Origin of the sequence: Candidatus Avelusimicrobium aviculae (assembly GCF_949292495.1) — a bacterium.
Taxonomy (GTDB): domain Bacteria; phylum Elusimicrobiota; class Elusimicrobia; order Elusimicrobiales; family Elusimicrobiaceae; genus Avelusimicrobium; species Avelusimicrobium aviculae.
This window is the reverse complement of record NZ_CASEZB010000024.1, coordinates 1-57,671: the sequence shown is the minus strand read 5'-3', so window position 1 is coordinate 57,671 and position 57,671 is coordinate 1. Positions and strand designations below refer to the sequence as shown.

Below are 57,671 nucleotides of genomic sequence, written 5' to 3'. Positions count from 1 at the left end.
CGTACAGCACCGTCTATTCCGGCGCGTCGCTTGTACTGCCGCTGGGGGTATTGGTGTTTTTCTGCGGGATTATATGGTCTCAGCTCATGCTGCGTGAAATTACTTTGTATGACCGCCGCGGGCAAAAAGCCGTATTTATTTTGCAAAAAGGATTTGGAATAAGCAAAGAACGCTATGAAATTTACTTTGCCAAATCCAAAGACGTAGTGGTGTTGGAACGCAAACGCTTTAGTTATTACCGCCAGTGGAAAATGTCCACCCGGGAAGGAAGTTCTTTGGCCGTTATTACGGAAAATAACCGTTTTAAAGCCGTTCTTCGCAAATTTACAGGGCACCTGTGGGGCTTGCTGCGCGCCAGCTATAATATAGAAGGCCCTATGGACAGCAAAGGCAATATCACCAACTCCTGCAAAGCTTTTGATACGTTTACCTGCAATATAGATAAACCGCAAGCCATCGCCGCAAGGGATATGCTGGCCGCGGCGTTAGTTATAAATATACGGGATAAAGACAAATGGTATCCTTGGTTTAATTAATATAAAAACCGCGCCAAAAGCGCGGTTTTTTATTTGTGTTTGCACGGGCGGCAAAGCGTTTGCTATTCTATAATTATGAAAAAATTTTTTATTATTCCTTTTCTTTTTAGTGGTCTTGTGCAAGCACAGCCCTTGCAAGAAACCATACATGATATGACGGCCACCGCCCCTGTTTTACAAGGGGCTTGGTGGGCAGGAACCGCCGGCTACCCGGGCGGAGAAGTATTATTTTCCGTTAATGAAAGCCAGCGCATGGCGCCGGCCTCCACCTTAAAATTAATTACCAGTGCCGCCGTGCTGGAAACCTTTGGGCCGGATTACCAGTTTGAAACCCGCCTGTATGCAGACGCCCTGCCAAACGCGGAGGGCGCGCTGGACGGCGATATTTATATCCGCGGCGGAGGAGACCCCTCTTTGGGCTCCACCCGCCCCGCCGGAGGAGAAAACGCCCAAAAACTCTTGCGCCGCTGGGCGAAAGAAATAAAAAAAAGCGGTATAAAAACCATACGCGGAAATATTTATGCCGATGAAACGCTGTTTGAGGGCTTATCCGTTCCCCCCAAAGTAAATTGGGAGAATATGGGCAATTACTACGCGGCGCCCGTATCCGCCCTGTCCTTGGCGGACAACTCTTTTAAAATCCGTTTTTCCCCCCAACCCGGGCACGGCAAAGAAGCCAAAGTTTCCAAAACCGAGCCGGAAATACCGGGCCTTTCCATCCGTTCTTTTGTAACCGCCAGCGCGCAAGACCGCCGGGACAACGCCTATGTATACGCCGCGCCCGGACAATTTGATTTAGACATTTACGGCACCATTCCCACTAATTTACTAGGGTTTACCATCCAGGCGGCATTGCCGGACCCGGCCCTCTTTACCGCCCAATATTTACAGCAAATATTGCAGGAAGAAGGGATCAGCGTAACCGGAAATGCTCAAAAAGTGGAGAACACGCCGGATTACTCCGCCATGCATTTACTGTATACGCAAAAATCCACCAAGTTAAAAGACATTTTATACGTACTTAATAAACGCAGTTTTAATTTTTACGCGGAAATGCTGGTGCGCCATTTGGCGTTGCACGCCGGGCAAGAAGGAACTCTGCAAAACGGCATACAGCAGCTGGAAAACTGGTTAAAAGCACATAACATCCCGCTTAATGACGTAAAAATTTACGATGCCAGCGGCCTTTCGCGCGATAATATGCTCACCGTCCGCGCCCTAACCGGCACCTTAAACGCCATGATAAACAGCCCGTATTTTAATGTGTATTATCAAACCTTGGCCACTCCTAACGACCGGGGAGACTTGCTTCTTCTGCGCCGCTGGCTCTACCCGCAAAAACGCCTGGATGACGTACACGTAAAAGGCGGCACCATAGACGGGGTAAAAGCCATGGCCGGTTATGTAAAAGACAAAGAAGGCAAACTGATTTCCTTTGCCTTAATTGCCAATAACCTGGAAGACAAAAGCGAGGCAATCAACCGCATACATGAAAACATTATCAAAACGCTTTTGCATTACCAGCATTAAACCTGTGTAACAAAAATAAAAACCGCGCCGGTAAAAGCGCGGTTTTTATTTTTCATCAAATCATTAATTACCCGTTACGCTGATGTTTTTCCATTTTCCGGCCAAAAAGCGCCACAGCATAAACACGGCCGTGAGCGCTGCGTAAAAGGTAAGCCAGCTCCAAACCTGAAACACGCTTCCGCGCAGTTGGTACACAATAAACCATGTGCCCGGTATAAGTAGCAGCCAAGCGCAGCATACCATGACGTACATGTAAAATTTGGTATCTCCGGCGCCGCGGATGGCTTCGCCAAAAATCAGGTAAGTAGTGTCAAACAAAACAAATATGCTTACCAGTTTCATAAGCGGATAAGTTTTAGCGGCAATTTCGGCCGCATCGGGAGAGGTGGCCGGTATAAACAGCCCCACAAAAAACGGGGAAAAGCAGAAAAAGCTTACCCCCACCAGCCCCGCATAAGCGTAGCCAATTTTGCTGGCGTTTTTAACCACTTTTACAGCTAAGTCCGAACGCTTTAACCCCTGATATTTGCTGACTAAAATTTGAATACCAACACCCAATCCCAAAATAACCGTAAACACTACCGGCTGCATAGACATCACCACATTGCTGGCCTGCAGGGATATGGTATCAATATTACCAATCATAAACGTAAACAGGGTAAAAGACATAATGTCCATCAAAAACCCAAAACCATTGGGCACCCCGAAGCGCAGCAAGCGGGCAAATACCGGCTTGTAGAACCCGGCCAGACGGGACACCTTAAACGCCTTGCCCGTTTTGGAAGCAAAAATAAGCGTGCCAAAAACTACCGTCATGCTGGCAGTCCCCAACACGGTGGCCCAGGCAGCGCCCACAATCCCCATCTCCGGGAAGCCCAACTTACCAAAAATCATCACATAATCCAACACAATGTTTACCAGGTTACCAAACAAAGCGGTGTACATGGGTACTTTGGTTTTTCCGCGGCCGCTAAAAAAGCTGGCCAGCGCATTGTTAATAACCGCAAACCCGCCCAATAAGTTTAAAATAGTAAAGTATTGTATTTCTAACGCGGTTACCTGCGGGCCGTGGTTAAACAGGCGAATTACCCAATTACCCACCGGGGTAAGAGACGCCAGCAGCAAAGAAGACAACACCGCCAGCAAAATCCCCTGCCATAAAGAAACCGTAACCGACGCAAACTTACGCCGTGCATAATACTGGGATATAAACACGCTGGTATAGGTGGCTAACCCCATAAACAGGGAACCAAACGTCATGGCCAAAGCGCCGCCCGGCACACACGCGGCTAGGGCGTCGTGCGAATACCAGGCCAAAAACATTCTGTCTGCAAATTGCATCACTACCTGTGAGGCCATGGTAACAATCAACGGATAAGACAAAAACCACAATTCCGATAACGAGGCTTGCGGATATGTTTTTACGCTCACTTCTTTAATACTCCTTCTACAACCGTACACAAAAAAAGACCTGCCCTTTAAGAGCAGGTCTGTTCAGTAGTTAAACTTAAATTACAGTTTGCGAACTTTAACTGCTTTCGGGCCTTTTTCAGACTCAACGATATCAAATTCAACTTCCTGTCCTTCAGCTAAGGTTTTAAAACCATCGCCTTGGATTTCTTGATAGTGAACAAAGAGATCTTTGGAACCATCTTCGGGAGTTACGAAACCGTAACCTTTCTGGTCGTTAAACCATTTTACTTTTCCTTTAGCCATTTTACTTTTTACTTCCTTATTTAAGTATATCAGGTGCTTGAACTTAACAAGTACCTACAATTATTATACTATAAATCACAAGAATTAGCGCAAAATATTTTTTTGTTTTTTCTTCTCACGCAAGCCCGTTTTATAGTATATAATTATTCTATGAAAATAATAGAATGCGTACCAAATATTTCTTTATCCGCACGGCCCGAAAAATTACGGCGCATTATAAACGCCGTGCAAAATACTCCCGGCGCGCTCCTTTTGCATACGGACGAAAACCCCTCCGCCAACCGTACCGTGCTTACTTTTGCCGGAGAACCCGGCGCCGTGCTTCAAGCGGCTAACACCTGTATAAAAACCGCCTTGCAAGAAATTGATATGCGCGCCCACCGAGGAGCGCACCCGCGTTTGGGCGCGGTGGACGTTTGCCCGCTGGTTCCCGTTCAAGGCATTACCCTGGAAGAAACCGCCCTTCTGGCCCGCACGTTAGCCCGCCAAGCCGCGCTGGAAAACAACCTGCCCGTTTATTTATACGAAGCCGCGGCCCAACGTCCCGAGCGCAAAAATTTGGCAGACGTACGCCGCGGGGAATATGAAAGCCTCCCCCAAAAACTGCAAAGCCAACCGCCGGATTTTGGGCCAACCGTTTGGGACGAACACACCCAAAAAACAGGCGCTTGTATCATAGGCGCGCGGAACATACTAATTGCTTTTAATATTAATTTAAATACCCAAGACGCCGCCTCGGCGAAACAAATAGCCGCCGCCATAAGAGAAAAAAACGGCGGCTTAAAATGCGTAAAAGCCATCGGCTGGTATATGGAAAATTTTGGCAGGGCGCAGGTTTCCTGCAATTTAACAGATTATACAACCACCGGCCCCGCCCAAGTATTTGAGGAATGCAAACGCCAAGCCGCGCGCTTAGGCGTTAAAACCACCGGGTGCGAATTAGTAGGGCTTATCCCCCGCCAGGCCCTGCTAAACGCCGGGAAGTTCTACGCCCGTGATAAAGCGCTGCCCCCGCAGGACCTGATAAAACTGGCGGTAGAAAAACTAAATTTAAACGACGTAAAACCTTTCCGCCCGCACCAACAAATATTGGAAGAATTATTGGAACAAAACCAACGCGCCTAACAGTTATTTAGCGCTAAGCGTTTGGGAAATTTGTTTAAACTGCAAAAGGGAAATTTTTTCCGGACGGGTTTGCAAGTCCACTCCGGCCCGTTCCAGCGCGCGGGTGATTTTTTCTTTATCAAACCCGCACAAAAGCAAAGCGTTATAAATGGTTTTGCGGCGGTGCAAAAAAGAGGACTGCACCACTTTTTTAAAAAAAGGCCAGGCATCTTTTTCCACCGCCGGCTGGGAAAGTTTTTCAAAAACAAGCACGGCGCTTTCCACCTTGGGGGGAGGGTTAAAACTGCCTTTTCCTACCTGACACAATAAGGAAATTTTTGCCCGCGCCTGGCTTAATATGGAAAGCGGGCCGTAAAACTCCCCGCCCGGCTGGGCCTGAATGCGGTTGGCTTGCTCTTTTTGAAACATAAAAACAGCCGCTGAAAAATAAGGGAAAGATAAGGTTTTATCCAAAATATCCGCCGCCGCCGCGTACGGCAAATTGCCCACAAACAAAGTATCTTCCGGCAACAACGTTTCCGGGGGCAAGAGGCTAAAATCCCCCTCCAAAATATTTACCCCCGCCTGGGGCGGCAAATGCTGTTTTAAAAAAGAAATCATTTCCGGGTCAATTTCCGCCGCTTTAAAATGGCTAAAACCCGCCCGTATAAGCGCAAAAGTAAGCGCACCTTTGCCGGGGCCTATTTCCACCAACTGCTTGGTTTGCAAACGCCGGGCCGCTTGGATGATTTGCTCAATCACCCGTTCATTTACTAAAAAGTGCTGCCCGTAACGCTGGCGCATATGGCGCATGGCTTATTCCTCTTGCAATACGTTTAAATTCTTTTTGGCGGTTTTGTTTTTAGGGTTTAGCCGCAAAGCCTGGTTATAAAAATCTTTGGCTTGGGCGTCATTTCCGGCAATTACAGAAGCCGTGCCCAACCCCATAAGAGGCAAATCATCCGCCGGGGCCAGGCTGCGGGCCTGCGCAAAACTTTGGGAAGCCTGAGCCGCGTCCCCCGCCACCAAATAGGCAAGCCCGGTTAACAGGCTGGTTTGCTCTGCGCTTAACGCTTTATCCCCGGAGGACAAATCCTCCAATGCGGCCTGTACCAACGCCAGCCAGGATTTACCCGTAACCCATAAACCCATATCATTGCCCACTATGCGCGGGTCATACGCCGCGCGCGGGGCGGAGGAATTCTGCTGCGTTAAGGCGGAGGGAGAGGCATAATCCATCGTGCGCCCTTGCAGAGAAAGGGTAACGTCATACTTGCCTTCGCCTTGTTTTACGGCGTTTTCCAACCCTTCTATAAATTCATTAATTTGGTTTTCACGCTGGGCCTGTGTAGCCGCAGCTAATACAAAACTGCGCTTAAAAGCCATAGGCGGCACTTCCTGTTCCCCCGGCAGGGCGGAAGAAGAACGCAGTTTTTGGTAGGCGCGCTCAAAAGAACCGGCGCTGGGAGAAGGCTTCTCTTTCGGTTTAACCAGGGGGGCATATTCTAAAGAAACATCCACATTAATGTCTTTGGCGGCCGGCACGCGTGATAAATTGTTACGGAAATTTTCTATTTCTTTGGCAAAAGCCTCCGCCGTACGCCCGCTGGAACGGTATACGGCGTTGAGAGCCAAACCCTCTTGCTTAAAACGGATAATGGAAAATGCCCCGTCCAGCACTTCGCGCGCTTTGGCGGCCTCCCCCTGCTGGTAATATAGTTTAGCCAACAACAAGCGCGCCACAAAATCCCCCGGTTTGGTGCGTACGGCTTTTTTATAATATTTTAAAGCGGCGGCGTCATCCCCCGTTTTTTCATACAAAGCGCCCAACGAAAGCATGGCGTCTTCGTACCCCCAAAACAAAGAAAGCGCTTTTTTAAAACTGTCCTCCGCCTGGGCATCACGCCCCATGCGCTCATACAAAGAACCCAGCTGATAATGGTATAAAGGTTCCCGCGGGGCCAGTTCCACCGCGCGGCGGTAATGCTCAAGAGCTTTTTCCCAATTTTTTTGGGCGGCATAAGTAGAGGCTAAGTTCATGTTGGTGTCGGATTTATCCGGCTCCAACTCATAAGATTTTTTAAAATACTCTTGGGCTTGTTCCAAATCCCCTTTCCAACCGTAGGCAATGCCTAAAAGCTGGTAGGCAAGCGCGTTTTTGGGGTCCAGGGTGAGGGCTTCGCGGTATTCGCTCATGGCCGCGTCCACCTTGCCGCTCCAGTATAAGGCGGCGCCCAATAATAAAAAGCCCAAGGGGTCTTTGGGATTTTTAATAACGGCTTTGGCAAAAGAGTTTTGCGCTTCTTTATAGCGGGAAAGCCCCATCTCCCCCAGCCCGCGGCGCATATCGGAAAGAGATTGGTCTTGCATGATTTGGTCCCACACGGTATTAGAATAATCCGTACGAATTGTTTTTTTGCCAAAAGAAAACGGAAATACAGCCCCCCAACTCATACAAGAAAAGGAGAACAAACAACATATACAAATTATTTTTTTACCCGTATTTGCCATAAATATATGATAGATAAAAAACCTTATAACGGGCAACCCAAACACAAGGTTAATATTTTCTTGGGTTACCCCCTAGGACAGCAATGCAAAATAGGCAATACCTCCCAGCTAAAATGTTTTAGCATAATCAATATTCCCCAGCCCAGCTGGGGGTTTTTATTACATAAAAAAGGGGCCCTCTGGTAAGAGGGCCCCTTTAATATATTGTGAACTACTTAGTAGGAGTACAATCTATTTCATTACACGAAGCTTCTTGGTTCATACTCTGGGAGGAACGCACTCCTCCAGCATTATAAAACTTCTCAGCGGGATTTGCATCCGGCTTATACTGCAAGCCGTTTGTACATACCAAGTTAACATATTGCTGCAAATCCTTCTTGGCTACTTGTACAGAACTCAAACTCTGGCACTGCCCGGAGAACATGGGCATATACTGCGTTTTATATTTGCCTCTGTACATAGCGGGGGCGGCGCTGTTCCCTAAGGGGAAAGAATCCTTGCCGTTGGCTAACGCCCGTAACGGGTACCCGCCGTGGCCGCTATTTCTGTTTACAATCTCCGGATTGGTGGAATACGGATACGCACTGTATTTGCGTTTGCGCGCTTCCAAGGAATTATTATACGGAATATCCGACGGATACACGTCATTGCCGCGGTTCCAGCCCGGTTTATTAAAACGCGGGTTGGCCGTATAATTTTCATCAATGGAGCGGCCGGGATAGAACGCCGCGGCCGTCGGGCTGACGTACACCGCATACGTACCAAACGTATTTTCAAACCGGCTGTCATTCACGTCCGGATCCACAGACCAGGAAGCCACTTGATGCGCCAAATAACACACAGAGTCACCCCGGATGGTGAAGTTCGGATCTTCATCCAACAGTAAAGCCTGCAAGAACACCGCTACCGGAATTTCACCGCTGTGCTGCTTAATATATTCCTGCACCTCTTGTTGGGTAGGCACAATGATAGTGGGGTCTTGCTCGTGCATTTGCTGGGCTTTTTTAAGCAGCTGGTTTGTAAGAATTTGGGTATAGCTTTCCACGCATTCCATACAAGAGAACGCATATTTTACAAACAGCTGTCTCATAGTGGCCGCTTCTATATTGGCATTGATGCCATCCGTAGACATACGGTACTTTACGTTAGCCCCTTCAGGAGCTTTGGCGCCGCCGCATTTAAACTCATTGGCATAGGCTTTAATTAAAAACCCTAATTCTATGCGCGCCGTTTTGGAACCACCGGTCGGCTTCGGTTCCGGGTCCGGCTCTTCAGTAGGAGGCACGGGCGGGTTGATACTCACTTCATCATAATAAGAACATTCCGCAATGCTTACTTCCGTACCCGGCAGACCGGGGCCAATTTCCGTACGGGTTTGTTCCGCGTTGGCGGAAACATGCAACTCCAAGGATTCCCCAGGTGCATATTTCCCTTCATTGATACCCTCTACCTGGCGGATAAACCAACGAATGCGAAGCGGCTGCTGCCCTTTCGGGATATTGGTAGCCAATACATCCAGCTCCATTCCGCGGGTTTCTGCGCCTACGCGCGCGGCCGTGGTTTTGGCTTTTACCGTGTCACGTTCCACCGTATAATCCGCCGGTTCGTAATGGCGAACGGAAGTAACCCCTTCAAACGTTTTAGAGAACTGCGCCTTGGCAGAATCCCACACGGAATACATAATGGTGAACTTATCTTTAATTTCGTTATAAGTTACCTTGTCTCCCGACGCGTTAAGAAGCGTTACACGCGCATAAGGAATTTGGTTCCCGTCTTTTTTCAACATGGCGTTATCTTCGCAAGTAATACGCGCTAACGGGAATTCACAGCGCGCGCCAATCAGCCAGTCACGCCCCAATTTGCCGGGTTTCGTGCGCATAGCCGCCTTGGTTACCGGGTACATGCCTTCCGATTTTACAACAGCGCTCTTGGTGGCATAGGAAACATTGCGTCCGCTGGCCAATAAGCCGATAAACTCGTTATATTTCAAAGGTAAAGAGCGGCTTTCTCTGACGGTTTCCCCTTCTTCATTTTTAGTCTTAACAGTTACGTCCAAAGAGCGGGTCCCGTCCGCATTCACTTCAGACTTTAAGTCTTTTTCAAAAGCTACGCTTTCAATAAACAACGGCACATAACCTGTTTTGTCCGCATATACTTGCGCTTTCGTGCGGAAAACAGGGCCTTCGTCCATATAAAATACTTCCAACATATCCGCGCGTGCATTTTCCGTAGCTTTATAGTAACGGGCAATGTCCGCAGCTTTTACACCCACCACATAGTGGTAGATGTTCCAATCGCCTTTGCGGTTGCTTATGAACGAAGCGGTGTAAACGTCCGTAGACGCAAAATCATAGCAACCGCTGGCTTCCACTAATCGGCGGCTTGCCTTGCCTTTGTCAGCCAAGCCAAACAAGTTGAAACCTATACAATCGGCACGGGTTTTCCAGAAGCCGCCGCCAGTTGCTTTGGCGCCTTGCCATTCGCAACCATATTGTTCTTTGGCTTCTTTGGATTTACACCAATCTTTCAAAGACAGCCCCGCCGGTGCGCTGGCCGGAACGGACCCAATCATGGATTTGCCGCATTTGCAGCCTTCCTGCTGGGCACCTTCCCCGCTGGCGCCAAACATCTCGCCCATGGCGCCGTCGTCTTCGCCGGTAATCAAACAATTAATTAAACCGCCCAAAATATTTTGAGCCAATTTGTCTGCCCAGCCAATCCAGTCCCACTTGCGGTTAAAGCGTTTTTCCCATTCCATTTGGGAGCGGGTTTTCATTAAATCCCACCACCAAGGGGTAATGCCGTTGTAGCCAAAGCCGTGTTTTAAATCGCTGGGACCGCCGCCAATGCGGGACTCGCCGGCAGCTAAACCGCCCACGCGGCCGGGCTTAATCGGCGCGTATTGCGCGTCGCGCAGCGCTTGCATGGCATCTCCTTTGGTTAAAGCTTGCGCTGAACGGCGGGCTTGCTCTCCGGCACCCATGCCAAAATACCCGCGCTGCGGGCGGCCTGCGGCCTGCAAAGGCTGCAATGACACCGGTTTGGGAGGCGTTACAGGAGTGGGCGCCCCTACTTTTTTGGCAGCGCCTTTTAAACTGCCACCCCAAGGAGTAATATTTAACCCCCCGCCGGCAGAAGCCATGGCGGCGCGGCCCATTTCTTTAATTTTAGTGGTAGAACGGCGAACGGCCGCACGGGTAGCCGGGGCGGCGGTTCTTCTGTAAATATTCGTCGTGGTCTCCGTGGTGGGAGAAGACGTATAAGAAGAGCTGCTGTTCTCTAAACCGCTGCGGTCATAGTCGTAGGAAGTTTCCGCAGAATCTTCATCACTGCCCCAGCCTTTAATAAGGCTCAACGGATCACGCCCTGAAAGCTGAGCAATTTCACCGTCAGGATCCGTAATGGCCGTATCAAAACCATAGCGTTCCGGATCAAAAATAGTGTCCTCGCTGGAAGGAGCAATAATAGCCTCTTCGTTCACTTGGCCGCTGTATTTATACAAAAACGGCAATAACAAAAGGGCTACCAACGCCGCAATAAAGAACGGCGCGTCCCGTTTGGTACGCTCAAAAAGCGTCTTCTTGGGGCGGCCATTACTCCCTATCTTGGAGGAAATACGATTAGCAAAAGATGCAGGAGCGGCGGATTTGCTGTTCTTGATCTTATCGCTAAAGGTAAAACTTTCCTTTTTTTCCTCTGGCATAAGTGCCTCCTATAAAAATAAATTTAACTATAAATATAAACCAGGCTGGAATTGCCGGATTTTTAAAATCCCCAATTACACAACCTTTTCATTTACAAATTGTTGTACTGCTTTCCCCATACAACAGGGCACTTCAAAACTGCTTATACTATTATCTTAGCAACTGAAACTAAAATTATCAAGACCTAATTTGCTTAGTCTATATAACTCCACCCTTGGGAACCGGAAAGATCCGTTTCCGGAAAGAAATCATTTGGAGTGGACGACCCGGAAGAGCCGCCCCACACCGGCACGTTAAATGTACCGTGCACGCTTTCCGTCACTTGTTGGTTAGAAAATTGTTCCGGGTTATAAATGGATAAATCTACCTCTTCACCCTCTGCCGCCTCGGACTGATCTTTTAAATATTCCGTACACATCCGTTCATATTCATTTAATTTATCGTCTAAATTATTGGTGCTGCATTCACCGGAACGGCTGTATTTCAACTGTACAAAACATTTTTCTCCCAACGTATTATAATCCCGCTTAACTTGGGAACAAGCGCTGCGCGCCTGAGCCAGAGCGGAACGCCAACTATTTACTTTGGCGGAATTGCCGCAATCCGCAGGAAAAGCGGGGAACGTTCCCTGCAAAGCATTAATGGTATTAATTACGCTGCGGGTAAGACTGGTTATCTGCGGGCCCAGCGTGCGGGAAGCCTCATCACATTCCTGTTGGCGCTGCTGCTGTTCTTGGGCCGTTTCAATATCCGCCACAACATCATCTTCCTCCAACCCGGCTATGGCTATGCCCCCGGTGGCACTAAACACTTTTTGGGGCATCTCTTCGGCAAAAAAACCGGCTGCCGCCAATGTTTTTTTAAGCGGAATCTGCTTAGCCCGGTTAGAGGCCTGGCTGGTAAGCCAAATATAACGAAAATCCGTTAAAGACTTCCCGGCGTTTTGCAGCATCATCATGGCAGAATTTGTTCCCCCTAATTTTTTGTCTAAGCCGGAAGTCTGCTCTAAAATAGCTTTTTGAAAAATTTCATTTTTCCAATCACTCTGAGAAGAGCCCACTACCCCCACTTTCAACTTTTTTAACCCTAACGAAGCATCATATCCGTCCGCCGGATTACGCGCGATTAAAGAAGTGTCTTCCCCATAATACATCTCTGTTTTGGCTTGGGCGGAAGCGCTGGCATCTTTACTAAGCTGGTTAATGCCTCTGTTAAAGCGAATTTGCCCCTGTCCGGAATCATCCCCCGTATTGAGGGCCACCCCGGAAATGGCATCTACCGGCTTTCCCTGGCGGCGCAAGGAATCATTTAACGCTTGAAAATCAATTAATGTAGAAGACTCTTCCCCCACCGCGCCATAAGCGGAAGCCCCGCGGTTAATGGCATCAAAACGACCCGGCTGGGTAGAAAAAACAGAATATGAATTGGCAGCCAAACGTGCCGCCGGCCCGCGTTCGTCATCCGCCCAAAACAGTAATGTCTTTAAGAAAGACATTTGCTGCATTTGCTCTTCACTATATCCCATAGCACGGGCCAAGGACGACAAAACAGGAATATGGCTAACGGGCACAAAGCCACCCACTCCCCCAAACAACAATAATAATAGCGCGAGCGCTAAATATTTTTTAGAAAACCACTTTTTCTGAAAAAACCGTTTATTGGAAGGGATACTTTCCTCTTTTACATGCAAAGTTTCTTGTGAAGACAAAGAATCCTGATTTACTGGGGATGCCTGTTTCCGCACCGGCTCATTTTGAGCCGGTGCGGAAGAAGGATAATCCGGAGGAAGCTGGTCTACCATAAAACCCTCTTTTGACTATGGACGGGTGCCATATTTGTGCTGGAACTTTAAAAATTGTTCCTGGCGGCTCTGCCTTTCCGCCTTTTGGGCACGGTATTCGTTTAACTCGCGCGTAGCGTCTTTATACTGGAAGTCAAAATACAACCAAACGCCAAAACACGTAAGCACTATTACTACCAGCAAAGCTATGCCTATAAAACGCCTTAATTTGATGTCTATATTTGCCATAACACACCCTTATCCGTTCATGTCTTGGTCAGCAAGATCTTTTTTGTTGTTTGAAATGGCTTTGCTGGAATTAATAACCTGGCTTCCCGCCCCAGTCAACGCGCCCACACCCGAAACGCCGCCTACAATAGGAGCCCCGAAGAGCTTATTCAACCAACCAGCAAATTTTTGAACTAACTGTGCCACCGCTTGAATATAAGAAATACCTATTAAAGCCATTAAGATAGGCCCAACAATCATACAAGCCGTCGTCAAACCGCTGCCGCCCCATTTTTTCATACATTGGACAGCGTCTACCAAGAACAGCGTGATGGCCAACATCATCGCCGCGCCGATAGCAAGGGCCGCGATAGTTCCCCACGGAGAAGCTTTAAACAAAGCGGTAATGGCAAACATGGCGGGAATGGTTAAGAAAACCAACGCCACTAAGGCACGTTTCAAACGGGTACGGTCTTGCTGGCGTTCCAATTCTTTTTCCATTAAATCGTCTGTTGCCTGATCTAAATTTTTGCGGGCGTTAATGGTGGCCTGTTCAAAATCATCAGACATAACGGCCCCTTCAGACAGCTGCGCGTCTTCAACCTGTATCCCGCCGGAATTTTGGGAGCTGGCCATAAAAGCGCGGCCCGCTTCGTTGGCGGCACGGTATTTGTTTTTAGCGATATCCGCGGAGCGTTTTCTAACCTGTTCCAAGGTGCGCCCTTCGCCAGACTCCATACCGCGGCCCGCGCGCGCATTACGGGAAGCGCCAAAAGAAGAATCTACATCTTGAAATTTAGTGCTGGCCAATAAAGTGGAACCTTCCGGCATGGAACCGGACAAGCGGTACGCTTCCCCTCCCACAAGGCCCAAGGAATTACCGCTTCTATTTACTGTTCCGCCGGCGCCGTCCTTACCGGAGCGGGAGGAAGCCCCCCCATAAGTAACCCCAGACACCCCGCCGGAAGCCGTTGCCATTATGCCGCGCTGGGCCATAGCCGCCGCACGCGCTCCGCCGGCGGCTCCCGCCGCGGCTAACGCGTCCCCGCCGTTAGAATCAGGCTTTTGGTCCACCACCACAATATCATTATTTCCGCCCAAGCCTTCGCTGCGGCCGCCCATTGCGCGTGTGGCAGGGGTTTTGCCGCCGCCCATGTTATTGCCTAACTGGCCCACTGCCGCCAGGCTGGCATCATCTCCGGCCCAGTCATACCCGGCGGAAGCCAAAGTATCATTGGCGGAAGTAATACCCTGCGCACCCGCGATTTGAACCGTTTCACCCATAGACTCCGCCGGATTTACTTCATTACGGCCATAGGTGCTGATGACGGAGCTGCGCACACGGGCTTCATCTTGGGAAGCGGGCTGTCTGTCGCTGGTTAAAACCATGGCTCCAACTACCGCCGCGCCCAACCCGGTTGTTAAAATTACCTTCTGCGGCAGGCCTAGTACAAATTTGCCCGCTTTGCTTTTTAAAAAATGAAACAGGTTCATAAAATCCTCCGGTAAACTCTTTTTATTCTCCCGTTACGGCGTTTAGACTTTGATTTACAGCGGCGGAAGAATTAAGTTGCGTCGCACGCATAAAACTTTGTATACGGCGCATTTCTTCCTGCTTTAATTCATACTCCGCTTCCTGCTTGTCTAAAATAGCTTTATTATGAAAATATCCAGTCCATCCAACTACCATCCATACAAGCCATACTAAAGTTAATATTCCATATACCCAGCCGGCCCGTTTAAAAAATTTTACTTCTTTGTCTGTTAAAATTAATTTTTCCGCCATAAGCCCCCCTTAGCGTCCGTCCGTACGCGACATATATTCTTGGGCGCGCCGGGAACTGGCATCACTGGCCGAGCTACCTTCTGTTACATCCAAAGTAGAGCCTGGCTCATTGCCGCTGGAACTGCCACGCACAGAACCCACACGGCCTTGTTCGGCAGAATCATCCTCTGCTTTTAGCTTGTCTACAGAAGTCGTCCAACCAAAAGCATCCGCTAACATCCAAGGGATCATTGCCCCAAATAATACTAAACCAAAACCGCCGGCCTTGGCGCAGATTTTAAGTTTATTGGCAATTTTCTTACCGGCTTTGGCTTCTTTGCTGCGGTCTCCATATTCTTTATCATATTCCTCGGCGGCGGCATAGTACTCGTTAAATTTGCCGCGTACAGCTAACCAGCCTAAGAAAGGAAAGGCACACGCAAAGGCAATAAACGTATAGCCTATCAGTTTTCTTAATTTCTTACGCAAATCTTTGCGTTCTTGGCGAAACTGCTCCTCTTCGGTCATTATTTCTTCCATAGCGGAACCTACCGCCCCATTAATGCCGGATAAAGAAGCGTCGCCAAAGTCATCTGAACTGGCGCCCTGGCCCACAGAAACCTCTCCTACTCCGTCTAAACGAATACCGCCGGAATTTTTTGTGCTGGCCATAAAGGCGCGCCCGGCTTCGTTAGCGGAACGGGTTTCGTTCCCGGCAATTTCCGCAGAACGTTTGGCCATTAATTCCAAACTGTTAAAATCTTTGGAGTTTTCTCTTGGTTTAACATCCGCTCCAAAACTGGGTTTGGCACGCTGGTTGCGGGCATTGGGAATACGGGCCCCTTCTTGTTCCGGCAAATACACAGCGTCTGTACCTGTGGTAATACCATCAGAGCCGTTTAAATTTTTACCAGAATCGACCGTCCCGGGCATCCCCACATATTGGGCGGAACCGCCAGCCCCGGCCGACAAACCGCTGCCTGCCATAGTACCACCGCCATAAGCAGCCCCTAATGCGCCGCTGCGCGTGGCCGCCCCGCTCACACCGCTGGCCGCCGCCGCGGCAATGGCATCCGCCTGCGCCTTTCCCGCTGAAGCGGCCGCCTGTGCTTGTTGCAGCGCTTGGGCTTGCATGGCTTTAATTTGCTCCGGAGAAAACGCTTCCATCTTTTTATTGCCTAACCCTTCGTTTATCCCCCCTATCGGGTTAGCATCTACCGCCGGAGCTGAAGTTTGCGCTTCATAAGCGGCCCGCTCAGCGGCCTCCCGCTCCAACTCTTGCTGGCGCAAGTATTCCGCTTCCCGCTGCTGCATTTCAATCGCTTTGGAAGGAGCCGCCCGGAAAGCACTTTCTGTATGATCCTCAAGACCATACTGGCCGGTGGCCGCGCCGGATACATAGACCACCTCTTCTTGTGGTTGGTATCCTAACGAGTTGAAGGCATTGTCTGAATTGGAATCAGACCCTAAAATCTGCCAAGCGGCAACACAGCCCAACCCAACCGCTGCTGAAGCGGCAAGCGCCTGGGTGCCGGAAAGCATCGCTTTCCCCGCCTTGCTTTGAAAAAATTTAAATAAGAATCTCATATAAACCTCCAAAACTGCTATTGGGACCGTAAATAAAACACCCGTTCCTATATCGTACGCGTATACGGATCTTTTGGTTTCGGGGTATCCGTCTGATTATTTCCAGGTTTTACCGGGTCTCTATTCGTTGTTCTGCCATATCCTTCCATAGTAGGCGTATCTAAAAGACCATTTCCAAAAATATTTCCGCCGCCACCGCTAGAGGAACGAACGTTATTGATAAAAAATGAAGACCCTTCGGGCGTAATGGTATAGGTGTTGTTGCTCCCTTTACTTATATAACCTAAATCTGCATATCTGTTGATAGTATCTGAGCTCCAAGAAGCAGGAACATCGCTTCCTGCAGATAAACCGGATAAATTCGTGCCATATACACTCTTGGCATAGCTGTTATTTTGGGCAGAAGCGCTCCACTTATTAAGGGCATTGCCAAGAAACTGCTTTGCAAGGTCTAACCCAATTTGCATTAATCCTTCCAAGAACATACGCCCTAAACTTTCTTCTTCCTGCAGTTGCTGCTCTTGCGCTTTTTCACGGGCATCGGCTGCGCGGTCTTGCATGGTTTTTTCCAGATTGCTTAAATCCGGGGTATCGGCATCGGAATAGTTGATGCCGTCACCGGTACCGGATAACGGAACCCCGTTTGAATCAAAGCCGCCGGTTCCCGATACATGAGAACCAAACAACGCTTTTTGGGAATCCCGCGCCTTATTGGCGCCGCGCGCCGCCGCACGGCTGGCGGAATTAAAACGGGCTAACGCCTGGCGGGCGTTATTCGGGTCTACAAAAGGGGCTTCCTTTCCTTTATCTTCACGTTGAAAAGGAGAAAAATCCCCCTTTACAGTACCGCCAAAAGTGGCAGTCGTGTTTCCACCGCTGGCTGACGCCATGGACCCGCTGGGTGTAAAAGAACCTATTTGCGTAGGAGTGCGGGCAGAGCCGCTCCCCCCGCCCCCGCGGTAGCCGGTGTATGCGCCCGAAGAAGCAGAAGACTCTTCCGATGAAGAATTATCCTCTTGTTGGCCTTCTTCTTGGGCATCTTCCGCTTGGCGGGCCTCTTTTTCTTCTTTAGAATAGATAGCGTTTACGTTATTGTTGCGCATATCCGGGTATTTAGAAGCTAATAAAAACTGTTCCGCCTCATCGTTAACAAAAGGCATTTGGGCCAAATCGTAACCGCGGCCCTGCAAATCTTCAAAAGAATCATCCGGCCCGCTTCCGGAAGCTGCCGCCAATGTGAGCAGCGCCACCAGTACCACAATAGCAATACCACCATATGTATAGGCTTGTTTTTTATCCATATGGTTTAGTTTTTTAAATACTTTGCCGGCCAACGGCGATTTAAAATTAAACATAAACTGTCCCTTTTTACATGATATAAAAATTACTCCTGTCGGCCCGTACGTCAACACATACATACGCCCAAACACAGAGTTTCATATAAATTTCCCTTTAGGGTGTACTTTTAGTATAAGCAACCAAAAGGGCCTTGTCAAGGGAGAATTCCCCTTACTTTTTATACAAAAAGATTAATCCGGCTGTACATACGGCATTACGCGGTCATTTTTACCTACAAATTTTTTGACCTCAATCTCACCGCCGGTATCACACAAATATTCATACCCTTTATAACAGCGGTTATCCCCTTTGCACACTTCAAATTTATCGTAATTGCATAAAAAACGAATACGGGGCGGATTAGTAAAAACCTTTAGTGTAACCAATGTCCACGTACCGGAGGTATCCACTTCCAGGGTAAAACGCCGCAAACTTAAAAAAGTTTTCATACCCGTATTATTAAAACCTAGGTAATCTTCCACTTTCTTTTTGATGTCTTTTTCCAAAAACTGCCTGTTCCAGTTTTGCATGGAATCCGGAACCCCGCCCTGCAGCTGATAACGCCGCGCGGCATAAAAAGCGGCAATTTCCATCTTTTGGTTTAAAACGAGCAAACCGAATATTTTAATGATAAATACCGCAAAAATAACAAACAACGGAAACAACAGCACCACCTCCGTAGTGGCCTGTCCTTTCCGTTGGCGTAAAAAAGACAAATCTATCATGAAGGCTGCATCCTTATGCTGTATTTAGGAAGCGGGTTGGGCCACACGCAATTATTGCCGCTGCGGGGGCACTGCAAGCCCACTTGGGTACGAACTTTAGGCTTATATTTAACCGTTAAGTTGATATCAAAGTTATTGAGGGGCAATTGGTACCCCTGCTCCAGCTTAATGCCGTTGCGCAATTTTTTAAGCTTATCCAAGCTGGAAGAATCTAAATAAGAAAATTGGAATAATTTCTTTTTCACGTCAGTAGACATATCCAAATCCACCGGATAAGCAGAGGTCATAGTGGTTCCGATGTCTTCCGAAAAATAAGCGCGCACTTTATCAATCTCAAACGGTTTGGACTGCACTTTAACATAATTGGCCATAATGGCCGCGCTTTGGCGGGCGCAATCCCGCTGGTTGCGGCAGGAAGGCGAGTTTAAATAGTACGCCTCCCGGAACATGCGCGCGTCGCGGGTGGTATCTTGGTAAGAGAAAGTTTGGCTTTGGTAAATCTGCCCCAGCAATAAATAGATTGTGATGTATTGCTGTAAGCTGGGAACGCCAATAGAGGTGGACGGAAAAAAGTTTTCGTCCGCTATTTTTTTACTGGTTAGTACGTAACGGCCTTCCTCATCGGGAGAATCGGAAGGCTGTTCTTTGTTCCAATTTTTACGCTTGTCTTGATAATAGGCATAATCCCAATCATCCGAAGTGGGAGCCGGATTGGGGTTATATCCGGCGTTGTCGGCGTGATCAGGCCCTAACGCGGGGAAAGCCCCCGCCTGGTAAAAAACGTCAAATACGGTATATTTCCCCTTGGTCCCGGCAGCCCCTTTAGGGGATAAATAATCCGCGTTGTAACTTTTCATTACCCTGTAAGGCATATTTCCGTTGGTATACGCAAGCGCATTTAAATAGACCGATAAAGAAGACATTTGGCTGTACGCCGCATTATCCAGCGCGAACTGGTTACGTATTTTATACATAGACACTTTAGAGGTTTCAAACAGCAGGTAAATAACCAATATAAAAATGGGAGCCAGCAACACCGCCGGGAGCAAAATCTGCGCCCGGTTGTTGCTTATGGTTCGTTTACATATACGCCCTAAAATGCCCATCATATTTAGTAACCCATTAACATCCCGATAAACGAAAAGAAAATACGCACAATATCTTTATTAAAAAGCATAATAAAAGCGGAAAACAAAGTAACTACTGTCCCTAACATCAGGACGTACTCTATAGTAGCCTGCCCGCTGTTATCGGCCAGTTTGTTTTGGCGCTTTTGCTTTAAAAACATGGCGGATTTATTCTCCGTATTCATCGGAAATACGCGTTCCTTCAGAGGATATAAGCCCCTTTTCTATTGCTTTTACCACGGCTTCCGTACGGCTGCTTACACCCAGCTTATGAAACGCGCTGTTTAAATGATTTTTAATGGTTTTAACGCTGCAATCCAGTTCTTTGGCCAATTCTTTATTGCTCATGCCTTTGCCTAACAGATCCATAACCTTAATTTCCGTTTTGGTCAAAGTAGCTTGAGAAGGCATAGAGCCGTCCCCCATTTTGCGTAAGCCGTGCAATAACTTGCCCATCAGCTGTTGGGGAATCATCAGCCCTTCGCTGGTAAATGTTTTAATGGAATTTACCAACTCCGCCGCCGGCAGCATTTTAGACAGATACCCGTTGGCGCCCGCTTGAATAGCATCCAACACATGGGCTTCATCCTCAAAGCTAGACAGCATAAGCACGTTTACTTCCGGAACGGCCAAACGAATTTGCTTGGTAGCGGATATACCGTCCATTTTAGGCAGCTTAATATCCATTAATACCACGTCCGGCTTAAGTTTCTTAGCTAAAGCAACGGCTTCTACTCCGTCGGCTGCTTCGCCTACCACTTCAATCCACTTTTCGTTGGTCAGCACATCTTTGATGCCTTCGCGGAAAAGCGTTTGGTCATCCGCAATTAACACGGACACTTTTTTCTTTTTATTCATGTGTTAGCTCCCATATCCAAGTTAAAACTATAAAGTAACAATAGGCAACGTAAAAGTAAACGTGGCCCCTTTTCCTAAACCTTCGCTCTGGGCCCAAATACGCCCCCCATGATTTACCACAATATCCTTGGCAATGGATAACCCCAGCCCTAAACGGCCCACGCGGGATTTATCCCCTACCTGGGTAAAACTGGTAAATAAATCAGGGGCCTGAACCGGGTCTATTCCGTCCCCAGAGTCTGTAACCGATACTTTAGCATTTTTTTCGTCCATTCTGCCAACCTGTATGGCAATCTTGCCATTGTCGGGCGTATGACGGACGGCGTTTTCCAAAATATTAGATATTACTTGGCGGATGCGTTTCTCATCGGCAAAAACGCCAATTTCCCCTTCACTTTCAAAGGTAACCGCAATAAAACGCTTTGCCGCTTTGGCTTTAAAAATTTCCGCCGTCTTTTTAAGGCTGCCTGTTAATTCAAATTTTGCTTTTTCTATACGCAACTTGCCTTTTTCAATAGCGGCCCAGTCCACCAAATCTTTAATTAAGTGTTCAATTTGGCTGATGCTTTCGTCCATGAACATCATTTTTCGGGTTTGGTCCGCATCAGGGGATTGCAATTTCTTTTTAAGCATATCAAAACTCATTTTCAGCGTCATAAGAGAGTTGGACAAATCATGCGATACAATAGAAAAGAATTTGGATTTCATGTTATTCAACCGATCAAGATCTTCATTACGCTGTTTGAGCTGAATCAACAATTCCTTGTTGCTTTGTTCCAAAAAGTACTTATCCAAAGCACGGGAAATCGTGCGTTTTAAATAGTCAAAATCCACCGGTTTGACCAAAAAATCATAGACGGATTCCTGCATGGCTTCCATAATGGCGTTTAATGAAGCGTAAGCGGTAATCATAATAATTTGGGAATCCTGGTTAAAAGCGCGGATCTTGCGTATAAGTTCCAAGCCGGTTTCGTCAGGCAGGTTATAATCCATTAAAATAACGTTAAAAAACTCATTGGTACAAATATCCAAACATTCTTTGGCATTTCCGGCCTGATAAACTTTATAGCCCTCAATTTCCAGCAAATCCACCATGGTTTCGCGCAAATTGTTGTCATCGTCTACCACTAAAATCTTAGCTTCTTTCTCCATAACTGGTATCTCCTGGTTTTTTATAAATTCTCAAATAAAGCTCAAAACACGTTCCTTTTCCTTCCTGACTGTGAATAAAAATCTTCCCTTTATGGCGGGCCATTGCTTTGCCTACTACGGCTAAGCCCAACCCCGTACCGCGGGCCTTGGTAGTAAAAAACGGGGAAAAAATTTTGTTCTTCATCTCTGGGGAAATACCCGGCCCTTCATCCGCCACAAAAATGCACATGACCCTTCTGCCCACCTTGGTTCCTACCGTGATAGTGCCTTTATCCTGCATCGCTTCCGCCGCGTTAACAATCAGGTTGCGAATTGCCTGTTTCATTTCTTCCGCATCTATTTTAATACGCACGCTCTCCGGGTCCAATGCTTCTTTAATACGTATTCCCCCGCTGATAGGAAAAGAAAGGATAATTTCTTTTAAATAGCTGTTTACGTCTATTGCCGTTAAAATAAGTTCCCGGCTGCGGGCATAACCCAAAACTTCATTTATAATACTGCTGGCCTGTTTAATTTCCGAATCAATAATTCCAAATTGCTTTATTAACTTGGGTTCTTTTGGGGAAACAATGGTTTTAATTAAACGCGTGGCGTTACTAATTACCGCCAGCGGGTTGCGTATTTCGTGGCTGATAATAGAAGCCATCTGCCCAATGGCGGCCAGCCGTTCGGTTTTTACCAATTCCCGCATAGCCTCTTTTAACTCGCGCGTACGTTCTTCCACGCGTTTCTCTAATGTGCGGTTCATTTGCGCCAATTCTTGCTGAGACTTCAAAACTTCCTCTTTGCGCTGTCTTAATGTAGCGGCCATATCTAAAAATACGGTAGCCAAGTCACCAATTTCATTATGAGGAATATCAACATCCGCTCTGGTAGGAATATAATTATCCTCTTCCCGCAAGCGGACAGCGGCCGCCTGCAAACGGCCTAACGGGCGGGTAATTGGGATGATAACCAAATAACTGACAATTACCACAAAAGCTATCATGCCTACTATAATAACCAATAAATCAATTAAAGAGCTAAAGGTGTCTTCCAATAATAAAGCGGTGGGCTGGTCCGCCGGCTGCATGACAAATACCGTCCAATGCGCTTGGGAAACTTCCGCGGAAGCCACCAACATATGTTCCCCGTCCGGCATTACCACTTCCCCCGAGCGCTTGGCCCCCAACTGGCGCTCTATATATAAAGCGGTTTCCCGCAACGAAGGCTGCGCCTCTAGGGCTAACCCATGCGGAGCGCCGGAATAAGAAATAATGGTTCCATCCGAAGCAAACACTAAAACTTGCAAATCTTGCGGATAAGCGGAAGCAAGGCTTTCCCCTAAATCGCTTAAATCCAATTCCACCACCATTACGCCGGTAACGTCTTTATCTCCCAAATGTTCCCGAATTGGAAAAGCCATTAAGGCATACATCTTCCCGTCCGTACGTTTAACGGAACCGACGTAATCCTCCCCGTTCATAACGCAAGTGGTTAAAATGTTATCCAACTCCGCCGCGTAGCTAAAGCGGCTTTTGTCTTCGCTGGAATAAAATAACTGCTGCCCGTTGCTGTTTAAAACGGAAATGTGGGTAATGCCCGGGGTGCGTTCACGCAGGTAATCTATGTCTGTTTGGTCTATAAAACGGTGGCCGCCAAAATCGGTATGCAAATCGGTAAAGATGGAAAAAACATTCGCCCGGCGCGTTACGTTATTGCGCAAAATAGAAACCAAGCGGCTGGCAACCGCCTGCTGCTTTTCCAACAGTTCATTATTTAATAAACGGTTATTTATGCCCAATACATGGTATCCGATAATCAAAACAGGCACAACGGATACAATGCTTAAAACCAGCAACGCTTTTGGAAACAAACCGCCCAATTTGTGTTTAATCATGAACGTCCTTCCGTTTTATATTTAAGGGAAAGCGGGGACTGGCAAACCAGCCCCCGCTTTTATTATAGAAACTAAATGATTAGTTCTGCACGTTTTTTAGCAGCTTCCGGCAGGAACGGCTTGCCCGTTGGCAGCAGGAGCGCTGGGATTCATAAACTCAAAACCTTCCAATTCAGCTACGCCGCCAAAATCTAAAACAACCTTTCCTTCCCACAAGAAAGAGGGAGAAGCGTTCACGCCATATTCTTGGGTATATTTGGCTTCTTCTTTCAAGAGTTCTACCCCTTCGGTATCAAATTTTTTCATGATTTTTTTGCTGTTAATACCCGCTTCTTCCATGGCTTTATCCCAGCGGCTGGAGCGATAGTCTTTGTTGCGGATTTCCAAATATTTCCAGAATTTTTTAGGATAGTATTTGGCAATTAACAGCTGGCGGATGTTTTCTTCCCATTCCGCAGAACCGTGCAAGCTGGAAAAACCGTCTTTATCGCTGTAATTTACGATATAGCGCACGCGAATGTCTTTATCTTCCGGCAATTTGCCCGCTTTTTGAGCTTCAATAATTTTATTTTCAGCCATAGCGCCATAAGGGCATTGAGACATTACAAAAAGTTCCAACACGCCCGGTTTGGCTTCTTTGTTAGGCAATACGCCCTGGCGGGTTTGCTTGGGCAAAGCGATGAATTCGTCTTTTTCAATAGCTACGCCATATTGAATGTGCTGAGCCAATTTTTCTTTAATAGCATCCGTCTTTTTGACTAAATACAAAGGCAGGAAAGAATAATCCATTTCTGCTAATTTAGGATCTTTTTTCGCCTCAGAAACAGCTACTTTGGTTACTTTCGGTTCCATACCCAAAAATTGGGAAATACCTTGCGTAAGCTGCGTGTCTTCTTTACCGGCGTCATAATCTTCCGATTCAATAATAATAAACTCCACCGTTTGTTTTTTATCGGCTTTAGCCGTTTTGGCAGTCTTAGCTGTTGCAGCAAAAGCGACGCCAGCCACGGCAAACGCCAGCAATACTGTTAATATCTTTTTCATTGTCTGTAATCTCCTATTTATTTGTCTTCTAATTCTACCCTTACGCCGCGAATTCCCACAGCGCACAAAATGTTATACGCCAATAAAAAGAACACCACGCTTACCAACGTAAGCAAAGTTCCTTGAATAGAACGCATAATCAAAGTCATAATGTAATCCAACGTGACGGCCCCGTCCGGATTAAACAATTCCAACAAAGCAGTAATTAACATTACCGCAAACACCGCCACCGGAAAAGCGGAAAAAATTACATTGCCGATTGCTATCTTTTTAATTTCTACTCTCATAAACTCTCCCGTTAAACGAACCGGCTACTTCTCCGGTTCCAACACCAAAACCATGCGGTTTTTACCGGCATCATCCGGCAATTGTACGGCTTTCACTAAACATTGTACATTTTTATTAATTACTGTGCCGCGCAAAACTTTTGTGGGATTTTCCAACGCTTCCCCCACCACCTGAATAATATTCTGCTGCCGCCCGTCAAAAATATCCAACAAATGCACGGGGCCGGTCTTCTTGCTATTTAACTCAAAATTGGTGTATAAAATATTGTTATTTTCATCAATCACCAAAGCGCGGGACCCTTTGGGCACCGTAACAGCCAAAATGGTTTTCCACCATTTGCGTTCTTTTTCCAAAGACATAATTTCTACATTCTCTAAACTTTTTATGTCTTCGCGTATTTTTAAAAGCAGGCCGTCTATCGCTTTGGCTACGTCGCCAATTTCATCCCCGCGGGACGGATAAGAAAGCGTAAGCGTATTTAAGGAAACCGCGTCCACCGCGTCTCTTAGGCCGTCTAACGGGCGCAAAATCTTTAGCAACATAAACAAGTATAATACGCCGCCAATAAGCAATATCATAAAAAATACGCCAATGGTATAACGCACCATGGCTGAATGAATCAACTCCTTGGCGCTGGCGCGGGAAACGGCCACATTTACCACCCCCGCCACAGTATCTTTTGCCAGTAACGGGATTGCCATATCATAGGTGTTACCGTCATCATACATAATGGCTTTTGGGGCACGCTCGTTAATGGCGTAAACCACCGCGCTGGTAGGAAGCCCCACCGTAGTATTATAGTCAGAATAAGACTTGCCTAAAAATTGCGTGTTCTCATGCCAGCGGATAGAACCGTCATAATTAAAGTAAATCAAGTCTCTAATGCGGTCATCATTATTCTTCCAAGATTTCATAATGTCCGCTTCCACAAAAGTTACCGGTCCTTTAGGGCGGGACGCCAACGCCGTTACCAGCCTGGGCGCGCGGAAGCGAACCATTTCCACCATTTCGTTTTGCAGCTTCTTGTCAAACACGAACTTGAACATATTGTAATACACCAGCCCGCCAAATACGGCCGCATATAACGAAACCAGTGCAAACCACAATATCCACTTAGAAGTCAATTTCATAATCTCAAATCCTCTATATTAACGTATACCGGTTAATTCTTCCACTTTCTGTAAACCGATGGCAGCGTCCGAGTTACCCGGATCTAACTGTACCGCCTGCACCCACGCCGCGCGGGCACGTTCATAATCGTCTTGGGTGAAAGCGTCCAAGCCTTCTACGTATTTTTGGCGGGAAGCGGCGCGCGCTTCCTCCGACACACGGCCCGTAGTAGGCGCCAATTCCGGCAACGTCTCATTTACGCCCACCGTTTCGGGCAAGGGTTCCGTCGGCTCCGGCTTCACTTCCGGCTGGGTTGTAACCGTAGTAGACTCAATAACTTCTTCCACAATATTGCCCTGCGCATCCTTGGTGCGTTTTACAGAACGGAATTTCTTTTCTTGGGCGATACGCAACGCATTTTCCTTAGCATTACGGGCCTTTTTAATCCAAGAATCCATCTCCGCCGTGTTGGAACCCCACTTTTTGGCTTTCGTCCAATACGCGATGGCGGAATCATACTTGCCAACCCCATACGCTTTGCTGCCCGCATTGGCATAGCCGTCATAAATTTCATCTTTCAGCTGCATCATGTATTTTTGTACGCGCTGATCGCCCGGTTGAATTTTAATAATGCGCTCAAATACGGAATACGCTTCCACATACTGGCCTTGGTTATAGTAGGCCATGGCTTTTTCCATATATTCCTGCACCTGCTGTTTACGCACCACGTTTTCCGTCTGGGAAATTTTAGTTACCAAGCTGGCATCATCTTTGCGAATCATAAGGGCGTTATACCAGTTGTCTAAAGCTTTTTGATAATCCCCGGAATCATACGCTCTGTCACCGCGGCGCACATATTCCGCCGCAATATCAGCGGTGATTTTCTTCTTCCAAGACAAGGCTTTGCTGTTACCGGGGCGAATGGTTAAAATTTCATCCAGTTTTTGATTCGCCTCTACCAAGCGGCCGCTGTCATACAAGCGCAGCGCCTCCTGAAATTTGGCTTCTATCACTTGAGATTCTGACACCGTGCCATAAGTACCCATATGGTTTGCCTGCAACGCCAAAGTTTGGGCTTGGGTAAAATTAGGGTCAATACTTAAAATGGTTTGGGCCAGCTCTTGCGCGCGCTGGTAATCCCCTTGTTTATACAACTGGTAGGCGTTTTCATACACCATGCGTAAGGTATAGTTTTGAATACGCTGCTTTTCCAGCTGAACGGTAGAAAGGTATTGTTTGCGTTCTTCCACATCGTTTAAAGTGCCTAAGGAAATTTTGCTTAAGTCCAAGAGCATGCCGGCTTCTTTACCGTGCTGCCGAACCGGAATTTCCCGCAAAACGGGAGCGGCCACAGACGAAAGGGCCGTTAAGGCGAATAGAACAAACAAGAAATGTTTTTTCATAGGTTAATCCTCTTTAAAAACTAAGCCCGCCCGCAAACAAACCTTTGACCATAGGGGCAAGAATTAAAATAAAAATCGTTGGGAAAATGAAAATAAACAACGGGAATAACATCTTGGTAGATGCCTGCGCGGCTAATTTTTCCGCCAAACTTAAACGGCGGGAACGCAAATCCGTGGAGAAGTTACGCAGCAAATCTACCAAACTGGTACCCAACTCATCCGATTGCTTAATAAGACCCACCAAGGAGCGAACTTCCTGCACCCCGGTGCGGGCCGCCAGACGGTCCATCGCTTCGCGCCGGGAATAGCCTAATTTAATTTCATTGAGGGTTTTTTCCAATTCCTCTTCCAAAATGGTTTTTTCCTTCGCAATTTTAATAATACGTTCAAACGCGATTAAATAATCCAAACCGGACTCAATAATCAAAGCCGCCAAATCCACCGTGGTGGAGAAATTTCCCAATATTTCAGCCTGACGTTTTTGAATTTTGCTTTTCAATATCAGGTCCGGCAAATAAAAACCTACAGGAAAAGCGATAATCGTCATGATAAAACTTTGAAAAATAATCAACGCCCCCACCGGAAACGCAATCGCCAAGCCTACTTTGAGATATAAAATATCCACCGGCTGCGGGGTATCCGGGCTGCCCAGCTGGAGATGCATTTCCTCCAACGATTTTTCTAAATGGAAAGTGTGCAGAAAAAACAAAGCCAAGCGGTCAAAAAATTTGTCCGGATTTAATTTGGAAAAGCTGGAAGTGGACTTGAAACGGCGCACGGCAACGTCCACCAAAGCTTCTTTTTCTTCTTTGGGAGACAGCAAAGCCAACACCCCAATGAACAAAGCAATGGTGCCGATAATCGCACAACAACCCAATATTAAACGCAACCCCAATGACACTTCCATTATACTTTCACCTCGCCCACTTTCTTAATAATCTTCATGCCAATGGCAATCCACACGACACAGAATAAAAACAGAATCATTCCCAACGGGCTGGCATAAAAAGAAATCATTTCATCCGGGCGGAACAGGAACATCACGCCCACCATTAAAAACGGCATAACACCTACCACAATAGCCTGGATTTTTTGCTGGGCCGTCATAGCCTGCAATTTTTCTTCCAGTTTGCTTTCTTCCCGGATGTTTTCCACCAAGCGGGCAAAAATAACCGTTAAGTTACCGCCGACTTGCCTCTGAATGACAATCGCTTTAATAATATAGCTTAACATACGGCTGTCTATACGGTCATTCATCCCGTCCAAAGCTTTTTCAAAAGGAGTACCCAGCTGGTAGTTCTTAATTACCAAACCAAATTCATCTGAAATAGGCGGGCGCATTTCCGAAGATACTTTTTCAAAACCTTGCACAATATCCATACCAGAACGCAACGAGTTGGAAAGCAAAATCAACGCGTCCATCAGCTGGGCATTAATTTTGCGCCCGCGCGCTTTTTTAAGCGAGTCCAACACGGCTTCCGGCATACGTATACTGGCAAACACGCCAATAGCCACAAACACCAAAAACACAAACACGCCGCTGAAACCGCCCGTGCTGAAGCCAAAAAACAACCCCAGCAACGCAAAAATACCTATGGTGCCAAAAACAATATAACGGATATCTATCGTTAAAAACTGTCTGTTAAAATCTTCCGCCCAAGCCACGCTTTTTGTATGATACTCTTCCACCATAATTTCAATACTTTGGCGTTTGACTTCCAAAAACAGAAATACCGACAAACCCGCCAACGCGCTGCCAATAATCAACATGATAAAAAACATCATTTTATCCGCGGCGGTAGTTTGCAAGGTTTTGGGGTCCGGCGGGAAAGTAGGCACCGCGCTGGACATAAACTCCGTATACAACTGGTTGGACAATACCACCACCGCCTGAACGGCTTGGCGGTATTTGTTTTCACGCTCTTTGGAAGGAGCAGAGAAAGATTCTATCGTACTAAAAAACTCATTATTAATCAGCTCCAATGTAGCCAGCATGGCGCGCCCGCGTCCGTCCATACTGTCTTTCATAATTAAAGGCTTGGAGCCAAACAGCAAATCTTTATTTAAGCGGTCTAACGTAGCCACTAAATTGATACGGTTCCCCACATAGCCGCGCGCCAACTGGTCTAACGAAATAGGCTGGGAAGGATCCATGGACATGGCGGCCCGGTCTAAATACAAATACACGTTAGAAAACGCCTGGCGCCACAAATCCGCCTCGCTGTAAGTGCCTTCCCCGGGGATGTAAACCACTTTTGTTTTATCCATCCGGTCCAGTTCCGCCTCTTTACGAACGGTAACTATTTGGCCGTTTGAGTCTTTGGTTTTAATATCTTGCCCTTCCACAAACCATTTGGGAGGCTTTACCACCGCTCCGGCATTAGAGCACTGCGCCGGCAATTCCTGCGTTTTTTTATCAAGGGGTAATTTTACATCAAACATCTCCGCCAATATACGCATTTTTTCTTTGGCGCATTCTATGCGGTTTTTATCGGCTTTGCCCAGCCCGCGGGCCGATACAGACACCGGGGCCAAAAACAAGCCTAAGACCAAAACAGTAACCAAAATGAAAGATAAAAAGTTCTTTCTCATTTAAAACTCCGTGTCATTTTGCCGCTGGGGGAGGCGGAGGCACCGCCGAGCCGCCCGCTGACTGCGCCTGGGTGATCATGGGTTTGCCGTTTTCATCAAACGGAACCGCGTTTTTAGTAAAAATATCTTCCGGCAGAGGCACCCCTTTTGCTTTAAAATCATTAAAGAAAGAAGGGATATTTCCCGTGGGAGCAAAGAAACCCTGCACTTTTCCATTTTCATCCACGCCGGTTTGTACATAACGAAATAAATCTACGGATTGGATTTCATTGTTTTTCTGGCCGGTCATCTCCGTAATATACGTTACTTTTCTGGACCCGTCAGAAAAACGGGAAAGCTGCACAATCATGTTAACAGCAGAAGAAATCATCTCCCGAATAGCGAAAATAGGCAAGTCCGCTCCGGTTTGCATGCACATGGCTTCCAAACGGGACAGCCCGTCGCGGGGAGTATTGGCGTGAATAGTGGTTAAAGACCCTTCGTGACCCGTGTTCATGGCTTGTAACATGTCCAACGCTTCGCCGCCGCGGCACTCCCCTACTACAATGCGGTCCGGACGCATACGCAAACAGTTCTTTACCAAATCTTGAATAGTAATGGCACCTTTTCCTTCCACGTTTGGCGGGCGGCTTTCCAAAGACACCCAGTGCGGCTGCTGCAAACGAAGTTCGGCCGTATCTTCCACCGTAATAATACGTTCGTCATTGGCGATATAACCGGATAAAGCATTTAAAAATGTAGTTTTACCGGTACCCGTACCACCGCAGACAATGATATTTTTGCGGATACGCACGCATTTTTCCAAGAAATCCATACATTCCCGGCTAATGGTGCCAAAGCGGAAGTAATCTTCCGGGCCAAAAGGTTTTTGGGAGAAACGGCGGATGGTAAGCGTAGGGCCGGAAACCGCCAGCGGCGCTATAATGGCGTTTACACGGGAACCGTCTTTTAAACGCGCGTCCACCAGCGGAACGGACTCGTCAATACGGCGCCCCAAGGGAGACACAATACGCTTAATCACCTGTACCACTTGGTCATTATTGCGGAATTTATATTTGGTAAGCGTCAGTTTACCTTTCTGTTCTATAAAAATCTTGTCAAAAGCGTTCACCATGATTTCGGTAACACTGGGGTCACGCATTAAATTTTCAAGCGGCCCTAAACCCAAAATTTCATCTAACAGTTCTGAACTAAAACGTACGCGCTGATCACGCGAAAATTGCAAATTAGGTTGTTTCTGCAAGATATCATCCACAATGGCCGCCACGCGCTTGCGGGTCTGCTCACTGGCGGAACTCTCCTCGCTAACCACAATATGCTCAATTTCCAGCGTACGAACCACTTCTTTGTGGATTTTTTGCTTTAAATCATCCCAAAAAGACATTTTTGTCTTAGCGGAAGAAGAGGATTCTTCTTCCACCGCGACGTGGGAGTTTTCCGTCTTGGTTTCACCGCCTTGGAATAAGACGGGGCTCCAAATTTCTTTGGCGGCTTGGGTAAATTCTTCATCAGAAACCTGCGCCACCCAGTCTTTCGGGACGGGTTTCAAATCGCGTATTTGGGCTAAAATCAAACGCAGGCCTTTTATCCACTCGCTTTGCGGATTGACAATAATTTCTATTTCACGGCGGTTGGACGAAGCCATAATGCCTTCGTCCCACGGCAAAAACACATCAATATTACGCCCCAAAAGCGAGGTATACACCCGTTCCATTTCTTCATAAGGAATAGAGCCGGGGGTATCGTAGGAATTGCAAATAACGTTAATGCGTTCCAGCGGATAGCGCTGCTCTTTATAATCGTTAAAAAGTTGTATGGTAGAATTTAAATGCGAACGCGTGGCATGCGTAACCCAAAAGATTTTATCAGAAATATCAAAAGCAAACGCTTGCATGGGGAAACTGGAGTCCACATCTAAAAAGATATCAAATGTTTGGGAAAGACGGGATAAAATAGGAATTAAAATTTTAGGGCTGATGCTGGCCACTTGCGCACGGCTGTTGCCCAAAGGCAAAACACCCACCCCCCATTGGGACATGGATATTTTCCCGCGCAAAAGCCCCCCCACTACCGCAATATTCGTGTTGCCCAGCGTACGCAAAATATCCGCCACGCTGACGGGTTTTTTAATATTTAAATAAAAACTATGTTCTTGGCGCGCCAGCGGATCCAGCGGAACAATAAGAACAGGCCTTTTCTGAATACCCGCCCAACCTAACGCTAAGTTAAGCACAAGGGTGGTCTTCCCCGCCCCTTCTTTTGGGCCGGAGAAAGTAATGATTTTAGCGTCTGTTTTTAAAGAAGGGTCCTGTTCAGCCATAAACTCTACTCAACTACCTCTACCGTTACAAACAGGAACAAAGAACGCTGGTCTTCCGTTACGTCTTTGCTCTTAAAGAATAAACCAATTAAAGGCAAACGGCCTAAAAACGGCACGCGGTCTTCCGACACGTTGCGGCTGCTGCTTTTTAAACCACCAATAACCAAGGTTTCCCCGCTGTTAAGTTCTACATGGGTTTGCACCAAACGTTCCAAAATAGAGTAAGAGGTGGAAGTACCAATCATAATAGCGCGGGAATAGTCCGGCTGGGACACTTTTAATTCCAGCTGTAAATCAATAATGTTTCCGCGTTCCGGAATAATGGTGGGAGTTACGTTTAATAATACCCCATAGGTTTCCATCTGCGTACCCACGGCGCCCTGGCTGTTCACCACCGGGTAGGGAATACGTCCGCCCACGGAAATGTTGGCTTGGTTGCCGGAACTGGTAACAATTTTGGGGTTGGATAAAATCTGCGCGCGGCCCTCGTTTTCCATAAGTCTAAGACGGGTAGCCACCGCCGTTTTACGTTCAAAATCGCCCAGTGAAAAAATACCCGGGATGGCGGCTTCCTCAAAGTCAAAGATTTGGTTCCACGCAAAACCTTTAACAGAGCTCATGGAGCCGGCAATTTCAACCACGTCTGCGCTGACAGATACCAAACGGGTCTTTTTTGCGTGCACGCACGGGGCCAGCATGGCCACTAAAAACACGGCTACAGATATCTTAGTAATAAAGTTTGTTTTTATCATGATGGTTCCTATTTACTGAAATAATTTTTCAAATGTAGCAATTTCCATCAAGTAGTTGGTCCCATCTCCGGGAGAACGCAAGATGACGGAAATTTCCCCTTCGGACTGCGCCAACGCCAAATACTGCGCGTCACGCGGGGAAAGAGCCAAAGACAAAGTGGAGCTATCCGTATACGCGGCGGCTTCTTCCTCTTTGCTTTGCAAGCCGGCGGCACTCTTGGCATCCAAACCTTGGCCCAAGTTCGCGCCGACGCCCAACACTTTAATATTCTGTAAAAGGGTTACCGTTACTTTTTGGGGAGAACCGTTCTTCATCACGGCAGAAAACGTTAATAAAATATCCACGTTGTCATCCGGTTTAATCATCCCCGCGGAAGCAGAATCCACCCGGATGATAAAACCCCTCATTCTGGCCGGAATTTTACTGGAAAGCCCCGCTTCCGGGGATAACGAAGTGATGGCATATTTTGAAATTTGGTTCCCTTTGGGAATCTGAATACGGGCAACAGCGTTTTCAATGGATGCAAAATCCGAATCGGTAGAATAAGTTAACGCGTCTTTTTGTACATATTTAGCCGGTATGGGAACCCATTTAATGGAATCTCTTTTAATCACTTCCCGTTCTTTTATGTCCCGGATAGGCACAAAAACACGTTTAATGACTTTGTCATTTTCTAATTTGCTGGACGCGCTGTTAACAATTAACAAATACACCAACGCCGCGCCAAGCGCCACGATAAACGGCAAGAATACTCCTTTTTTCATAAATTCTCCTTAAAACGCTGTTAATTAATAAAAATCTATTGTTTATCCGTACTTAAATACATCTTTTCCACAGGCATGCGCGCCTCGGTTTCTATCATACGTATCCCCTCTTTGCGGGGCTTACTGGCTAAAATAAAACTGCTCCCGGGAAAAATCAATTTTACAGGATATTTTAACTCCACCACAATGTCCTGATGGCGGTGAGGGGAATACAACGGATCCCGGCCCGTTGTTTCCATCTTTACAGTTACTTTTATCCTGTCTCCCGCCGCCCCAAATACGCGGCGTTTGGCTTGGGATATTTTTTGCTGCACCGTCCAATTATTTGGCTGCCCGCTGGGCTCTTTAACGGCCGCCATAGCCCCTATACGGGCAAATTCATAGGAAGCGTGATTTGCCAACAGCGTGTGGTATGCAATATTGCCGTATTCCAAGATGAAAAAAATCATCAACATAAATACCGGCAATATTAACAGCAACTCCACAGTTACCTGTCCACCACGCCCCCTACGAAAAAGGTTCATTTTTACACCTTAAAACTACTCAATGCTGTTCACGCCGCCCAAGATTTTGGCTTTGACGTTTTCAAACACGTCCGGCAACATTTTTTTAACGGCTACGCCTACTGCAAGAGCAATACCCACCACAACACCTAACATCAAAATATATTCGATGGTGTTCTGGCCTTCTTTCTTTTTCAAGCAAGAAAAGGCTGCGTTCTTTACGGCTTCCAGCTTATTTTCCAAGGCAATAATAAACTTCATGTGCTCCTCCTGATTTTACAAATCAATCTAATTTGTTTCGTAGACTTCTAAAATTACTTTTGCTCCCTGCTCAAACTGCTGTGGAACAATGTGAGAATAAAACGCATAAAAGGCCAAAAAAGCGCTAAATAACGCCGCCGCGGTAATTACATATTCAATAGCGGTTTGCCCTTTTTTACTTTTCAGTATATGCGTTTTTTCTCCTCTCATCATACATTAAAACTGTATACCAACAGCTATCTGCTGCGAGGTACCCAGCGCCCCAAACGGCGTAACGGCGTAATCAATAGACGCCCCGTAGCCAAACAGCTCAGAACTGTAAATACCAAAACCAAAAGAAACTTTAGAAGTTTCATCCAGCCCTAAACTTTGCAGGGTGGAACTTTCGCTAATACCCGTGTTATCACGCGTATAATACCCCACGCGCAAATCAAAACGGGCCACGGAAAGCAGATCTTCCGGTATGTGCACCTCTAAACCAATACCATAGCGGGAGTCATCGTCTTCATAATCCATCCATTCGCCGGAAATGGTAAAGTAGCGCGTATTGATATCCGCCCCTAAACGCAAGCCTTGGGGCATATCTTCCCGGTCGCCAATGTTTACCAAGGCGCCGCCTAAACCCAACCAGTTTACCAGGCGAAGTTTGGCGCCTACGTCAAACCCTACGCTGGTGTAGCGGTTAGTGTCCAGCTTTTCATTCACGTACTTGGCCGTACCGCCGATTTGCAGTTTCTGGTCAAAGAAACCGCGGGCCAAAGACACGCTGCCCACAAAGTTCTGCACCGGGTTGGCGCCGGACCATTGCAGATTCCCCCACTCGTCGCGGTAATCAAATCCGCCCATGTCCATATAGTTAAGCGTAACGCCTAAAATGGTCTTTCCCAAGGGCTGCAAATAAGCCAACGTGCGGGCTTTATAACCCTGTAAATACGCCAAGTAAGAAAACTGCAGCTCACGCGAAGTGGCTGACGCCGCGCCAGCCGGGTTCCAAAACAAAGCCTCAGGCCCGTCCGCCACGGATACATAGGCATTACCCAATGCCTGGGCCCGCGGGGAGCCGGCGTCAATCTTTAAAAACTGGCTGCCGCTGGTACCGGCCCAGTCGTCAATAGCATAGGCCGGGGCATGCACCAAACCGGCAATTAAACAAGCTGCTAAAAGTTTTATTTTTATATTCATAAATCTTTTCTACCTTACGGGATTAAGATCTTTACCACTTTTTGGCAATGTTCACGCCCGTTTTGGGCCTTAAAGTCCACCAAGCCAAAGTATACGCCACGGGCTACTTGCTTGCCGTGTTGGTTGGTTTTATCCCACACGCAGCGCAATGCCGCGTTACGCACATTGGGGATAGAGTCATCCGCCAAGGCGGTACCACTGATATTATTATCCGGGCTGAACGATAAAGTCTGCCCCATGGTGGTGGTATAGTTATTAGCGTCCACGCAGGTATAGCCGCTGTCACGTATCAGAGTACCCGCTAAGGTATACAACTTGATAGACATGGTACCAGGCACCGGCATCTTGGTAACTTCCAAGGTACCATAGGCTTGGCGCAGCGGGTTCGGATAGAAGAACACCGTCTTCTCCCAATCTTCGCACACAAAGCGCCCGTCACCTACGGCAATGGTGGCTTTATGCAGCATCTGATACTGGTAAGCGTCCGCCACGTAATTTACTTTCCAATCCGCCGCGTCTAAAGAAGTATCATCACCCGGTAAAATTTCACCGGTAATACTGTCAATATCGGCCGAGTTAGTGGCCGTTACGAAGCGGAACGGATAGGTGCCGTCCGGCACTTCCTGCTGGGCATAATCGCGGCCGTCCCACTCTTCGGTAATAAGCGTGGTGGACGGGCGGATACCCACAATGGCGCGTACCAATACTTCGCGGATATCCTGCACTTCTTTACCCGTGGTGGGGTTGCGCAAAGTACCTTTTTGGTAATCGTAAATGGTGGTGCCGGGCTTAAAGATTTGTATGGCCACTTTCATCGGCACGGAAATCTGGTAGCTAATCGGCACAATCTGGTTACGTACGGACTGGGCATAGCCGTCTACCTCGGCCAAGTCAAACACTTTAAGCAGTTCCGCGTTGAGCGTTAAACTCTTGACCGTTTCCTGATACAAATTGGCATCCGGATAGTTTTTGGCGATTAAGCGCACTTCATAAATGTCAGACTTCACATAATAGCCGTTATCGTCCGTACCGTCCCAATACACTTTGCGGATGGCATTGGCGTCAAAATTACCCGTATTAATAATGGTGGTAGTGGCTAAATGTTTGCAAACATCACCCACCGCGTTATTTTTGGTGCCGCCGTCCGTGGCGGAAGTGGTGCACACATTGGGTTTCAGCGCAACAATCTGCACGTCCACCGTGGCCGCGCGGGACACCGCAAAGTTGATTTCATACGGAGGAACAAATACCGTACCGCTGGAGGTGTTGAACAGCTGGGGCTGGTTCGGATACACCGCAGTGGAACCTTCCAGGAAGAATACCGGCCCGCGGGTTACGTTGATGCGGGAATTCGGTTTTTCCGTAGAATAGATATAGTCTACCTGCTGTACGTCCGCTTTAGTCATAAACGGAGCGCTGACGGCATAATCAAACTCCGTACCGTCCGCCGCCGTAGTATAGGCCCGGTCTGCATAGTATAAGGATACGGGCTCGTTAGAGCGGGCAGATATATAGAACGGATACTGTCCGTCCGGCACCATTTCATAAGCACAGGCTTTTACATCTGTAGCCCCTTGACACTGCTGAGAAGACGGATTATAGAAGTACAGCGCATCCCATTCTTCCACAATGCGGGCCCCTTCACCCGGGCGGGTGGAGCTGGCATCAAACGTTTTAATAGGCTGCAAACGAACATCCAACGCCGTATAGTTTTGGTTGGCCGGATAATTGGTAAACGACGTATCGTTCACATAAATACACTTTTTACCGGTCGTAGCCACTTTGGCGGGATCCACATACCCGTTGGTCATAATGTCCGTATCGGTCTGGTCGCACACGCGCGGAGGCCAGTTGGACATTACGCTTTGGGTGGTAGTAACGGTAGTTTGTACCTTATATTTGTGTTCAGCATAGCAGGTAGCCAGCTCGTCCGGGTCGGTAATACCGGGGCACTGGGCATTTAATTCATCCTGCGTAGCCAAGGCAACTACATTTTCCGTAGTGGTTACCGTGGTAATGTTGTTTTCGAAATCCGTTTTGGTGTCATACGTGGTACCCACCGTAGCGGAAGGCACATATGATGTGGTAGGACCGGTTACAGTAGTAGCAGAGGTTTCCCCGTTCACCAATGTATTTTCCACCGGGATTACCACGTCCTTATTATAAATGTTCACTTGAACGTTCATAGCTTTGGACAGGTAATAACTGATGGTGGCTTTGGCTTCGCTGTCACCATATACATCGGTGGTGCCTACATCTACCACGTGGTACAAGTCTACCGGGAATACAGCCGTTGCCGTGGTTTGTACTTCCGGGAACATGGCGTCTTTGGAAGTTACCGCAAACACATAGGTGCCCGGGCCCACCATACGGCCGTCATCGTCGCGCCCGTCCCAACTCAAGGTATTAATCTGCTGGGATACGGAGGACGCGCCTTCTTCCGGCGTGAGCATTTTAACCGTTACGCCGGCAGAGTTCTGCACGCTGGCTACGGCTACCGCGTCACGCGATAAAATGTATTTGAACACGAACGGATCCAACCCATAAGCCGTGGGGCTGGAACCTACCGTGGAATAGCTGACCGGCTGTATGGTAATATCCACCAGCCCGCGCTCCACCGGCATGGTACCTATTGTATAGGTCGCTGTCTTGACGGCATCAAACGTAACGCCGGCCGCATTGGTGTAAGAAGCCTGGTACGGAATTTCCGCCCACAACACATATACATAGTTGCCATCCGGCAGCGGGGCGCCATAGAAAAATTGTTTATTGTCCAACGCCGGGATGGGGGTAGGCGTGCCGCTTACAGGGCACACGTCCGTATTGGTACAAGTACCATCCCACTTGGTGGTATAAGTAGCGCGGGAACCGCGTTCTTCCACGGAAGAATACAGCAAGAAGCCTGTATTGCCCTCAATGGTGGGGCCGGTGGCCGTACCCGTGGGAGAAATTTCGGTAGAAGAAAACTCCGTACCGGGCGAGTACACCTGGAAATATACTTTAGAGGCTTCCGTAGGTACATATTTAATGGTGGCATAAGCCGTGGCCTGTTTATTTAAGCCGGAAACCACCACGTCCGTCAGTTTTAACGGGTCCAAAGACAGCTGGCGGGTTACCGCGCGGGAGAAGTCAATCCCCGGCCATTCATCTTGAGATTTAGCCTGGATGGATACGATATAGTTACCAGCCGGCAGCAATTGGCCGTTGTCATCGCGCCCGTCCCAAGAGTCAAACTCAACCAACATTTTATCGGTGGACTGGCCCTTCATCCCCTCACCTAAGCGGGGCTGCCAATTCACCAACAGACGGCGCAAGTTAGCGGTATTTAAATTCCCCGGATTAGCCGTGCCGGTATAAGAACTGTCAGAAGAAGTAGACGCATCATAAATGGCTATGCGAACGTCAGAATCTTTACTTAACCGATAAGCCAACGTGTACGGCTGGGCGGAAACCGAGGTAATATCACCCACTACGGTAGGCGTGCTGCGCACGGTGTGCACGTTGGTTACGTCCACCTGTATGGGGATTTGGTTTTCACCCGGGTAAGGAATAGAAGAATCAATGGTAATTTTGTCTACGGTTATGTTATCGCCGGGCACATCACTCTGTACCGTAGCGCGGAAACCGTACTGGCCGTTCATTTTGCCAAATTCACCGCCGATTTCAAAAGAACCGTCCCAGCCGGCGCAGAAAGACATCGGGCTGCCATACTCTTTCCCGTTATTATCAAAAATCACACAGTTTGTAGCCCCAGTGGTGCCGCCATACTGAGTGGTGCAACACTTTTGTGGATTATTGTTATCACAGTTCTGTGTGGTGAAATGGAAACAAGAAGGATCTGCTGTCGCAGTACCGCATTGAGAAGGCCCGCTGGCAGCGCCCTCCGCCACACACCAACTGGTTGAGCTCTGTCCGTTACAATAATATAAAGCGGACGGACAAGTGGTACCGTTAGCAGCATCATAACAATGGTAAGAACCGCAAATATAATGTTCTGCCTGCACCGTGCCGCTGTCACCGGCGCCAGGATACATGGTTAAAGTGCGGATAGGCGGCGTATCGCTGGAACTGGCAATATTTTTGCCGTTTTCGTACTTAACAATATCAAATTTGATGGTTTGCAAAGGAAACGCAATGGAATACGTACTCATGGCCAACGGTTTGTTGGCGCAATATACCGTCATGCACAAACCCAAGCATTGGTTGGGGTAGTTATTTGCCGCCGTAGGGCTGGGATAAGGCTGGTCATATTCAATTAAGGCGGAATTTTCCCACGGATCGGCATACGTGGAGCCGTTGGAATTGTTAATATTTGTGCTTACAAAACTGCGGTTAGATGGATCCTTCTGCAAATTGCCAGAAAAGGTATTTGCATCCCACCCGCAGTATTGGTCTGTTGTATCCGTAGACCCATCTTGATAAAACACACCGGCAAATTTTACGTCTGCCTGGGCTTGGCCAAACACGGGAGAGGCCGTTAATACAAAAAACAAAGGCAAAGCCGCCCAAAAAGCCACTTTACCAAGTAAAAATTTCCACATATTTTTATTTATAATCGTGTTCATTGTGCAATTTTCCATAACCTTAAACCGGCTATTATTTAATTGAATATATCCCAAATCTGTTGCGGTGTACTGCTACATAAAATACGACGTGCCGGCCCAACGCATACAATATATTATATATAAAAATACGCGTCGTGCCTGCTCTTATAAATTTTTGCAACTTTTGGAGCTCTTGTCAACTGTTTTATACTCCCTAAATGGGGCTGGGGTTATTCTTCCGCGCCAGCCACATCGCGGTATAGCGCAAAAGAGCCGCGCCCGGCTTGTTTTACGGCGTACAAAGCTTTATCCGCTTTTTCCAATAAAGAGGATTCGTCCTTCCCGTCCATAGGGAAAACGGATATGCCTTGGCTGATGCTTAAATGCACCTCTTTCCCCTCCGTATAGCGGCTGGGAATGGTAATGGCGCGGATACGTTCCTGCAACCGTTTGGCAATGATTTTGGCTTCCTCGCCGTTCGTGCGCGGAAGCATAATAATCATTTCATCCCCGCCGAAGCGGCAAGGAAAGTCCGTCTGTCTTAAACTGGTGCGTATTACGCGCGCCACTTCTTTTAAGGCCCAGTCCCCTATTTGGTGGCCGTAGCCGTCGTTAATCTGTTTGAATAAATCAATATCCAAGATGATTAAAGACATAATTAAATCAAAACGTTTGGAACGGTACAGCTCTTCGGCAAATTTTTCATTAAAAAAGCGGCGCACGGGAAGTTTGGTCAGTTCGTCGTAATTGGACAGTTCCTGCACGCGTTCAAACAACATGGCGTTATCAATAGACAAAGCAATCTGCGTGGAAAACTGTTTTAAAGAAATAAAATCCAAATAACCGATTTTCCGGCGGGAAAGCAAATTATCAAACGTCAAAAAACCCACTTTGTTTCTCTGCACTTTAAGCGGAATGTAAATAACGCTTCTGCGGGAAGTATAAGTGTTTGGGGAATCAAACACTTCACGCAGCAGTTCCTTTTCCCCCTCTTTTAAAGCCGTTTCATCCTGCACGGTTACCTGGCCGGAAATATCCGCCCCCAAAATGGATTTTATTTTAGTGCCGTCGTAATTAGTCAAATACAGACGCACGCGGTCAAAACGGAAATACTTTTGCACCCCTTTTAAAATCAGCTCCAAACCGTCGTTTAAGCGTAAGGAAGAGGCAAAAATAGTGGCCAACTGGTTTAAAGCCGTAGAAACCGCCAGCCGCTGGTTTTTGGCCTGGTCAATTTCCGTATTGCGCAAATTGTGGGAAATTTCTTCCGCCAAGGCTTTAATCAGTTTTTCCTCTTGGGAGGTAAACACACGGTTCTTTCGGAAACGTTCCATGCGTATTACCCCTACCCGCTCTTCCATATAGGTTTTGAACGATTCCCCGCTGATAGACACCGCCGGGCGCTGCCAGCGCACCAACACATAGGCGGCGGGGTAGCTTAAATCCGTACTGATAACAAAACCTTCCCGCAGCAAGGTCTTTAAAAACATAGGCTCATTAATAACGGATATGTCTTCCTGCATATCCATACAGTATTCCTGCTTGCACATCATTTTAAGCGATAACAGGGCCCTTTCTTGCTGCCAATCAAAAAAGTACACCCGGTCCAGCTTAAACAAATTGCGCAAAGCCGGAAGGGCGCACTCCAGCAGCTCCCTTTTGTTTTGGAAGGACTGGTTTAGCTGTTTATGAAATTTATATAGGGTATAAGATTCTTTGTCAAACATATGTTACCCCTCATATAAGGAAAGCAAATAATCAATTTCTTTGGAAGCGTTATCCAGCTCCCGGTCCAAACTGGCCATGGTGAAACGTTCTTCCACTATTTGCGTAGCGCTGACGGCTAAAATTTTATTTAAAATTTCAATCACCGTACCCGTTACCGTTATGTTAGGCAGTGTTTTGGCGGACGCTAAAATACTGCCGTATGTCTGCAAACGGCGGGCGGAAGAAAAAATAAATTGTTCAAAAGAATCCTCAAACGCCGGAAAAACTTCCATCATGCCCGCGTAGCGGATTTGGTTGTCCGCCCGGGCGCACCATTTGATAAAGGCCAAGGCGTTCTCTTTTTCTTTAGACAGCACGTTAATCATTAAATTCATGCCGGACAAGTAAGAATAATATACACTCCCCGTAGTGGGCACCGGCACCGTTTTTACGCGTACGCCGCGCTTAGTGTCAAAACTGGCTACCCCTTGTTTGCGGGACATCAAAATACTTGCCTTGCCGGAAATCATGGTACCCAGGCTGCCGCGCTCACGCAGAATAGGCATATAATTTTTTAAAGCCAGGGTTACGTAGTCTTTTATACCGGCTTTAAACTGTTCCGTATGTACCAAACTTTGTTTAAAATCCGGGGTGATTAAGTCCGTCCCTCTGTCCCAAATGGCGCATAAAGCGCTGCGCACGGAAAGGGAGCCGCGCCAGTCGCTGTTTTGCATGGGGTAATACCCCGGGTTATCTTTAAAATTTTGTTTTAACGCTTCACAAATACGCAGCAGGCCCTCCCAAGTGGAGAGATCTTCTTCCGGGTTGGAGGAAACAAGTTTTAAATGGTCCCCGCGGTAATGCAGGGCGCTCATGTCGAACCACCAAGGATAAGAATAAATATCTTTGGTACCCGGCAAATAACAATGCGGCTTAAGCGGAAACAAGGCATTATTTAAGGATAGCCCCGGGTCCAGCTTGGAAAGATTTTCCGCCACGCCGGCGCGGGTTAACAAAGCCGTCCAATAATGCGGAATTTGGATTACATCCGGTATTTCCTCTTCAGGGGTGGGGTTTTTAATAGTAAAAATTTTACGCCACAATATATTGCGCGTAAAAACGCGCACGGTAATATCCACGCCCGGGTATTCTTTTTGAAACAAAGCGCTTAAACGGGCATAATCTTCTTTGGTACGGGAGCCGGAATCCGGCATGACCCAAATAATCATAAATTATCTCCAGGTGCGCACTTTCATGTTGGGATTAATATTTATATTCCACTCAGGCTCTTTGCCGGCGGACTGTGCGCGCTCCAACTTTTTATAGGCGGCAAGGGCTATCATGGCGGCATTGTCCGACGATAATTTCCGTTCCACAAACCGCACCGTTAAACCGGCTTCTTTGCCCTTTTCTTCCATTATCTGTCTAAGCAGCGTATTGCCCGCCACGCCGCCGCCTACCGCAATTTGTTTTACTTTATATTTTAGCGCAGCTTTAATGGTTTTGGTAACTAAAGTTTCCACCACCGCCGTTTCAAACGAGGCGCACACATCCGGCACGCTTACGTTTTTATGGTCCCGCAGATAATAGCTGACGGCGGTTTTTATCCCGCTGAAAGAAAAATCCCACGTGCCGGGCAGCAGCGGACGCGGAAAATGCACCGCGTCTTTATTACCCGCCAATGCCTGTTTGGAAACTTGCGGCCCGCCCGGATAGGGCAGCCCTAACAGTTTGGCCACTTTATCAAACGCTTCACCGGCGGCATCATCGCGCGTGCGGCCAAGCTCTTTATATACACCGTAATCTTTTACATATAAAAGTTCCGTATTCCCGCCGGACACCACCAACGCCACCAACGGAAACTCCAGCGGGCGGCAAACGCGGTTTTCCTCAAATTCACAAGCAAACAGGTGCCCTTCCAAATGGTTTACCCCAATCAGCGGCACTCCTTTAAACGCGGCCAGCGTTTCCGCCGCCACACGCCCCACCATCAGCCCGCCGGGCAGCCCCGGCCCGCTGGCAAAGGCCACGCAGTCTATTTTATAATTTCCCAACGCCGTTTCTATAACGGCCGCTATTTTGGCCGCGTGCGCCCGGCTAGCCAGCTCCGGTACGACGCCGTGGTATTTTTTATGCTCGTCAATTTGGGAATACACCACGTTGGACAACAACTCCTTTCCCCCGCGCAATACGGCGGCGGAGGTTTCGTCACACGTGGATTCTATACCTAAAATAGTAAAATCGTCTTTCATCTCAAGCCTGTTTATTTGCTTTTATTTCCGGCGGATTTTTCTTTATTTTGTTTTTCGTCCTTTTGTTTTTGTGCGGGAGCGGTATCCCCTGTTTTTTCTGTCTCTTTTTTTATTTTGGCTGTTTTACCGGAGGAGGATTTTGCCGCTTCCTTTTTTTCTTTAGCGGCCTGGGCCTCTTGCTTGGCCTGCTCCAAGGTAAGATCCCCTTTTAAATAAGCTACGGCTTTATCCAGCACCGGGTCTTTTTCCGTAAATTCCGGCATAACCGGTTTTTTACCGGGGGTATATATTACGTTATTATACTGCATAAACACTTTTATTTCTTCTTCCGGGTCCACCACCACTTCAATATCCGGGAAAATGCCGCCTTCGTTTTCTTTGGATTTATCCCGGTAATCCCGTTGGATGAGCCGCCCGGACGGCGTATAATATTTGGCAATAGTCAAACGCAAACCCGCCCCGCCGGAAAGCGGCAACACCTGCTGTACGCTGGCTTTTCCAAAAGTGCGCTGGCCCGCGACAACGGCGCGTTTATTATCCTGCAAAGCGCCGGATACGATTTCACTGGCGCTGGCCGAACCTTGGTTTACCAACACCACCATGGGTATGTTCGCATATGGGGCTTTCTTATCTGTTTTAAATTCTTGGTAGAACTCCTGCTTGCGGCCTTTGGTGTACACAATCATTTGTTCTTGCCCCATGAACAGTTTGGCCATATCCACCGCCCCGTTTAATAAACCGCCGGGGTTAAAGCGCAAATCCAACACCAAAGACTTCATGCCCTGTTTTTGCAAATCTTTCAGGGCTTCGTTCAGCGCTTCCATGGTGTGGCCGGAAAAATCCACTACATATATATAGCCAATATGGTCCGGCAGCATACGGTGGTAAACCACTTCCGGCACGATTTTTTGGCGTTTTAAGGTAACGTCCAGCTTAGTGGTATATTCGCCGGTTTTGGAGTCTTTGCGGTAAATGGTAAGTTTTACTTTAGTGCCCACTTCGCCGCGCATTAAATCCACGGCTTCGTCCAGACGCATATCGGAAATATCTTTGTCATCTACAAACAAGATACGGTCCCCCGGCATGATACCCGCCTTAAAAGCGGGGGTGCCCGGCATGGGGCTTGAAACCGTTACATATCCGTCCACCATGTGCAGGCGGATGCCTACCCCGCCGAAATCGCCCCGGGTATCGTTCTTTAACGCTTTGTAATCTTTGGGTTCTAAATATTGGGAAAAGTCGTCCAACTCGCCAATCACCCCTTTTATGGCCCCGGTAATCAGCTTATCCGTATCCGTATTTTCCACATAATTTTCTTTGACGTATTCCAACACGTCCACAAACGTGCGTATTTTACGCAAACCGCCGTCCGCCGCCGCATAAGCGTACGGGAAAAGCGTCCCTATAAAAAATAATGTTGCGGCGGCTATCGCCCACGCGCTGACTTTTTTATTTCTCATAAATACCTCATTAAATTTATTTTAACCATTTTAAAGGATCCACTGCTTCCGTACCTTGGCGGATTTCAAAATATACCGCATAGCGGCCCGTGCCGGAAGAGGTTTGCGTATCCGGCCCGGCCGTGCCCAATACCCCTTGGCGAGGCAGTTTGTCCCCCACGGATACCTGTATCTCCAGCAAAAACCCGTAAATAGAGAAGAAACCTTTTCCATGGTCTAAAATGACCACATTCCCATAAGAACGGAACGGCCCGGCATAAATGACGCTGCCGCTTTCCGCCGCGCGGACGGACTGGCCGCGCGCGGCCGCTACTTTAATCCCTTCGCGGAAAATCCATGTATTCAAATCCGCCCGGTATTCTTTGCCAAATTTACTTAATACTTTCCCCTCCACCGGCCACGGCAGAGAATTGGGAGGAACGTCTATCGTGGGTCCGCCGGAAGCCGCTTTTTTGGCTCCTCCGGTTTTTTGCTGGGAGGCGGTTTCCTTGGCGGCTTTCTCTTTGCGGGAACGTTCAAACTGGGCAAGCAAATCATTCAGTTCTTCGGCGGAACGGTTCAGTTCGTTAATTTCTTTGCGCACTTCTTCCACTTTGCGTTTGGTAACGTCCAGCGCGGTTTTTTTCTTGCGGAAATTGGTGGAAATGACTTCGCGCTCCTCTTCCAGTTTGGAACTGCGCGCTTGGAGCTGCTTGTTTTTTTGCTCATAGGTGGAAATCTTTTTGCCGGTTTGTTTTTGTTCTTCCGTCATGGCGGTGGTAAAAGCGGCTTTGTGGGTGATCATGCGGTCCACAAAAATTTCCTCTTCCAGGCTGTACCCTTCCGGGCATTCGTAACAACGGGGGGTAAAATAGTATTCGTCCAGTTCATCCAATACGGCACGCTGCCACATGGGCATGCTTTTTTCTAAAACGGCCAGCTTGTCCGCGGTGGAAAGAAGCGTTTGTTCTATATAGGAAATATCCGCCTCCACCTGGTTTTTTTTGCGTTCGGCCTCGCGGCGTTTTTTATCTAAATCGGAAATTTCCCGCGCGATTTTTTGTTCCTCCGCACGGTATTTTTTTAACTCGTTCTCTTTTTGGGCGGCCTGGCTTTTTAAACGCTCAAGCTCCTTGCGCTTGTCCTCCGCTTCATTGGAAAACAAGCAAGGCGCCCAAAGTAAAAAGATAAAAAGAGTTAGAATTTTTGCCATTTAGTCAACGTCCAGCCTAATAAACCGCATAAAATAAATAAAGCGACTTGTCTACCCACGGACGTAAACGCGTTTAACGCGGGCAGCAAATACCCCGACGGATACACCAACGCCGCTATAAACACCAAAGACGCCCCCGCCGCCAGCAACCCGGAAAATACCCCCGCCCCCATATGACGCGAAACGGAAGGATACGCTTCCACCAAAAACATAAAAAACACCAACAGTAAAAGCGAAAACACCATAGCCATATTCACAATACGCAGGCAAAGCCCCACCAAAAAAATAGTGCGCGCGTGCTGTGGGCTGTACTTGGGGGACAAGCCTTGGTATTCCGCCGCCAAGTTATCCACAAACGGACCGATATTGTTAACGGCTTTGTAGTTTAGCCTCAGCTCAAAATAGGCCGGCATTTTATTTCTGCCCATTAGTAAAAGCGCTTCTGTAAGCTGGGGATTCTTTTTTTGCAAAGCGGCCAACGCATCCGCCGGGGAGAATAATTTTACTTCCAAAATATCTTCCTTAGCGCTTAGGCTTTCCCCTATTTGGGTCAGGTCTTCGGTTTTTACTTCCGGGTCCACCGTTAAAATAACCTTAAACTCGCCGTCCAAGCGGGTAAAATAATCCTTTAGCTGCAACTGCGTAAAGCTGACAATCTGCAACAGCACCGCCACCGCAAAGGTAAGCGTAAACACCCGGCGGTACAAACGGAAAACGTGTTTGGATTTGCGTCTTTGGGGCTCTAAAAAATCATCCATAGATTAGTCCTCATCTTCTTCGGAGGGGAGCTGCGTCCACCCTAAGGCCCGGCTCATTTTGTCTTTCAGCTGGGTATTGTGATATACGCCGGTAAACCCGTCATACCCGCCGTACGCCACTCCTATCAACATACCGGAAGTGTGGGCCCCCGTATTCCAGCTAAGCCCTTTTGCCTGGTTAATACGCTGTTTGACGGCCTCGTAATCCGTAGGGTCTTGTAAAGAAGACAAATCTATATGATACCCTAAGGCTTTGTCCATCATAGCCTGCATGGCGGCCGGGGTTTGTTTTTCTTTAGGAAGCTTTTTAAAATCTTCATTCACGTAAAACAACACACGGTTTTGTTTGGCTAAATTATCAAATTCTTTATAATCAATATAATCCGTATTTCCGCCGTAAAGCATTTCCCCTTGGGCGTTCTTATGCTTTACTTGGTCTTCATCCAAATGGCGGTAGGAAAACGCGGGAACGCCGGTTTCGTGATCCGCGTTTAAGTAAATAAGGGTGTCTTCGTTCTTATCGGCAAACGCGGTTAAAACAGGAAGGGTTTCATCCAACCCCAGCATTTCATAATAAGAAGCGCCGCCGTCGTTTTCATGCAAGGCCCAATCAATTTTACCGGCTTCCACCATTAACACAAAGCCTTTTTCATTTTGGGAAAGAACACGCAGCGCGGCTTGGGCCATGTCTTTTAACGTGGGCACGTTGGGGTTTAAATCTTTTTCTATATAAAAAGGCATGGCCTCATCGGCAAATAAACCTAACAGTTTTTTCCCTTTGGCGCTAGCCAGCTGTTTTTTATTTTTAACAATGGTGTAGCCTTTCTTTTTGGCTTCTTTTAATAACTTTTTATTTTCCCCCTTGGAAAAATACTTAAGCCCGCCGCCCAAAATAACGTCCGCGCCGGAGTCTATCATCTGCCGCGCGATATCATACTTTTGTTTGCGGCTGCGCACGTGGGATAAAAAGCCGGCGGGGGTGGCGTCCGTTACATACGCGTCGGAAATAACGCCTACGGACAAACCGCGCGCCTGCGCCTCTTCCATAATATTTTTTACGTCTAGGCCGGAATAATCCTGCCCGATGTAATCCGGCAAGGAAAACTGCCCCGTGGACATTTGCGTGGCGGAGCCGGCCGAGTCCGTAACAATGCTTACGTGCGTGTTGTTAAAATACAAACCCACGTCTGAGGCGTTGATAAATTTTTCCAAATAGGATTGTTTATCCGGGTAAGCCGGGTTATGGCTGTTGCGTATGGCCTCCATAAAAAAACCCATGGCGGACGGACCCATCCCGTCCCCGATTACCCATATCAAATTCTTGGCTGTTTTAGCCTGTGCGCTAAAAGCAAAAACACAAACAAATAAAACTAATACCCATTTTTTCATAGAAGAATTTCTCCTAATTTACTGTTCTTTTATACAAATCTATGTATTCCTGGGCGGATTTGTCCCAAGAATTATCGGCCATCATGGCGTTTTTAACCAGTTTGGTCCAAGCCGGTTTGTCCGCATATACCTGCAAAGCGGTTTCCAAGGTGGAAACGATGCCGTTCTCGCTCAAGGTGTTAATAAAAAACCCGGTAGCGTTGGAAGCGGGAAATCCGGTTACCGTGTCGGCCAAACCGCCTACTTGCGTAACCATGGGCAGCGTGCCGTATTTCATGGCAATCATCTGGCTTAAGCCGCACGGCTCAAAACGAGACGGCATTAAAAATAAATCCGCCCCGGCATAAATTTTATGGGCCAGTTCCTCATCCAGCTTTCCCCGGTAAGCCACACTGGTTGGATTATTGCGCGCCAAAGCTTGATAGGCTTTTTCCAAACGGGGGTCCCCCGCGCCCAGTACGGTAAACAATACGCGGCCTTTGTAGCGTTCTATCACGTTTACCACCGTGTCCAACCCTTTTTGATAATCCAAACGCGATACGATACCCACTACCGGTTTATCCGGGTTTTGCTCTAAACCGCACTCCTGCAATAAAAGCATTTTGCAGGCGGTTTTCCCACGCGGAAAATCAAAACAATCGTACCCTACGGGCAAGATAGGGTCGGTTTCCGGATCCCAAATTTCGGTATCAATGCCGTTTACAATACCGCAAAAGTGATTGCTGCGGTGACGCAGAACGCCTTCCAGCCCAAAACCCTTAGAAGGATCATTTTGCACTTCTTTGGCATAGGTCGGGCTGACGGTGTTAATGTTATCGGCAAACACCAACCCGCTTTTTAAAAAGCTCATGCCGCCGTAATATTCAAATTTTTCAGGGGTATAATCCACCGGGTGGAAACCCGCTTTCTCATACGTGGAATACGGATAATGCCCTTGGTAAGCAATATTATGAATGGTAAATAAACTGCGGGTGCGGGTGTAAAAAGCGTCCAGTTTATATACCGTTTTTAAATAGGCCGGGATAAGGCCGGTTTGCCAGTCATGGCAATGGATAATATCCGGGCGGAAACCCACAAATTTGCAGCCTTCCAACACGGCGCGGCAGAACAGAATAAAACGTTCGTCATTATCCGGATATTCCCCGTTTTTGGTTCTGTACAGCTCGGGACGGTCAAAATATTTGCGGTTTCCGATAAAAAACACAATAACGGAACCCCAGTTAATATAAGACAAAGTAACTTGTTCTATACGGTCCCCTATCGGGATTAAATACACCCCGGGCACCACTTTTAAAGAAGACACGCGCGTAATATTGCGGTAATGGGGCAGAAATAAAATAACTTTATTGCCTTTGCGCATACCCAGCTGCTGGCTTAGCGCGCCCACCACATCTGCCAATCCTCCCGTTTTGCAAAACGGGAACGCCTCGCTGGCGGCCATAACAATATTCATAACTTAGTTATCCTCCTCTGCGTCGCCGGGAACGGCGGCTTGTTCTTTCTGCCGGTTTTCTATTTCTAAAGCCTGTTCTGTAAGCTGTTGTTCCAATTCTTTTTGGCTAAGCGTTTCCTGCGCCGGGGCGTCCACCGGCAAAGCGGCCTGCTCTTGCACCGGGGCCTGCTGCGGTAAATCAGACGGCATTTGCGGAGCCGCTTCTTCCTGCTCGGCGGCAGGCGCTTCCATGCCGGGCAGCCCGGCTTGGTTTACGTCCGTCTTGTTATAAGAGGCGCGGGTAAAGAAAGGGTCCGCCCCGCCGTCCAACACTTCCAACTTTTCGGCATCGTCCAAATCTTCCAAGGGGATAACAGCCGGCTCACCCAACGGGGGAAGCGCTTCCTCAAAAGGCAAATCCGCCTGTTTTTCATGCAAAGACTTGGCGGCAAAAACTTGCAGGTCCGGCAGTTCAGACACTTTGTTTAAGCCAAACATTCTTAAAAATTCATCTGTGGTTCCATATACCATCGGGCGGCCCACGGTGTCCTTTTTACCCACCACGCGTACCAAACCGCGTTCCAGCAGGCGTTCCAGCGGGCCGGCCACGTCCACCCCGCGTATGGCTTCCATTTCCGCGCGGGTAATGGGCTGCTTATAGGCGATAATGGCCAGCGTTTCCAACGCCGCGTTGGAAAGTTTGGTGGTCATTTTTTCATTATACAGCTTGCGCACCCAGCGCCCATATTCCGGCTTGGTTGCCATTTGATAGCCGCCGGCCGCCTCCACGATTTGCACGGCGCGGCCTTGTTGGGCGTATTCCTGGGTAAGTTCTTTAATAATATCAAGCACTTGGGCCGTGGAGAGCGTTTCCACCACGTCCGCCAGGCGGGACGCTTTTACCGGCCTGTCCGTAATAAACAAAAGGGTTTCTATAATTTTTTTTGCGTCCTCAGTAGTTTCCACCAACTGGGTCTGGTTTTGGCTTTCCTGCGTTTGCATAATTAAGCAGCCTCCCCGTGCATAAGGGTTTTAAAATCTTTGTCTTTATTTTCCGGATTTAAATAAATGCGTATATCACCGCCGCGTGCGTCTTGGCGGGCCAATAATTTTTTAATTTTCATCAGTTCCAATACCGCCATGAAACAAGTGATAATGCCCCGCTTTTTGGTTTCACCCACAAAAATGTCATCCAGCAGTATCCACTCCCGGCGGGTAAGCAGGGAAATGACCTTCTCCATTTTGCTTTCAATAGGAAACTCCTCTATCTTCAGCATTTCCACCCGTTTGCGCTCGTCCAAACGGTCAAAAGCGCGTTTTACGGCGGCAAGCAAATCAAACATTTGCAAGTTGATTATTTTTTCACCATCGTCAAAAATAGGGGCGGAACGGTAAAACCGGTCTTTTAATTCCTCATGTTTTTGTTCCAAAAACTTGCTGGCTTCTTTATACTTTTGGTATTCCACCAGCTTGGCGATTAATTCTTTGGCCGGGTTGGGGCCTTCGTCCTCCGTAGTGGGGGCCTGGCTGGGAAGCAACGTTTTGGCTTTGATTTGCATCAGCGTGCTGGCCATAACCAAAAACTCGCCCGCCACTTCTAAATTAAGCTCCTTCATTACGTTTAAATAATCCAAATATTGTTTGGTTATTTCCGCAATGTTTACGTCGCACACGTCCAAATTGTCTTTTTTGATGAGATGCAAAAGCAGGTCCATCGGGCCTTCAAAGACATTAATGTGTACGTTGATAGGAGCCGGGTTTATCATTTTATAATCCGCATGGCTTTTTTAGCCGCCAACAATACCGGCGCGGCAGAGGCGCGGGCGGCTTCTTTCCCCTGGGCCACAATTTGGGCCAGCTGGGCTTTGTCCGCCTCAAAAATTTTACGCCGCTCGTTAAAAGCCGAAAGTTCCGGCTCCATTAACGCGAACAATTCTTTCTTGCATGCCACGCAGCCCAAGGCGCCCTCTTTGCACTGCGCACAGCGCGTTTGGTGGTTGGGATTGTATATTTTATGAAAAGCGTATACCACGCACCCGTCCGGGTTGGCGGGATCATTGGCTTTTTTCTTATTCGGGTCCGTATACATAGACATTACTTTTTTGCGTACGCTGTCTACGTCTTCCCCCAGTTCAATGGTGTTGTGATAAGATTTGGACATTTTATGCCCGTCCAGCCCCGGCACTTTAGCCACCGAGGTAAACAACGGCTTGGGCTCCACAAAAACTTCTTCCCCGTAAATGTCTTTAAAGCGGCGGGCGATATCGCGCGCTATTTCCAAATGGGCGGTTTGGTCCTGCCCTACGGGCACAAATTCCGCGCGGTGTATCAAAATATCCACCGCCATCAACACCGGGTAGCCTAAAAAGCCAAAGGAGGATATATCCTCGTCCGTAAGCCCCTTTACGCGTTCCGCCAGCGGGGTGTTTTCGTCCCCGGCCAACTGCCCGGCGTATTTACGCGCCAACAGTTCCTGTATTTGGTCTTTATAGGTGGGGTTTCTTAGCAGCCAACCCAAGGGGGTAATCATCCCTAGTAGGGTGTTTAATTCGCTTACTTCCGGCACGTCAGACTGGATAAAAATAGTGGCTTGTTTGGGGTCTAAGCCGGCGGTCAGCCAGTCTATCAGCATGTCTTCGCCGTTGTGGGCCAAACTTTGGGTATGGTCATAGGCGGTGGTAAGGGCGTGCAAGTCCGCCACGAAGAAAAAACAGCGATAATCTTTTTGCAACGCCACCCAGTTTTTTAACGCCCCATGATAATTGCCTAAATGGAGCCGGCCTGTAGGCCTCATACCGGAAACAACGATTTTATTGTTTGTCATAACACCAAACACCTCTATAAAGCTAAGAACTTATTAAATAAATTTAAAATAAAATAAGTGGGCGGAAGCAAGAAATACTTTACCCCTCCCGTCAAAATTAAAGCCAGCACAATATACATACCGTAGCGCCCAAAAAACAGTTGGTAACGCATGGAGGCGCGCGGCGGAAGCAAGGCCGTTACAATATTGCCCCCGTCCAACGGCGGGATAGGTATTAAATTAAATACGGCCAGCAACACATTAATCATCACCCCGTATTGCAAAAACACAAAAGCCTGTTCCACCCCGGCCTTTGGCGTTTGCCCACTCCACAGAACTAAAATCTTCATCACGATTACCAGCGCCAAAGCCAACAACAAATTAACAGCCGGCCCGGCGGCGGCTACTTTACCCATATCCCGTTTAGGCGAAGGCAGACGCAGCGGATTAACCGGCACCGGCTTGGCCCAGCCAAAAAGCGGCATGCTAAAAATGTAACAAAACAAAGGTACGGCCAGCGTGCCTATTATATCCACATGGGCAATGGGGTTTAAAGTAAGGCGGCCGCTAAGATAGGCGGTGTCGTCCCCCATGCGGTATGCCACTAAGCCGTGGGCAAACTCATGCAGAACAATGGAAAAGAATAAAATGGGTATATATAAAATGATTTCCATATATAGGTAATTCTACTAATTTATACCCCCTCTTGCACGGCTGTTTTGGCAACAAAAGCCTTTTGGCGGGATTAAAAGAAGGCTCTTGTTAATGCGCGGTTTCAACTAAAGCAAAAAAACACTTGACTTCGTTTAAAAAACTAAATATATTTACTAAATATTCGCAGTGGGACAAGGGGGCATGCCAAAGTATGCCGCTAAAAACGTTACCAGAAATTCATAGCCTATTAAAGCCTGTTACCCATTACAGCCAGGCCCTTAGCCAGCCGGGCATATATGCGCTTTGGTGTCAGGAAGGGGAAAGCAAGCGTTTGCTGTCCGTACGACCCAGTGACGATATACGCCGCAGTTTAGAAATTCATGCTTCCTTGCAAACCTTGCGCATACACAGTGGAAACAGAATTACATTTTCAGTAGGATATATGCCCCGCTCTTCCGCCATTGAAAGAGAAACGCTGGCCCGTTTTTTATCCCGCCATTTATCAGACGAAACAGAATAATTTGACCCCATACCAAAAAGCCATAAACCAAAACGGTTTATGGCTTTTTTATTAAAGCAAACGGTAAAGGGCGTTATTTTTTGGGCAATTTTTCGGCTTTATCCAGCGCTTCCTGCGCGCTGGACACTTCCCCCCGCCACTGCAGAGAACAGCAATATTCCAAGGCCGAAGAGATGTTACTGCCGCAAAAACCGCGGTTCTTTAAATCATTTCCTCTCACAAAACAACTTTCCAACGCAAACGGGGGCAACTGCGGGTAAAGAATGCGCAAAACGTTTTTTTGCAGCGGCGTAAGCGCAGACAACGGAGCCCGCTGCGCTTCAAACACTTCCAGTAAGGTTTGCAATTGCTGCGTTAACTCTTTAGGTAAACGAAGGGATTTTAAAAACGCCGCACCGCTCTTATCCATGGAACATACCAAAACCCCTAAACGTTCCGGCATGGTTTTGGCTTTCAGCAGTTTGTCCGTCCAAGCCAGGCCGGGGTAAATAAAGTCCAGCAAACCGTATTGTTTAAGCAAGGCAAAAATAGGCTGAGGCTTATGCTCTTCTAAAATTTTAATAAACTCCCGGCTTACTCTTTCCCGGGTAAGCAAAAGCGGGTACTGTTGGCTAACGGCTTCTTTAAATAATTTCTTAGTTTTGGGAGCCAACTCCCACCCAAAACGCCCCGCAAAACGAAGCGCGCGGAAAAGGCGGGTGGGGTCATCCAAAAAACTTTTGTCATGCAAAACGCGCACCAAACCGGCGTCTATATCCTGCCTAGCGGAAAAAGGGTCAAAAGAAGAGGCAAAATCCTGTGGCCAAATACTAACAGCCCAGGCGTTAACGGTAAAATCCCGGCGGAATAAATCGTCCTTAATAACAGAAGGCTCCACCACCGGCAGAGCGGCCGGGCGAGGATAAATTTCTTTGCGCGCACGCACCAAATCCAGCTTTAATCCGCTTTCCAGTTCTACCCGATAGGTGCCGAATTGGGTAAATTTATGTTTAGTTCCACCCCAGCGGCGCAGGCATAAATTGGCAAGCGGCTCCACATTGCCCTCAAAAGTAATGTCTATATCCAAGGTTTCTTTTTTTAAATAAAAATCCCGCACGGCGCCGCCCACCAGCCACGCCTTTGTGCCCAATTTTTGGGCATAAGCGCCAATGGCAAGCAACACCTCTTTGTGCTTTCTGGGAATAGACACTGTATCTTTACTCATGCTAAAACAGGCAGGGAAGCTCCCTCCTGGCTCATTTGGTCTAAAAAGTTTTGCAACAACAGGCTTTGCAGGCCTTGTTTGATTACTTTATGGGCGGCCAAAGCATAACCGTTGGCGCTTTCTTCCATAGGGGCCGGTACATATAACGGAAAGCGTTTTTCCCGCGCGTAACCGGGTTTTAGGCGCACAATACTGCAACCCGCCGCCGCGGCCGCGGCAGCCACCACTTCCGATTCAAAAAGCGTTTTTTCTTCTTGCTCCAGCACTTGTTTTAAACCGTCCAAGCCAAAGACGTAAAACGGCGGATAATCCAAATGCATGGTTTTGGAAAGAGCCTGCTTAATGGTTTGGTAATCTTCTTTCATCTTGGCGGCCAAGGCGGCTTCTTTGTCTTTATCCGTATGGGGAAAGACAAAAATCATCAGCTCGTTGGGAGCGTCCAAATAAATTAAATTTCCGTCATGATGAAAAAAAGTCTTGCATTCCGGGCAGCAAACTAAATTCAGCTCCCCTCCCAGGGCCGCCGTTTTTAAATCAGGGTCTTGGTCCGCCCGGACAAGGGACCAATACTCCACGTCAAATTCTTCACAATGGTTGGGGCATTTGGCGCGCCCCTCTGCCTTAATAGATTTCATATTTATACTTTATAGCAAAAATAAACACGCTTTGTAATAAAAAATGTTTACTTTCAAAATGATAGAATAGAAATATTATGACTCATGCTTCCCAACGAACTCAAAAAGCCAATGCGGTAACCATACAAGGATTAATTATTAATACCGTGCTGTGCGCATTCAAATTTTTAGCCGGCATAGTGGGCTGCAGCGCCGCCATGGTGGCGGACGCGGTGCACTCGCTATCAGACTCACTGACAGACATTGTTGCGCTGGCCAGCGTGCGCCTTTCGGGCCGCCCGGCCGATAAAGACCACGCCTACGGGCACGGCCGTTTTGAAACCTTGGCCACCCTGCTTATCGCCTTGGCATTAGGCGCCGTAGGGGCCAAGATTTTATATAACGGGCTATTATCCATACTGAGCTTAACGGAAGGGGTGTCCATCGCCCGTCCGCACGCCATCGCGCTCATTATGGCGGGGATTTCCATTATTGTAAAGGAGTGGCTGTACCGCTGCACCCTGCGCGCGGCCAAACTAACGGACAGCCGCCTGTTGGAAGCCAATGCCTGGCACCACCGTTCGGACGCGATGTCCTCCATCGGTACGCTGTTAGGTATTTCCGGCGCTTATTTTTTAGGCAATAAATGGACGGTGCTGGACCCGCTGGCCGCCATTGTGGTAAGCTTTTTTATTTTTCAGGCCGCCTGGCAGATTTTTAAAGACGCCGTCAGCGAATTATTAGAACAAAGTCTGGGAGAACAAGCGGAAAAAGAAATTGCCCTGCTCTGCAAAAATATTCCCGGCGTGCAAGGGGCACATGATATTAAAACACGCAAAATAGGCAGCCGCTGCGCCATTGAAATGCATGTGTACCTGGCGGACGAGCTGACCCTGGCCCAAGCCCACGCCATTACCGAACAAATGGAAAAGCCGCTTTTAAAACGTTTCGGCCCGGAAACCTTTGTAACCATTCACCCGGAACCGGTTTCTTTAAAACGAAATTCAACCAAACCAATATAATAAAAGACCCGGCTTGAGACCGGGGGTCTTTTATTGCTTTCCCGAACAACGCATTTGGCCCCGTTTTTCCCCATACACGCTTTTATTTAGACAAGAGCCTCTTGCAACCCTTGGCTTTGTTTAATGGCTTGTTTCCCCTCTAAAAAATTATTTAAGAAAATAAGATTTTTTGCGGTAAAAAGAGCCTTTCCCCCAGTAACGCCCGGCAGGCTTTTATATAAATGAAACTCCCCGGGCTTACGCCCGGGGTTTCTTTCTATACGAACAATTTCATTGTTCGCCCCAAATCTTCTTTTCCCTGCATATCTATATATTTTCGTATTTGTTCTTCGTTTATCCCTACCGTGGATACAAAGTATC

51 protein-coding genes (1 of these 51 running past the window's edge) are annotated in these 57,671 nt (G+C 47.7%); 5 read left to right on the top strand and 46 right to left on the bottom strand.

All coding sequences use genetic code 11. The features are described from left to right. A protein-coding gene (locus tag ACQY33_RS06090; RefSeq protein WP_428074949.1) for a hypothetical protein crosses the window boundary here: on the top strand, window positions 1-536 show its final stretch. The gene continues 1,093 nt to the left of window position 1, outside the view; the window shows 536 of its 1,629 coding nt (coding positions 1,094-1,629); the start codon falls outside the window, past its left edge; its stop codon occupies window positions 534-536. 75 nt (window positions 537-611) lie between these two features. Next, window positions 612-2,066 carry a D-alanyl-D-alanine carboxypeptidase/D-alanyl-D-alanine endopeptidase gene (gene dacB / locus ACQY33_RS06085; protein ID WP_428074947.1) on the top strand — a complete coding sequence of 485 codons (1,455 nt, stop codon included), beginning with the start codon at window positions 612-614 and terminating at the stop codon, window positions 2,064-2,066. 63 nt (window positions 2,067-2,129) lie between these two features. On the opposite strand, the gene ACQY33_RS06080 is transcribed toward dacB, so the two are convergent. Further along, complete coding sequence (locus tag ACQY33_RS06080; RefSeq protein ID WP_428074945.1) at window positions 2,130-3,497, bottom strand: MATE family efflux transporter; 1,368 nt, start codon at window positions 3,495-3,497, stop codon at window positions 2,130-2,132. 81 nt (window positions 3,498-3,578) lie between these two features. Next, window positions 3,579-3,782 (bottom strand): cold shock domain-containing protein, encoded by a 204-nt coding sequence (locus tag ACQY33_RS06075; protein ID WP_176777286.1) that lies wholly within the window; start codon window positions 3,780-3,782, stop codon window positions 3,579-3,581. Between the two features lie 150 nt (window positions 3,783-3,932). Here ACQY33_RS06075 and ftcD point away from each other — a divergent pair, with 150 nt between their 5' ends. Further along, window positions 3,933-4,907, top strand: a complete 975-nt coding sequence (ftcD, locus tag ACQY33_RS06070; protein ID WP_428074943.1) for a glutamate formimidoyltransferase — start codon at window positions 3,933-3,935, stop codon at window positions 4,905-4,907. Window positions 4,908-4,910: 3 nt separating this feature from the next. Here the strand turns inward: ftcD and rsmA are convergent, their stop codons facing one another. From rsmA to ACQY33_RS05865, 41 genes are all read right to left on the bottom strand, one after another. After that, window positions 4,911-5,699, bottom strand: a complete 789-nt coding sequence (rsmA, locus tag ACQY33_RS06065; protein ID WP_428074941.1) for a 16S rRNA (adenine(1518)-N(6)/adenine(1519)-N(6))-dimethyltransferase RsmA — start codon at window positions 5,697-5,699, stop codon at window positions 4,911-4,913. 3 nt (window positions 5,700-5,702) lie between these two features. Continuing rightward, a complete protein-coding gene (locus ACQY33_RS06060) occupies window positions 5,703-7,340 on the bottom strand; it encodes a tetratricopeptide repeat protein (RefSeq protein ID WP_428074938.1) in 1,638 nt (545 codons plus the stop codon). 268 nt (window positions 7,341-7,608) lie between these two features. Beyond that, window positions 7,609-11,100, bottom strand: coding sequence for a hypothetical protein (locus ACQY33_RS06055; RefSeq protein WP_428074936.1), 3,492 nt, complete (start codon window positions 11,098-11,100; stop codon window positions 7,609-7,611). Window positions 11,101-11,294: 194 nt separating this feature from the next. Next, window positions 11,295-12,902, bottom strand: a complete 1,608-nt coding sequence (locus tag ACQY33_RS06050) for a hypothetical protein (protein WP_428074935.1) — start codon at window positions 12,900-12,902, stop codon at window positions 11,295-11,297. Window positions 12,903-12,917: 15 nt separating this feature from the next. Continuing rightward, window positions 12,918-13,130, bottom strand: coding sequence for a hypothetical protein (locus ACQY33_RS06045; protein ID WP_428074933.1), 213 nt, complete (start codon window positions 13,128-13,130; stop codon window positions 12,918-12,920). Between the two features lie 9 nt (window positions 13,131-13,139). Next, window positions 13,140-14,603: a hypothetical protein gene (locus ACQY33_RS06040; RefSeq protein ID WP_428074931.1), complete on the bottom strand. Its 1,464-nt coding sequence runs from the start codon at window positions 14,601-14,603 to the stop codon at window positions 13,140-13,142. A gap of 22 nt (window positions 14,604-14,625) precedes the next feature. Continuing rightward, complete coding sequence (locus ACQY33_RS06035; RefSeq protein ID WP_428074929.1) at window positions 14,626-14,895, bottom strand: hypothetical protein; 270 nt, start codon at window positions 14,893-14,895, stop codon at window positions 14,626-14,628. Between the two features lie 9 nt (window positions 14,896-14,904). After that, window positions 14,905-16,461: a hypothetical protein gene (locus ACQY33_RS06030; protein ID WP_428074927.1), complete on the bottom strand. Its 1,557-nt coding sequence runs from the start codon at window positions 16,459-16,461 to the stop codon at window positions 14,905-14,907. 47 nt (window positions 16,462-16,508) lie between these two features. Further along, window positions 16,509-17,816 carry a hypothetical protein gene (locus tag ACQY33_RS06025; protein WP_428074926.1) on the bottom strand — a complete coding sequence of 436 codons (1,308 nt, stop codon included), beginning with the start codon at window positions 17,814-17,816 and terminating at the stop codon, window positions 16,509-16,511. 174 nt (window positions 17,817-17,990) lie between these two features. After that, on the bottom strand, window positions 17,991-18,524 hold the full coding sequence (locus ACQY33_RS06020) for a TadE/TadG family type IV pilus assembly protein (protein ID WP_428074924.1): 534 nt from the start codon (window positions 18,522-18,524) through the stop codon (window positions 17,991-17,993). Further along, window positions 18,521-19,633, bottom strand: coding sequence for a TadE/TadG family type IV pilus assembly protein (locus ACQY33_RS06015; RefSeq protein ID WP_428074922.1), 1,113 nt, complete (start codon window positions 19,631-19,633; stop codon window positions 18,521-18,523). The genes ACQY33_RS06020 and ACQY33_RS06015 overlap by 4 nt, the downstream gene beginning before the upstream one ends. Before the next feature lie 2 nt (window positions 19,634-19,635). Continuing rightward, window positions 19,636-19,836 carry a hypothetical protein gene (locus ACQY33_RS06010; RefSeq protein ID WP_428074920.1) on the bottom strand — a complete coding sequence of 67 codons (201 nt, stop codon included), beginning with the start codon at window positions 19,834-19,836 and terminating at the stop codon, window positions 19,636-19,638. Then, complete coding sequence (locus tag ACQY33_RS06005; protein WP_428074918.1) at window positions 19,820-20,509, bottom strand: response regulator; 690 nt, start codon at window positions 20,507-20,509, stop codon at window positions 19,820-19,822. Before ACQY33_RS06005 ends, ACQY33_RS06010 begins: the two co-directional genes overlap by 17 nt. A gap of 27 nt (window positions 20,510-20,536) precedes the next feature. After that, window positions 20,537-21,661, bottom strand: a complete 1,125-nt coding sequence (locus ACQY33_RS06000; RefSeq protein ID WP_428074916.1) for an ATP-binding protein — start codon at window positions 21,659-21,661, stop codon at window positions 20,537-20,539. Then, a complete protein-coding gene (locus tag ACQY33_RS05995) occupies window positions 21,645-23,540 on the bottom strand; it encodes an ATP-binding protein (protein ID WP_428074914.1) in 1,896 nt (631 codons plus the stop codon). The genes ACQY33_RS06000 and ACQY33_RS05995 overlap by 17 nt, the downstream gene beginning before the upstream one ends. A 96-nt stretch (window positions 23,541-23,636) precedes the next feature. Then, a complete protein-coding gene (locus ACQY33_RS05990) occupies window positions 23,637-24,584 on the bottom strand; it encodes a DsbA family protein (protein WP_428074912.1) in 948 nt (315 codons plus the stop codon). Window positions 24,585-24,601: 17 nt separating this feature from the next. Beyond that, on the bottom strand, window positions 24,602-24,871 hold the full coding sequence (locus ACQY33_RS05985; RefSeq protein ID WP_428074910.1) for a hypothetical protein: 270 nt from the start codon (window positions 24,869-24,871) through the stop codon (window positions 24,602-24,604). 24 nt (window positions 24,872-24,895) lie between these two features. Continuing rightward, the gene (locus ACQY33_RS05980; RefSeq protein ID WP_428074908.1) at window positions 24,896-26,002 is read right to left on the bottom strand and encodes a HAMP domain-containing protein; all 1,107 of its coding nucleotides are present in this window, start codon (window positions 26,000-26,002) and stop codon (window positions 24,896-24,898) included. 18 nt (window positions 26,003-26,020) lie between these two features. Further along, window positions 26,021-27,385 (bottom strand): tetratricopeptide repeat protein, encoded by a 1,365-nt coding sequence (locus ACQY33_RS05975; protein WP_428074906.1) that lies wholly within the window; start codon window positions 27,383-27,385, stop codon window positions 26,021-26,023. A 13-nt stretch (window positions 27,386-27,398) separates the two neighbouring features. Beyond that, window positions 27,399-28,292 carry a type II secretion system F family protein gene (locus tag ACQY33_RS05970; protein WP_428074903.1) on the bottom strand — a complete coding sequence of 298 codons (894 nt, stop codon included), beginning with the start codon at window positions 28,290-28,292 and terminating at the stop codon, window positions 27,399-27,401. Then, a complete protein-coding gene (locus ACQY33_RS05965; protein WP_428074901.1) occupies window positions 28,292-29,977 on the bottom strand; it encodes a type II secretion system F family protein in 1,686 nt (561 codons plus the stop codon). Before ACQY33_RS05965 ends, ACQY33_RS05970 begins: the two co-directional genes overlap by 1 nt. 13 nt (window positions 29,978-29,990) lie before the next feature. After that, complete coding sequence (locus tag ACQY33_RS05960; RefSeq protein ID WP_428074899.1) at window positions 29,991-32,297, bottom strand: ATPase, T2SS/T4P/T4SS family; 2,307 nt, start codon at window positions 32,295-32,297, stop codon at window positions 29,991-29,993. Between the two features lie 5 nt (window positions 32,298-32,302). Beyond that, complete coding sequence (locus ACQY33_RS05955) at window positions 32,303-33,049, bottom strand: type II and III secretion system protein (protein WP_428074898.1); 747 nt, start codon at window positions 33,047-33,049, stop codon at window positions 32,303-32,305. Window positions 33,050-33,061: 12 nt separating this feature from the next. After that, window positions 33,062-33,814, bottom strand: coding sequence for a Flp pilus assembly protein CpaB (gene cpaB / locus ACQY33_RS05950; RefSeq protein ID WP_428074896.1), 753 nt, complete (start codon window positions 33,812-33,814; stop codon window positions 33,062-33,064). Between the two features lie 35 nt (window positions 33,815-33,849). Further along, window positions 33,850-34,338, bottom strand: coding sequence for a TadE family protein (locus ACQY33_RS05945; RefSeq protein ID WP_428074894.1), 489 nt, complete (start codon window positions 34,336-34,338; stop codon window positions 33,850-33,852). A 15-nt stretch (window positions 34,339-34,353) separates the two neighbouring features. Next, window positions 34,354-34,578 carry a hypothetical protein gene (locus tag ACQY33_RS05940; protein ID WP_428074892.1) on the bottom strand — a complete coding sequence of 75 codons (225 nt, stop codon included), beginning with the start codon at window positions 34,576-34,578 and terminating at the stop codon, window positions 34,354-34,356. Between the two features lie 27 nt (window positions 34,579-34,605). Continuing rightward, window positions 34,606-34,791: a hypothetical protein gene (locus ACQY33_RS05935; protein WP_428074890.1), complete on the bottom strand. Its 186-nt coding sequence runs from the start codon at window positions 34,789-34,791 to the stop codon at window positions 34,606-34,608. 3 nt (window positions 34,792-34,794) lie between these two features. After that, complete coding sequence (locus tag ACQY33_RS05930; RefSeq protein ID WP_428074888.1) at window positions 34,795-35,760, bottom strand: hypothetical protein; 966 nt, start codon at window positions 35,758-35,760, stop codon at window positions 34,795-34,797. A gap of 14 nt (window positions 35,761-35,774) precedes the next feature. Further along, the gene (locus ACQY33_RS05925) at window positions 35,775-40,325 is read right to left on the bottom strand and encodes a FlgD immunoglobulin-like domain containing protein (protein WP_428074886.1); all 4,551 of its coding nucleotides are present in this window, start codon (window positions 40,323-40,325) and stop codon (window positions 35,775-35,777) included. Between the two features lie 209 nt (window positions 40,326-40,534). Then, window positions 40,535-42,031, bottom strand: a complete 1,497-nt coding sequence (locus tag ACQY33_RS05920) for a sensor domain-containing diguanylate cyclase (protein WP_428074884.1) — start codon at window positions 42,029-42,031, stop codon at window positions 40,535-40,537. A 3-nt stretch (window positions 42,032-42,034) separates the two neighbouring features. After that, complete coding sequence (locus ACQY33_RS05915; RefSeq protein WP_428074882.1) at window positions 42,035-43,240, bottom strand: extracellular solute-binding protein; 1,206 nt, start codon at window positions 43,238-43,240, stop codon at window positions 42,035-42,037. 3 nt (window positions 43,241-43,243) lie between these two features. Further along, window positions 43,244-44,263 (bottom strand): tRNA (adenosine(37)-N6)-threonylcarbamoyltransferase complex transferase subunit TsaD, encoded by a 1,020-nt coding sequence (tsaD, locus tag ACQY33_RS05910; RefSeq protein WP_428074880.1) that lies wholly within the window; start codon window positions 44,261-44,263, stop codon window positions 43,244-43,246. 11 nt (window positions 44,264-44,274) lie between these two features. After that, window positions 44,275-45,723 (bottom strand): S41 family peptidase, encoded by a 1,449-nt coding sequence (locus ACQY33_RS05905; protein WP_428074878.1) that lies wholly within the window; start codon window positions 45,721-45,723, stop codon window positions 44,275-44,277. Window positions 45,724-45,739: 16 nt separating this feature from the next. Next, window positions 45,740-46,915: a murein hydrolase activator EnvC family protein gene (locus tag ACQY33_RS05900; RefSeq protein WP_428074876.1), complete on the bottom strand. Its 1,176-nt coding sequence runs from the start codon at window positions 46,913-46,915 to the stop codon at window positions 45,740-45,742. Next, on the bottom strand, window positions 46,900-47,673 hold the full coding sequence (locus ACQY33_RS05895; RefSeq protein WP_428074874.1) for a permease-like cell division protein FtsX: 774 nt from the start codon (window positions 47,671-47,673) through the stop codon (window positions 46,900-46,902). The genes ACQY33_RS05900 and ACQY33_RS05895 overlap by 16 nt, the downstream gene beginning before the upstream one ends. 3 nt (window positions 47,674-47,676) lie before the next feature. Continuing rightward, window positions 47,677-49,062 (bottom strand): alkaline phosphatase, encoded by a 1,386-nt coding sequence (locus ACQY33_RS05890; RefSeq protein WP_428074872.1) that lies wholly within the window; start codon window positions 49,060-49,062, stop codon window positions 47,677-47,679. Window positions 49,063-49,075: 13 nt separating this feature from the next. Further along, entirely contained in the window at window positions 49,076-50,515 is a 1,440-nt protein-coding gene (locus ACQY33_RS05885; RefSeq protein WP_428074870.1) for a glycogen synthase, read from the bottom strand. 3 nt (window positions 50,516-50,518) lie between these two features. After that, window positions 50,519-51,496: an SMC-Scp complex subunit ScpB gene (gene scpB / locus ACQY33_RS05880; protein ID WP_428074868.1), complete on the bottom strand. Its 978-nt coding sequence runs from the start codon at window positions 51,494-51,496 to the stop codon at window positions 50,519-50,521. A gap of 2 nt (window positions 51,497-51,498) precedes the next feature. Next, entirely contained in the window at window positions 51,499-52,260 is a 762-nt protein-coding gene (locus ACQY33_RS05875; protein WP_428074866.1) for a segregation and condensation protein A, read from the bottom strand. After that, window positions 52,257-53,288: a tryptophan--tRNA ligase gene (gene trpS / locus ACQY33_RS05870; protein ID WP_428074864.1), complete on the bottom strand. Its 1,032-nt coding sequence runs from the start codon at window positions 53,286-53,288 to the stop codon at window positions 52,257-52,259. The genes ACQY33_RS05875 and trpS overlap by 4 nt, the downstream gene beginning before the upstream one ends. A gap of 44 nt (window positions 53,289-53,332) precedes the next feature. After that, a complete protein-coding gene (locus tag ACQY33_RS05865; RefSeq protein ID WP_428074862.1) occupies window positions 53,333-53,971 on the bottom strand; it encodes a site-2 protease family protein in 639 nt (212 codons plus the stop codon). A gap of 191 nt (window positions 53,972-54,162) precedes the next feature. Between ACQY33_RS05865 and ACQY33_RS05860 the strand changes: the two genes are divergently transcribed. Next, on the top strand, window positions 54,163-54,471 hold the full coding sequence (locus ACQY33_RS05860) for a hypothetical protein (protein ID WP_428074860.1): 309 nt from the start codon (window positions 54,163-54,165) through the stop codon (window positions 54,469-54,471). Between the two features lie 73 nt (window positions 54,472-54,544). Here ACQY33_RS05860 and ACQY33_RS05855 read toward each other — a convergent pair whose 3' ends face one another. Further along, window positions 54,545-55,675: a CCA tRNA nucleotidyltransferase gene (locus ACQY33_RS05855; protein ID WP_428074858.1), complete on the bottom strand. Its 1,131-nt coding sequence runs from the start codon at window positions 55,673-55,675 to the stop codon at window positions 54,545-54,547. After that, window positions 55,672-56,310 carry a CpXC domain-containing protein gene (locus tag ACQY33_RS05850; protein WP_428074856.1) on the bottom strand — a complete coding sequence of 213 codons (639 nt, stop codon included), beginning with the start codon at window positions 56,308-56,310 and terminating at the stop codon, window positions 55,672-55,674. Before ACQY33_RS05850 ends, ACQY33_RS05855 begins: the two co-directional genes overlap by 4 nt. Window positions 56,311-56,387: 77 nt before the next feature. On the opposite strand from ACQY33_RS05850, the gene ACQY33_RS05845 reads away from it, so the two are divergent. After that, window positions 56,388-57,311, top strand: coding sequence for a cation diffusion facilitator family transporter (locus ACQY33_RS05845; RefSeq protein ID WP_428074854.1), 924 nt, complete (start codon window positions 56,388-56,390; stop codon window positions 57,309-57,311). An 86-nt stretch (window positions 57,312-57,397) separates the two neighbouring features. Here the strand turns inward: ACQY33_RS05845 and ACQY33_RS05840 are convergent. Then, the coding region (locus tag ACQY33_RS05840; RefSeq protein ID WP_428074852.1) for a hypothetical protein at window positions 57,398-57,671 on the bottom strand (274 nt) is incomplete at its 5' end.

Coding starts and splice junctions, on each gene's coding strand:
- ACQY33_RS06020 (WP_428074924.1), bottom strand. CDS start 18,524: ATGATAGATTTGTCTTTTTTACGCCAACGGAAAGGACAGGCCACTACG.
- rsmA (WP_428074941.1), bottom strand. CDS start 5,699: ATGCGCCATATGCGCCAGCGTTACGGGCAGCACTTTTTAGTAAATGAA.
- ACQY33_RS05925 (WP_428074886.1), bottom strand. CDS start 40,325: ATGAACACGATTATAAATAAAAATATGTGGAAATTTTTACTTGGTAAA.
- ACQY33_RS06035 (WP_428074929.1), bottom strand. CDS start 14,895: ATGGCGGAAAAATTAATTTTAACAGACAAAGAAGTAAAATTTTTTAAA.
- ACQY33_RS06025 (WP_428074926.1), bottom strand. CDS start 17,816: ATGTTTAATTTTAAATCGCCGTTGGCCGGCAAAGTATTTAAAAAACTA.
- ACQY33_RS05940 (WP_428074892.1), bottom strand. CDS start 34,578: ATGAAGTTTATTATTGCCTTGGAAAATAAGCTGGAAGCCGTAAAGAAC.
- ACQY33_RS05915 (WP_428074882.1), bottom strand. CDS start 43,240: ATGATTATTTGGGTCATGCCGGATTCCGGCTCCCGTACCAAAGAAGAT.
- ACQY33_RS05955 (WP_428074898.1), bottom strand. CDS start 33,049: ATGATAAAAACAAACTTTATTACTAAGATATCTGTAGCCGTGTTTTTA.
- ACQY33_RS05860 (WP_428074860.1), top strand. CDS start 54,163: ATGCCGCTAAAAACGTTACCAGAAATTCATAGCCTATTAAAGCCTGTT.
- ACQY33_RS05970 (WP_428074903.1), bottom strand. CDS start 28,292: ATGGAAGTGTCATTGGGGTTGCGTTTAATATTGGGTTGTTGTGCGATT.
- ACQY33_RS06040 (WP_428074931.1), bottom strand. CDS start 14,603: ATGAACCTGTTTCATTTTTTAAAAAGCAAAGCGGGCAAATTTGTACTA.
- ACQY33_RS05855 (WP_428074858.1), bottom strand. CDS start 55,675: ATGAGTAAAGATACAGTGTCTATTCCCAGAAAGCACAAAGAGGTGTTG.
- ACQY33_RS05935 (WP_428074890.1), bottom strand. CDS start 34,791: ATGATGAGAGGAGAAAAAACGCATATACTGAAAAGTAAAAAAGGGCAA.
- ACQY33_RS06000 (WP_428074916.1), bottom strand. CDS start 21,661: ATGGAGAAAGAAGCTAAGATTTTAGTGGTAGACGATGACAACAATTTG.
- ACQY33_RS06005 (WP_428074918.1), bottom strand. CDS start 20,509: ATGAATAAAAAGAAAAAAGTGTCCGTGTTAATTGCGGATGACCAAACG.
- ACQY33_RS05905 (WP_428074878.1), bottom strand. CDS start 45,723: ATGAGAAATAAAAAAGTCAGCGCGTGGGCGATAGCCGCCGCAACATTA.
- ACQY33_RS05945 (WP_428074894.1), bottom strand. CDS start 34,338: ATGAACCTTTTTCGTAGGGGGCGTGGTGGACAGGTAACTGTGGAGTTG.
- ACQY33_RS05930 (WP_428074888.1), bottom strand. CDS start 35,760: ATGAATATAAAAATAAAACTTTTAGCAGCTTGTTTAATTGCCGGTTTG.
- ftcD (WP_428074943.1), top strand. CDS start 3,933: ATGAAAATAATAGAATGCGTACCAAATATTTCTTTATCCGCACGGCCC.
- ACQY33_RS05920 (WP_428074884.1), bottom strand. CDS start 42,031: ATGTTTGACAAAGAATCTTATACCCTATATAAATTTCATAAACAGCTA.
- ACQY33_RS05990 (WP_428074912.1), bottom strand. CDS start 24,584: ATGAAAAAGATATTAACAGTATTGCTGGCGTTTGCCGTGGCTGGCGTC.
- ACQY33_RS06045 (WP_428074933.1), bottom strand. CDS start 13,130: ATGGCAAATATAGACATCAAATTAAGGCGTTTTATAGGCATAGCTTTG.
- ACQY33_RS05850 (WP_428074856.1), bottom strand. CDS start 56,310: ATGAAATCTATTAAGGCAGAGGGGCGCGCCAAATGCCCCAACCATTGT.
- ACQY33_RS06055 (WP_428074936.1), bottom strand. CDS start 11,100: ATGCCAGAGGAAAAAAAGGAAAGTTTTACCTTTAGCGATAAGATCAAG.
- trpS (WP_428074864.1), bottom strand. CDS start 53,288: ATGAGGCCTACAGGCCGGCTCCATTTAGGCAATTATCATGGGGCGTTA.
- ACQY33_RS05895 (WP_428074874.1), bottom strand. CDS start 47,673: ATGGATGATTTTTTAGAGCCCCAAAGACGCAAATCCAAACACGTTTTC.
- ACQY33_RS06075 (WP_176777286.1), bottom strand. CDS start 3,782: ATGGCTAAAGGAAAAGTAAAATGGTTTAACGACCAGAAAGGTTACGGT.
- cpaB (WP_428074896.1), bottom strand. CDS start 33,814: ATGAAAAAAGGAGTATTCTTGCCGTTTATCGTGGCGCTTGGCGCGGCG.
- ACQY33_RS06030 (WP_428074927.1), bottom strand. CDS start 16,461: ATGAGATTCTTATTTAAATTTTTTCAAAGCAAGGCGGGGAAAGCGATG.
- ACQY33_RS06010 (WP_428074920.1), bottom strand. CDS start 19,836: ATGAATACGGAGAATAAATCCGCCATGTTTTTAAAGCAAAAGCGCCAA.
- ACQY33_RS05845 (WP_428074854.1), top strand. CDS start 56,388: ATGACTCATGCTTCCCAACGAACTCAAAAAGCCAATGCGGTAACCATA.
- ACQY33_RS06015 (WP_428074922.1), bottom strand. CDS start 19,633: ATGATGGGCATTTTAGGGCGTATATGTAAACGAACCATAAGCAACAAC.
- ACQY33_RS05995 (WP_428074914.1), bottom strand. CDS start 23,540: ATGATTAAACACAAATTGGGCGGTTTGTTTCCAAAAGCGTTGCTGGTT.
- ACQY33_RS06050 (WP_428074935.1), bottom strand. CDS start 12,902: ATGGTAGACCAGCTTCCTCCGGATTATCCTTCTTCCGCACCGGCTCAA.
- ACQY33_RS05900 (WP_428074876.1), bottom strand. CDS start 46,915: ATGGCAAAAATTCTAACTCTTTTTATCTTTTTACTTTGGGCGCCTTGC.
- ACQY33_RS05985 (WP_428074910.1), bottom strand. CDS start 24,871: ATGAGAGTAGAAATTAAAAAGATAGCAATCGGCAATGTAATTTTTTCC.
- ACQY33_RS05875 (WP_428074866.1), bottom strand. CDS start 52,260: ATGATAAACCCGGCTCCTATCAACGTACACATTAATGTCTTTGAAGGC.
- ACQY33_RS05975 (WP_428074906.1), bottom strand. CDS start 27,385: ATGAAAAAACATTTCTTGTTTGTTCTATTCGCCTTAACGGCCCTTTCG.
- ACQY33_RS05885 (WP_428074870.1), bottom strand. CDS start 50,515: ATGAATATTGTTATGGCCGCCAGCGAGGCGTTCCCGTTTTGCAAAACG.
- ACQY33_RS05960 (WP_428074899.1), bottom strand. CDS start 32,297: ATGGCTGAACAGGACCCTTCTTTAAAAACAGACGCTAAAATCATTACT.
- scpB (WP_428074868.1), bottom strand. CDS start 51,496: ATGCAAACGCAGGAAAGCCAAAACCAGACCCAGTTGGTGGAAACTACT.
- tsaD (WP_428074880.1), bottom strand. CDS start 44,263: ATGAAAGACGATTTTACTATTTTAGGTATAGAATCCACGTGTGACGAA.
- ACQY33_RS05980 (WP_428074908.1), bottom strand. CDS start 26,002: ATGAAATTGACTTCTAAGTGGATATTGTGGTTTGCACTGGTTTCGTTA.
- ACQY33_RS05965 (WP_428074901.1), bottom strand. CDS start 29,977: ATGAGAAAGAACTTTTTATCTTTCATTTTGGTTACTGTTTTGGTCTTA.
- dacB (WP_428074947.1), top strand. CDS start 612: ATGAAAAAATTTTTTATTATTCCTTTTCTTTTTAGTGGTCTTGTGCAA.
- ACQY33_RS06060 (WP_428074938.1), bottom strand. CDS start 7,340: ATGAGTTGGGGGGCTGTATTTCCGTTTTCTTTTGGCAAAAAAACAATT.
- ACQY33_RS05890 (WP_428074872.1), bottom strand. CDS start 49,062: ATGAAAAAATGGGTATTAGTTTTATTTGTTTGTGTTTTTGCTTTTAGC.
- ACQY33_RS05865 (WP_428074862.1), bottom strand. CDS start 53,971: ATGGAAATCATTTTATATATACCCATTTTATTCTTTTCCATTGTTCTG.